This is a genomic window from Bradyrhizobium sp. LeoB3 (assembly GCF_055456055.1).
In genome coordinates this window covers 1-57,671 of sequence record NZ_JBVBEF010000025.1, presented here as the reverse complement: position 1 = coordinate 57,671, position 57,671 = coordinate 1, and the positions used below count along the sequence as shown (strand labels likewise).

45 protein-coding genes and 1 pseudogene (1 of these 46 running past the window's edge) are annotated in these 57,671 nt (G+C 64.2%); 16 read left to right on the top strand and 30 right to left on the bottom strand.

Features of this window, described 5'->3' with window-relative positions; all coding sequences use genetic code 11:
• A protein-coding gene (locus ACZXDY_RS18355) for an NAD(P)/FAD-dependent oxidoreductase (RefSeq protein ID WP_028163597.1) crosses the window boundary here: on the bottom strand, window positions 1-902 show its 5' portion. Its footprint begins 127 nt before the window's first position; 902 of the gene's 1,029 nt are visible here — the first part of the coding sequence; its start codon is at window positions 900-902; its stop codon lies off the left edge, out of view.
• Between the two features lie 162 nt (window positions 903-1,064).
• Here ACZXDY_RS18355 and ACZXDY_RS18350 point away from each other — a divergent pair, with 162 nt between their 5' ends.
• Entirely contained in the window at window positions 1,065-1,520 is a 456-nt protein-coding gene (locus ACZXDY_RS18350; RefSeq protein WP_028163598.1) for an acyl-CoA thioesterase, read from the top strand.
• A gap of 167 nt (window positions 1,521-1,687) precedes the next feature.
• Here the strand turns inward: ACZXDY_RS18350 and ACZXDY_RS18345 are convergent, their stop codons facing one another.
• Together ACZXDY_RS18345 and ACZXDY_RS18340 are read right to left on the bottom strand one after the other, a co-directional pair.
• Window positions 1,688-2,008: a 2Fe-2S iron-sulfur cluster-binding protein gene (locus ACZXDY_RS18345; protein ID WP_028163599.1), complete on the bottom strand. Its 321-nt coding sequence runs from the start codon at window positions 2,006-2,008 to the stop codon at window positions 1,688-1,690.
• 127 nt (window positions 2,009-2,135) lie between these two features.
• A complete protein-coding gene (locus ACZXDY_RS18340) occupies window positions 2,136-2,525 on the bottom strand; it encodes an Hpt domain-containing protein (protein ID WP_028163600.1) in 390 nt (129 codons plus the stop codon).
• Between the two features lie 393 nt (window positions 2,526-2,918).
• Here ACZXDY_RS18340 and ACZXDY_RS18335 point away from each other — a divergent pair, with 393 nt between their 5' ends.
• The 3 genes and pseudogenes from ACZXDY_RS18335 to ACZXDY_RS18325 all read left to right on the top strand — a co-directional run bounded on the left by ACZXDY_RS18335 (window position 2,919) and on the right by ACZXDY_RS18325 (window position 9,678).
• Window positions 2,919-8,789: an apolipoprotein A-IV repeat region-like domain-containing protein gene (locus ACZXDY_RS18335; RefSeq protein ID WP_464346461.1), complete on the top strand. Its 5,871-nt coding sequence runs from the start codon at window positions 2,919-2,921 to the stop codon at window positions 8,787-8,789.
• Between the two features lie 162 nt (window positions 8,790-8,951).
• Window positions 8,952-9,236 (top strand): annotated as a pseudogene (locus ACZXDY_RS18330) (hypothetical protein); the annotation flags it as partial.
• Window positions 9,237-9,240: 4 nt separating this feature from the next.
• Entirely contained in the window at window positions 9,241-9,678 is a 438-nt protein-coding gene (locus ACZXDY_RS18325; RefSeq protein WP_464346460.1) for a PIN domain-containing protein, read from the top strand.
• A gap of 1 nt (window position 9,679) precedes the next feature.
• On the opposite strand, the gene ACZXDY_RS18320 is transcribed toward ACZXDY_RS18325, so the two are convergent.
• The 3 genes from ACZXDY_RS18320 to ACZXDY_RS18310 form a co-directional block, all read right to left on the bottom strand.
• Window positions 9,680-10,564, bottom strand: a complete 885-nt coding sequence (locus ACZXDY_RS18320; RefSeq protein ID WP_464346459.1) for an MlaD family protein — start codon at window positions 10,562-10,564, stop codon at window positions 9,680-9,682.
• A 117-nt stretch (window positions 10,565-10,681) separates the two neighbouring features.
• Window positions 10,682-11,455 carry an ABC transporter ATP-binding protein gene (locus ACZXDY_RS18315; RefSeq protein WP_464346458.1) on the bottom strand — a complete coding sequence of 258 codons (774 nt, stop codon included), beginning with the start codon at window positions 11,453-11,455 and terminating at the stop codon, window positions 10,682-10,684.
• A 2-nt stretch (window positions 11,456-11,457) separates the two neighbouring features.
• Window positions 11,458-12,591 (bottom strand): ABC transporter permease, encoded by a 1,134-nt coding sequence (locus ACZXDY_RS18310; RefSeq protein WP_028163605.1) that lies wholly within the window; start codon window positions 12,589-12,591, stop codon window positions 11,458-11,460.
• Between the two features lie 137 nt (window positions 12,592-12,728).
• Between ACZXDY_RS18310 and dgcA the strand changes: the two genes are divergently transcribed.
• The gene (gene dgcA, locus ACZXDY_RS18305) at window positions 12,729-13,736 is read left to right on the top strand and encodes an N-acetyl-D-Glu racemase DgcA (protein ID WP_464346457.1); all 1,008 of its coding nucleotides are present in this window, start codon (window positions 12,729-12,731) and stop codon (window positions 13,734-13,736) included.
• On the opposite strand, the gene ACZXDY_RS18300 is transcribed toward dgcA, so the two are convergent.
• A complete protein-coding gene (locus tag ACZXDY_RS18300) occupies window positions 13,706-14,902 on the bottom strand; it encodes an MFS transporter (protein ID WP_464346456.1) in 1,197 nt (398 codons plus the stop codon). The two genes, dgcA and ACZXDY_RS18300, sit on opposite strands and share 31 nt — an antisense overlap.
• A gap of 75 nt (window positions 14,903-14,977) precedes the next feature.
• Here ACZXDY_RS18300 and ACZXDY_RS18295 point away from each other — a divergent pair, with 75 nt between their 5' ends.
• On the top strand, window positions 14,978-16,180 hold the full coding sequence (locus ACZXDY_RS18295; RefSeq protein ID WP_464346455.1) for a hypothetical protein: 1,203 nt from the start codon (window positions 14,978-14,980) through the stop codon (window positions 16,178-16,180).
• Between the two features lie 146 nt (window positions 16,181-16,326).
• Window positions 16,327-18,096: a metallophosphoesterase family protein gene (locus ACZXDY_RS18290; RefSeq protein WP_464346454.1), complete on the top strand. Its 1,770-nt coding sequence runs from the start codon at window positions 16,327-16,329 to the stop codon at window positions 18,094-18,096.
• On the opposite strand, the gene ACZXDY_RS18285 is transcribed toward ACZXDY_RS18290, so the two are convergent.
• The 5 genes from ACZXDY_RS18285 to thiD form a co-directional block, all read right to left on the bottom strand.
• Entirely contained in the window at window positions 18,093-19,133 is a 1,041-nt protein-coding gene (locus ACZXDY_RS18285; RefSeq protein WP_464346453.1) for an AI-2E family transporter, read from the bottom strand. The genes ACZXDY_RS18290 and ACZXDY_RS18285 overlap by 4 nt on opposite strands.
• A gap of 219 nt (window positions 19,134-19,352) precedes the next feature.
• Window positions 19,353-20,342 carry a threonine/serine dehydratase gene (locus ACZXDY_RS18280; protein WP_464346452.1) on the bottom strand — a complete coding sequence of 330 codons (990 nt, stop codon included), beginning with the start codon at window positions 20,340-20,342 and terminating at the stop codon, window positions 19,353-19,355.
• A gap of 53 nt (window positions 20,343-20,395) precedes the next feature.
• Window positions 20,396-21,466 carry a glycosyltransferase family 4 protein gene (locus ACZXDY_RS18275; RefSeq protein WP_464346451.1) on the bottom strand — a complete coding sequence of 357 codons (1,071 nt, stop codon included), beginning with the start codon at window positions 21,464-21,466 and terminating at the stop codon, window positions 20,396-20,398.
• A complete protein-coding gene (locus ACZXDY_RS18270; protein ID WP_028163613.1) occupies window positions 21,463-22,275 on the bottom strand; it encodes a UDP-2,3-diacylglucosamine diphosphatase in 813 nt (270 codons plus the stop codon). Before ACZXDY_RS18270 ends, ACZXDY_RS18275 begins: the two co-directional genes overlap by 4 nt.
• Before the next feature lie 286 nt (window positions 22,276-22,561).
• A complete protein-coding gene (thiD, locus tag ACZXDY_RS18265) occupies window positions 22,562-23,362 on the bottom strand; it encodes a bifunctional hydroxymethylpyrimidine kinase/phosphomethylpyrimidine kinase (RefSeq protein ID WP_464346471.1) in 801 nt (266 codons plus the stop codon).
• Between the two features lie 138 nt (window positions 23,363-23,500).
• On the opposite strand from thiD, the gene ACZXDY_RS18260 reads away from it, so the two are divergent.
• A complete protein-coding gene (locus tag ACZXDY_RS18260) occupies window positions 23,501-23,746 on the top strand; it encodes an Lrp/AsnC ligand binding domain-containing protein (RefSeq protein WP_464346450.1) in 246 nt (81 codons plus the stop codon).
• Here the strand turns inward: ACZXDY_RS18260 and ACZXDY_RS18255 are convergent.
• A complete protein-coding gene (locus ACZXDY_RS18255) occupies window positions 23,743-24,675 on the bottom strand; it encodes a c-type cytochrome (protein ID WP_464346470.1) in 933 nt (310 codons plus the stop codon). The genes ACZXDY_RS18260 and ACZXDY_RS18255 overlap by 4 nt on opposite strands.
• A gap of 283 nt (window positions 24,676-24,958) precedes the next feature.
• Here ACZXDY_RS18255 and ACZXDY_RS18250 point away from each other — a divergent pair, with 283 nt between their 5' ends.
• On the top strand, window positions 24,959-25,381 hold the full coding sequence (locus ACZXDY_RS18250; RefSeq protein WP_028163616.1) for a CHRD domain-containing protein: 423 nt from the start codon (window positions 24,959-24,961) through the stop codon (window positions 25,379-25,381).
• Between the two features lie 238 nt (window positions 25,382-25,619).
• Here the strand turns inward: ACZXDY_RS18250 and ACZXDY_RS18245 are convergent, their stop codons facing one another.
• The 6 genes from ACZXDY_RS18245 to ACZXDY_RS18220 form a co-directional block, all read right to left on the bottom strand.
• On the bottom strand, window positions 25,620-26,069 hold the full coding sequence (locus tag ACZXDY_RS18245; protein ID WP_456643401.1) for a c-type cytochrome: 450 nt from the start codon (window positions 26,067-26,069) through the stop codon (window positions 25,620-25,622).
• A gap of 189 nt (window positions 26,070-26,258) precedes the next feature.
• Entirely contained in the window at window positions 26,259-28,568 is a 2,310-nt protein-coding gene (locus tag ACZXDY_RS18240; protein WP_464346449.1) for a xanthine dehydrogenase family protein molybdopterin-binding subunit, read from the bottom strand.
• Between the two features lie 133 nt (window positions 28,569-28,701).
• Window positions 28,702-30,231: a murein biosynthesis integral membrane protein MurJ gene (gene murJ / locus ACZXDY_RS18235; RefSeq protein ID WP_464346448.1), complete on the bottom strand. Its 1,530-nt coding sequence runs from the start codon at window positions 30,229-30,231 to the stop codon at window positions 28,702-28,704.
• Between the two features lie 43 nt (window positions 30,232-30,274).
• The gene (locus ACZXDY_RS18230) at window positions 30,275-31,426 is read right to left on the bottom strand and encodes a DegT/DnrJ/EryC1/StrS family aminotransferase (RefSeq protein WP_028163621.1); all 1,152 of its coding nucleotides are present in this window, start codon (window positions 31,424-31,426) and stop codon (window positions 30,275-30,277) included.
• Window positions 31,427-31,456: 30 nt separating this feature from the next.
• On the bottom strand, window positions 31,457-32,473 hold the full coding sequence (locus tag ACZXDY_RS18225) for a Gfo/Idh/MocA family oxidoreductase (RefSeq protein WP_464346447.1): 1,017 nt from the start codon (window positions 32,471-32,473) through the stop codon (window positions 31,457-31,459).
• A gap of 260 nt (window positions 32,474-32,733) precedes the next feature.
• Window positions 32,734-34,143 carry a mannose-1-phosphate guanylyltransferase/mannose-6-phosphate isomerase gene (locus ACZXDY_RS18220; RefSeq protein ID WP_463327719.1) on the bottom strand — a complete coding sequence of 470 codons (1,410 nt, stop codon included), beginning with the start codon at window positions 34,141-34,143 and terminating at the stop codon, window positions 32,734-32,736.
• Window positions 34,144-34,580: 437 nt separating this feature from the next.
• Between ACZXDY_RS18220 and ACZXDY_RS18215 the strand changes: the two genes are divergently transcribed.
• The 3 genes from ACZXDY_RS18215 to ACZXDY_RS18205 all read left to right on the top strand — a co-directional run bounded on the left by ACZXDY_RS18215 (window position 34,581) and on the right by ACZXDY_RS18205 (window position 38,284).
• On the top strand, window positions 34,581-35,561 hold the full coding sequence (locus ACZXDY_RS18215) for a lysylphosphatidylglycerol synthase transmembrane domain-containing protein (RefSeq protein WP_464346446.1): 981 nt from the start codon (window positions 34,581-34,583) through the stop codon (window positions 35,559-35,561).
• The gene (locus ACZXDY_RS18210) at window positions 35,558-36,574 is read left to right on the top strand and encodes an MraY family glycosyltransferase (RefSeq protein WP_464346445.1); all 1,017 of its coding nucleotides are present in this window, start codon (window positions 35,558-35,560) and stop codon (window positions 36,572-36,574) included. The genes ACZXDY_RS18215 and ACZXDY_RS18210 overlap by 4 nt, the downstream gene beginning before the upstream one ends.
• A 177-nt stretch (window positions 36,575-36,751) precedes the next feature.
• The gene (locus ACZXDY_RS18205; protein ID WP_464346444.1) at window positions 36,752-38,284 is read left to right on the top strand and encodes a class I adenylate-forming enzyme family protein; all 1,533 of its coding nucleotides are present in this window, start codon (window positions 36,752-36,754) and stop codon (window positions 38,282-38,284) included.
• 66 nt (window positions 38,285-38,350) lie between these two features.
• On the opposite strand, the gene ACZXDY_RS18200 is transcribed toward ACZXDY_RS18205, so the two are convergent.
• The 7 genes from ACZXDY_RS18200 to rfaD form a co-directional block, all read right to left on the bottom strand.
• Window positions 38,351-39,403, bottom strand: a complete 1,053-nt coding sequence (locus tag ACZXDY_RS18200) for an MFS transporter (RefSeq protein WP_464346443.1) — start codon at window positions 39,401-39,403, stop codon at window positions 38,351-38,353.
• Between the two features lie 396 nt (window positions 39,404-39,799).
• On the bottom strand, window positions 39,800-40,750 hold the full coding sequence (locus ACZXDY_RS18195; RefSeq protein WP_464346442.1) for an NAD-dependent epimerase/dehydratase family protein: 951 nt from the start codon (window positions 40,748-40,750) through the stop codon (window positions 39,800-39,802).
• Window positions 40,747-41,967, bottom strand: a complete 1,221-nt coding sequence (locus tag ACZXDY_RS18190) for a glycosyltransferase family 4 protein (RefSeq protein ID WP_464346441.1) — start codon at window positions 41,965-41,967, stop codon at window positions 40,747-40,749. Before ACZXDY_RS18190 ends, ACZXDY_RS18195 begins: the two co-directional genes overlap by 4 nt.
• A 26-nt stretch (window positions 41,968-41,993) precedes the next feature.
• The gene (locus tag ACZXDY_RS18185; RefSeq protein ID WP_464346440.1) at window positions 41,994-43,907 is read right to left on the bottom strand and encodes a polysaccharide biosynthesis protein; all 1,914 of its coding nucleotides are present in this window, start codon (window positions 43,905-43,907) and stop codon (window positions 41,994-41,996) included.
• 82 nt (window positions 43,908-43,989) lie between these two features.
• Entirely contained in the window at window positions 43,990-45,294 is a 1,305-nt protein-coding gene (locus ACZXDY_RS18180) for an O-antigen ligase family protein (protein WP_464346439.1), read from the bottom strand.
• On the bottom strand, window positions 45,291-46,763 hold the full coding sequence (gene rfaE1, locus ACZXDY_RS18175; protein WP_464346438.1) for a D-glycero-beta-D-manno-heptose-7-phosphate kinase: 1,473 nt from the start codon (window positions 46,761-46,763) through the stop codon (window positions 45,291-45,293). Before rfaE1 ends, ACZXDY_RS18180 begins: the two co-directional genes overlap by 4 nt.
• Before the next feature lie 16 nt (window positions 46,764-46,779).
• Window positions 46,780-47,760 carry an ADP-glyceromanno-heptose 6-epimerase gene (gene rfaD / locus ACZXDY_RS18170; RefSeq protein WP_464346437.1) on the bottom strand — a complete coding sequence of 327 codons (981 nt, stop codon included), beginning with the start codon at window positions 47,758-47,760 and terminating at the stop codon, window positions 46,780-46,782.
• A 154-nt stretch (window positions 47,761-47,914) separates the two neighbouring features.
• Here rfaD and waaF point away from each other — a divergent pair, with 154 nt between their 5' ends.
• Complete coding sequence (waaF, locus tag ACZXDY_RS18165) at window positions 47,915-48,976, top strand: lipopolysaccharide heptosyltransferase II (RefSeq protein ID WP_464346436.1); 1,062 nt, start codon at window positions 47,915-47,917, stop codon at window positions 48,974-48,976.
• On the opposite strand, the gene ACZXDY_RS18160 is transcribed toward waaF, so the two are convergent.
• Window positions 48,958-50,004 (bottom strand): glycosyltransferase family 4 protein, encoded by a 1,047-nt coding sequence (locus tag ACZXDY_RS18160; RefSeq protein ID WP_464346435.1) that lies wholly within the window; start codon window positions 50,002-50,004, stop codon window positions 48,958-48,960. The two genes, waaF and ACZXDY_RS18160, sit on opposite strands and share 19 nt — an antisense overlap.
• Before the next feature lie 128 nt (window positions 50,005-50,132).
• Here ACZXDY_RS18160 and galE point away from each other — a divergent pair, with 128 nt between their 5' ends.
• The 3 genes from galE (at window position 50,133) to ACZXDY_RS18145 (ending at window position 53,808) form a co-directional block, all read left to right on the top strand.
• Window positions 50,133-51,146: a UDP-glucose 4-epimerase GalE gene (galE, locus tag ACZXDY_RS18155; protein WP_130228947.1), complete on the top strand. Its 1,014-nt coding sequence runs from the start codon at window positions 50,133-50,135 to the stop codon at window positions 51,144-51,146.
• A gap of 121 nt (window positions 51,147-51,267) precedes the next feature.
• Window positions 51,268-53,076, top strand: coding sequence for an ABC transporter ATP-binding protein (locus tag ACZXDY_RS18150; protein ID WP_464346434.1), 1,809 nt, complete (start codon window positions 51,268-51,270; stop codon window positions 53,074-53,076).
• Between the two features lie 30 nt (window positions 53,077-53,106).
• Window positions 53,107-53,808 (top strand): fumarylacetoacetate hydrolase family protein, encoded by a 702-nt coding sequence (locus tag ACZXDY_RS18145; RefSeq protein WP_464346433.1) that lies wholly within the window; start codon window positions 53,107-53,109, stop codon window positions 53,806-53,808.
• 285 nt (window positions 53,809-54,093) lie between these two features.
• Here the strand turns inward: ACZXDY_RS18145 and ACZXDY_RS18140 are convergent, their stop codons facing one another.
• The 3 genes from ACZXDY_RS18140 to ACZXDY_RS18130 all read right to left on the bottom strand — a co-directional run bounded on the left by ACZXDY_RS18140 (window position 54,094) and on the right by ACZXDY_RS18130 (window position 57,019).
• Window positions 54,094-54,480 carry an SPW repeat protein gene (locus ACZXDY_RS18140; RefSeq protein WP_051396687.1) on the bottom strand — a complete coding sequence of 129 codons (387 nt, stop codon included), beginning with the start codon at window positions 54,478-54,480 and terminating at the stop codon, window positions 54,094-54,096.
• Window positions 54,481-54,502: 22 nt separating this feature from the next.
• A complete protein-coding gene (locus ACZXDY_RS18135; protein ID WP_028163637.1) occupies window positions 54,503-55,843 on the bottom strand; it encodes an MFS transporter in 1,341 nt (446 codons plus the stop codon).
• Between the two features lie 246 nt (window positions 55,844-56,089).
• On the bottom strand, window positions 56,090-57,019 hold the full coding sequence (locus ACZXDY_RS18130; RefSeq protein ID WP_028169309.1) for an aspartyl/asparaginyl beta-hydroxylase domain-containing protein: 930 nt from the start codon (window positions 57,017-57,019) through the stop codon (window positions 56,090-56,092).
• Between the last annotated feature and the right edge of the window lie 652 nt (window positions 57,020-57,671).

Sequence of the window (57,671 nt, the reverse complement as noted above, 5' to 3'; positions counted from 1 at the left end):
AGGATCAGCTTCAGCTTGCCGGGATAGGTGTTGATATCCCCGATCGCGAAAATGCCTGATACGTTGGTCTCGAAGGCGGCGGTGTCGACAGGCACCAGATTGTTCTCCAGTGCCACGCCCCAGTTCGCGACCGGACCGAGCTTCATCGTGAGCCCGAAGAACGGCAGCATGGTATCGCACTCGACCCTCGTGAGGGCGTTGTCGTTGCCCTTCACCGTCGCCGCCGCAAGCCTGCCCGCCTCGCCTTCGAGGCCGGTGACCTGGCCGAGCTTCAGGTCCATCTTGCCATCGGCAACGAGCGCACGCATCTGCTCGACGCTGTGGGGCGCAGCGCGGAACTCGTCGCGTCGATGCAATAGCGTGATGCGCTTGGCGATTGGGTGCAGGTTGAGGGTCCAGTCGAGCGCGGAATCGCCGCCGCCGACAATCAGGATGTTCCGGTCGCGGAACTGCTCCATTTTCCGCACTGCGTAGAACACCGAGCTGCCTTCATAGGCCTCGATGCCCGGCACCGGCGGCCGCTTCGGCTGGAACGATCCGCCGCCGGCGGCGATCACCACCACCTTGCATTCGAACACCTTGCCCGCGTCGGTCTTCACGCGGAAGGCGGGATCGCCGACCTTCTCGATCGTTTCAACCATCTCGTTCAGATGGAAGGTCGGGTGGAACGGCTTGATCTGCTCCAACAGCGACTCCGTCAGCCCCTGGCCGGTGACGAGCGGGATGCCGGGAATGTCGTAGATCGGCTTCTCCGGATAGAGCTCGGCGCACTGGCCGCCGATCTTGTCGAGGATGTCGACCACATGGGTCTTCATGTCGAGGAGGCCCAGTTCGAACACGGCAAACAGTCCGCAGGGACCTGCGCCGATAATCAACACGTCGGTTTTGATCGCTTCGCTCATATCCGCTTCTTTGTCAGTTGAGTACGAAATGGGAAGGCTGCCGACCGAGCCAAGACGACCTGATCGGGAACGCCATAATAGGGGCGGCAAGCGCCGCGGCAACCCCTTGCCGCAACTCGACAACTAGGCTGTAACGTGGCGAACGACCTGGAGATTGTGCAAGTGAATGCCCCGATCCGTTCCGACGCCACGCCGCGCCTGGAAGACTATCCCTATCGGCTGTCAGACAATGTGCGCTTTGCCGACCTCGATCCCAATGGGCACGTCAACAATGCGGTCTATGCGAGCTATTTCGAGACCGGCCGCGTCACGCTGATGAAGGATCCCAGCAAGGGATTGGTGCCGGATGGGCTCGCCTGGATCATGGTGCGCCTCGACACCCATTTCCGCGCTGAGCTGCATTGGCCCGGCACGATCGAACTCGGGCTCGGCGTCGTGAAGTTCGGACGAACCTCGGTGACGTTCGATCAGGTGGTGTTTTCGCAAGGTCGATGCGTGGCCTCCGCGCAGGCGGTGACGGTGCTGATCGACGAAACCACGCGCAAGCCGGTTCCGCTGACTGATGAAGTGAAGGCTAACCTAAAGCCCTGGATCCGCCGCGGCCTTGATCTAGCCTAGTACTGGGTACACTCTCGAACCGAACGCCGCTTTATCTCCTCATCCCGAGGAGCGCGAAGCGCGTCTCGAGGGACGAGGCCACCGGCGGGGCCTCATGGTTCTCAAGGCGATGCGAAGCATCGTCCGGGAGAGGCGCCTCCGGCGCTCCTCACCATGAGGGTCATGCTTCAAGCCTGCCGTTCCGGCGTCGTCACCACGAGCCCGTCAAGGTCGTCGGTGACCTTGATCTGGCAGGACAGACGCGAATTCGGCCGCACGTCGAAACCGAAATCCAGCATGTCCTCTTCCATCGGCGTGGGCGCGCCGACCTTCTCGCGCCAGGCTTCGTCGACATAGACATGGCAGGTCGCACAAGCGCAGGCGCCGCCGCATTCCGCCTCGATGCCCGGAACGCCGTTGCGGATAGCGCCTTCCATCACGGTCGCGCCGTTCTCCACCTCGATGGTGCGTCTTTCCCCGGAATGGTCGACATAAGTTATCTTGGCCATGATCGCTCGTGCTACCGGAATACGGATCTGGATGAGGTCCCCGGCAGTCCCTATAACGGGTCGATCCCGGGAGCGCCAGCGGCCGGGTGCCCTCACGCAAAACCTTTTGACGCGAGTTTGTCGCCGGTCAATTCGGGCTTGAAGGGTCGCCGAGGATGGCCTCGATCGCGTTCCGCGCCCGCGCGACCGCGTCAGTGAGCACCGCCAGCGGCTCCGCCGGTTCGATGCCACTCGTCAGGACATGTTCCAGCCCGGCGGCGGCATCCGCGACAGCGAAAGCGCCGATCGCGCGTGCCGATCCCTTCAGCTTGTGCGCCAGTTCGCGCGCATCCTGTGGAAGGGTGGCCAGGGCCGCGATCAGCTTGGCCGACTGCGCCACGAACAGCGAAAGCACCTCGCGCTCAAGAGCGGCGTCGCCGAGCGACATGCGCGCAAGATGTGCAAGATCGATCGGGCCGTCACCGGGGGAGAGCGGCGGCGAAGCTATCCATTGGGTCCGTTCGAGGTGACGCGGCATGGGCCTGATCCTAAGGACCGGCCACCACCTCCTTTTCGGTAGGGCCGTTTGGGCGTCACCCAATCACGAAAATAGTTAACGGATCGTTGGCCAAATTTGCCTCAACTTTGCCCTTTTTCAGACAAAGTAGGACCTCAATGAGCGTCAGCTCGCAGGATTTATGTGGAAGCATAAGGCCTTATGGCACAAACCTGTTAACGATGATTAAGAATGTCTTAATCGCGGCCATTTCATTCGCATCGCTCAACCAATAGGATGTTTCCGGATGTAGCGGACAAGCGGCCGACGGGCGTGCTTGCGTACCGCTTTACGGGGACGGGACGGCTCGAGCTTGCGGGGGACAATATTCGCAAGATCGCCGACGCGTATTAGTTGAGAGGGCTCAGACTTAACATGGCGAACAATCCCAAGAAGGTGAAAGATCCCACCGAAGTCGCACTGTCTGCCATTCAGGAAGCTCTGAACATCGGTGAGAACAGTGCCGAGCCCAACCGCGATGTGATCAGTACCAGTAGCGGCGAAGCCGCGCCGCCCGCGACCCCTGCTGCGACCACGCCCTTCCCCGAAACCCCGTTCGAGACGCGTCCAATCGAAACACGTCCCGGCAACGAGCGATCGGTGTTCGAGCCGATCGAGGAGCAGCGCGGCCCCCGGCGCGCCGCCAATGACGATCGCGAGGCGATCGGACAGCTCCTGCAGGCGCTGCAGAAGGGCAGCCCTGCCCGCAACGTCTACACCTTTGCGTCGATCTTCACCGGCGTCTGGCTGGTCGGCTGCGGCCTGCTCACGGTGAGCTTCCTGTCCTCGCTGCAGGCCGCGATCGGCCAGAGCGGCGGCGTCCTGGTGCTGGCAGGCCTCGCCTGCCTGTTCCTCGCGCCCGTGCTGCTATTCTACTTCCTCGCGAGTCTTGCCTGGCGCGGGCAGGAGATGCGAATGATCGCGCAATCGATGGCGCAGGTCGCGATCCGCTTTTCGGAGCCCGAAGGGGCGGCGAGCGATTCCATGGTCACGGTCGGACAGGCGATCCGCCGCGAGGTCGCGGCGATGGGTGACGGCATCGAGCGCGCGATCGCGCGCGCCGGCGAGCTCGAGACGCTGGTCGCCAACGAGGTCGCGGCGCTGGAGCGCGCCTATTCCGACAACGAGGTGCGCATCCGCGCGCTGTTGCAGGACATCGCCCACCAGCGCGACAATCTGGTCGGACAGGCCGAGCAGGTGCGCAGCGCCATTTCCGGCGTGCAGATCGACCTGCGCCACGACATCGCGCTGATCTCGGATGCGATCGCCTCGCGCGTCGACGAGGTCGCAAAGAGCATCACCGGCGCTCTGGAAGAGCGCGGCCAGCACATCACCCAGGCGTTGAGCCACGCCGGCGACAACATGATCCTCGCGCTCGGCGAGCGCGGCGGCGACCTGCTCGACCGGCTCGAGGAAGCCAGCTCCGAGACCACGCGCGCGGTGCTCGATGCCTCCGAGCGGCTGACGAGCAGCCTCAACTTCAAGACCGGCCACGTCCACGACGAATTCGTCGATCTCGCCGACCGCGTCCATGAGATGCTGAACGAGCGCATCGACCGCATCACCGGCGAATTCGAGCAGCGCGCCGTGAGCGTTGTCGAGGGCATCTCCGAGCGCACCGAACTGGCGCACGATTCCCTGAAGAATTCCTCCGACTCGCTCCTGCTCGAGCTCGAGCTGCGCAGTGGAGACCTCGTCACCAAGATCGACGAGGCCGGCAATCGGCTGGCCAGCCACATCATCACCTCCGGCGACAAGGCGAGCGAAGTGCTCGACGTCACCGTCAATTCGCTGGTTGCCAGGGTGGTGAGCCAGACCGAGACCGCACACGACTCGCTCTCGCTGCAGATGAGCGCCTTCGACGAACTGGTGAAAAACCAGGGCTCGGAACTGGCGGAGAAGTTCGCCCGCGACTCCGGCACGCTCGGCGCGCTGATCACCCGCCACATCGCGGAATTCGACCGCACCGTGAAGACGTTCGGCGGCGAGATCGTCGAGCGCATGGGCCAGCGCACCGAGGACATCGCCAACACCCTGAAAACCTATGTCGACAATTTCGACACCCGCCTCACCTCCAACAGCGGCGAGATCACGGCGACCCTCGACCAGCGCCTCCTGCAGTTCGAGACCACGCTCGGCGACCGTGTCAGCAGCCTCGACTCGTCGCTCGACAGCAAGCTCGCCATGTTCGACAGTGCGCTGAGCGGCCGCGTCAACACGCTCGACAGCTCGCTGGAGAACCGGCTCGGCACGCTCAACGCCTCGCTCGAGACCCGGCTTGGCTTCCTCGACAATTCGCTCGAGGGCCGCCTCAAATGGCTCGACGAGTCGATCGAGGGCCGCCTGAAGTCGCTGGAACAGACTTTCGACACTCGCACCAGCTCGGTCACGCAGACGATCGATGGCCGGCTCGGCATGCTCTCGACCTCGCTCACCGAAGGTGCGGCGCAGGCGATCCAGTCGATCGACTCCCGCCTCGGCCTGCTCACCTCCTCGCTCACCGACGGCGCCGCGCAGGCGATCGAGGCGCTCGATCGCCGCATCGCCAGCGTCACCGAAACCGTGGACGGCCGCAGCGCGCATCTGACCGACACCATCTCGGCCCGGTTCCTGGAAATCCACCAGGGCATCGAGACCCGCGTTGGCGCCATCGCCGGCGACATCGACGCCCGCGTGGCGCAGTTCGAGGACCTCCTGGGCTCGCGCGTCGAGGCGGTCGCGGGCCGCATCGAAAGCAGCGGACGCCAGGCCAGCGACGAGCTGATGGCGCGCGCTGAACTGCTCTCCTCCGGCATCAAGTCGCATGTCGAGGACGCCGAGCGCTCGCTCACCAATCTGGTGGTCAACACCAGCGAGACCATCCAGACCGGCGCGCGCACCGCGCAGCAGTCGCTGCTGACGGTCTCCTCCGACGTCGGCGCCCAGCTCAAGCTCACCGCCGGCGAAGTGGAGGCTGCGCTGACCGCGGTCGGCTCCGGTGCCGCAAGCTCGATCCTGTCCAGCGCCCGCGATGCCCAGGCCTCGCTGATGGCGGCGACCGGCGAGGTCGCCTCCCAGGTCAAGGCGCTCTCGACCGATGTCGAGCGCACCCTGCAGACCGTCGGCAGCGCGACCGCCGCCTCGATCCTGTCGGGAGCACGCGAGGCACAGACCGCGCTGGTCAGCGCCTCCACCGACGCGGCAAGCCAGGTCAAGTTGCTGGCCGTCGACGTCGAGCGCTCGCTGACGCTCGCCGGCACCGCCACAGCCGAAGCCGTCACGGCCGGCGCGCGCGAAGCACAGAACACGCTGATCGCGGCATCGACCGACATCACGAACCAGATCAAGTCGCTGGCGGGCGATGTCGAACGCTCGCTCACGCTTGCAGGTAGCTCGACGGCGGAAGCAGTCGTTGCCAGCGCACGCGAGGCCCAGAGCGCGCTGACAACAGCCTCGACCGACATCACCAGCCAGGTGAAGGCACTCTCGGTCGATGTGGAGCGCTCGCTGTCTGCCGCCGGCACATCGACGGCCGAGGCAGTCCTGAGCAGCGCCCGCGAGGCGCAGAACAGGCTCACGTCGGCCTCGACCGAGGCGGCAAACCTGGTACGAACGCTAACCGCCGACGTGCAGAGCTCGCTGGTTGCGGCCTCAACCGACGCTGCAAACGCGGTCACGACGCTGACTGCCGACATGCAGCGCTCGCTATCCATGGCCGGCACGGCGACCGCGGAGTCGATCACCTCAGGCGCACGCGAGGCGCAGAACACGCTGGTTTCCGCGTCAACCGAAGCCGCGAACACTGTCAAGGCGCTGGTCGCTGACGTGCAGCGCTCGCTGTCCATGGCCGGCGCTGCTACCGCGGAGTCAGTCACCGCGGGCGCACGCGAGGCCCAGAACACGCTGGTTGCCGCATCAACCGAAGCTGCAAACAGCGTCACGACGCTGGTCGCAGACATGCAGCGCTCGCTGTCGATGGCTGGCGCGGCCACCGCGGAGTCGATCACTTCGGCTGCCCGCGACGTTCAGACCACGCTGGTCACCGGATCGTCGGAGGCAGCCAACCACGTCAAGTCGCTGGCGATCGATATCGAACGGACGCTGACCGCAGTCGGCGCCGACACTGCCGCGGCCATCCTGAGCAGCGCACGCGAGGCGCAGACCTCGTTCGTGTCGACCTCGGCCGACGCGGCTGGTCAGATCCAGGCCATCTCGGTCCAGATCGAGCGCTCGCTCGCTGCCGTCACGGCGAACACCACCGAGACGATTCAGACCTCGGCGCAGAACGCGCACAGTTCGCTGGTCGCCGCCGCCAACGAGGTCTCCTCGAAGGTCAAGACGACATCCGCCGACATCGAGCGTTCGGTGCTCGCCGCCTCCAGCCAGTTCGGCTCGACCATGACCGGCAAGACCGACGAGATCGTCACCTATGTGCAGCAGCAGGCCGAGCGGCTGGCGCAGATGGTCGACACCAGGCGCGGCACGCTGGTGGAAGCGCTCACCAACAAGAGCGCGCAGCTCGCCACCGATATCGACCGCGCCACCGCGGACGCGCTGAAGTCGATCGAGATGCGCGGCCATACCTTCGCGCAGACGATGTCGAGCCACGGCGCCGAAGTCGCGCGCAACATCACCTCCGCCGGCGATCTTGCGACCGGCGCGGTGGCAAAGTCGCTGAAGGACCTCGAGCACTCCTCGCGCGCGGCGATCGACCAGTCGCGCCAGGTCTCGATTGCCGCCGTCACCGAGATGCAGGAGACCAGCAAGATCCTGCGCACGGATACAGTGGCGCTGTTCGAGCGGCTGCGCGAGGGCAACATCCTCTTGCAGGAGGTGCTCACCGGCGCCCACGACAACCTCAACTCGCTCGAGCGCGCGCTCGTGACCCGCGTCGCCGACTTCGTCTCGGCGATGAACGACGTCACCTCGCGCAACGGCATTGCGACCCAGACGCTGGAAGACCAGCTCACCGTGTTCAACAGCAAGACCCAGAAGGCGCTGGAGGACCTCGGCGAGCTGTCGACCCAGTTCGACACCCACGGCCGCGCGTTGGTCGAAGCCGCCGCATTGGTGGAGCAGAGCAACCGCAACACCACGGGCTCGATCGCCGAACGCAAGGCGACGCTGGAATCGCTGGTCACCACCATCGACCTGCGCACCACTGATCTCGACCAGCGGCTGTCGCGCTTCACCGGCCTGCTCGATGAATCGCTCGCCGCGGCCGAGGAGCGCGCCCGCGACATCGCCCGCGTGGTGGCGGAGACCGCCGGCGCCGGCTCTGCGGCGATCAGCCGCCAGTTCGAGGCCGTGCGCACCGCGGCCGAGAACGAGCGGCAACAGACGCTCGACGCTATGAACGACCTGTACCAGCAGAGCACCCAGGAAACGGATGCGATGTTCAAGGAATCGACGGAGAAATTCTCCGCGATGGTGCAGTCGATGAAGCAGATGGCGGCCGAGATGCACAACGAGCTCGAGGCCACCCGCACCGAGCTGCGCCGCGGCGTGCTCGAGATGCCCCAGGAGGCCGCGGAGAACACCGCGCAGATGCGCAAGGTGATCGTCGACCAGATCGAGGCGCTGGCCGAGCTCAACCGCATCGTGGCCCAGCACGGCCGCGGGCTCGACGTCGCGACCAACAGCCGGGTCAGCGTGCAGCGCCAGGACGAGACCGTGATGGTCGCGGCCGCTGGCGGTCGCACAAGCGATGTCCGCATGCGCGGCGGCGACTATGGCAGCGCATCGGCCCTGCCGCCGCCGGACCTCGGCGTGCCGGCGCCGGCCTCGCGCCGCACCGAAGCGCCGCCGGTCAGCCCGACGACCCCGGACAACGGCCGGGACGGCTGGCTGTCGGACCTGCTCAACCGCAGCGATACCCCTGCCCCCGCGCCCCGCGAAGCGCCGCGTCCCCGTCCGCAGGCTGCCGCCGCCAATCCGCTGGAATCGCTGTCGCTCGACATCGGCCGGCTGATGGACCGCAACCTTGCGGCTGAGATGTGGGATCGCTACCAGCGCGGCGAGAACAAGGCGTTCAGCAAGCGGCTCTACACGCCGGCCGGCCAGAAGGCCTTCGACGAGGTCGCCCGCAAGTACCGCTCCGACCGCGGCTTCAAGCAGACGGTCGACCGCTACATCGCCGAGTTCGAGCGGCTGCTCGACGAAGTCGCCCGCGACGACCGCGGCCCGCAGTCGCTGCGCAACCACCTCACCTCGGAGACGGGGCTGGTGTACACGCTGCTCGCCCATGCGGCGGGGCGGCTGGGGTGAGACGCGAATAGCGAATGGCGAATAGAGAAACGGGGGCCGAAGGGCTTCCGTTTTGTTTTGGTCTTATTCAGTTGATTCCAGTCGACGTACGACGACCTCGCATCGAGACAATATCTGGATATATATCCAGATATTGTCTCGGCAGGAGGGACGAAGGCGAACATGGGAAACACTGCGCAGAAGAGAGCGCTGCGGAACTACCGGTCCCGGCTGGTCAAGCGCGGCATGGCGCGATTTGAGGTTCTTGGTCTCGATACCGATCGCGACCTGATCCGCTCCCTGGCAAGACGCCTAGCCGCAGGCGATGCCGATTCTGCGCAAATCCGGGCGACGCTCAGCCAGGCGATTGCCGACGAGCCGCGGAAGAAAGGTGGAATCCTCGCCGCCTTGCGACGCTGGCCGCTGGTCGACGCCGACCTTGACCTGACGCGCCGCGCGAAACGGGGCGCGTATGACGCGCTGTCTCCTCGACACCAACATCATCAGCAACGTCACGAGGCGCGATCCATCCGCAGCCCTCACAGCGTTGATGGCAGAACAAACCGACGAGGACCTGTTCATTTCAGCCCTGACCGTCGGAGAAATTCGGCGGGGGTTCCTGGAGAAGCCGAAAGGGAAGAAGCGCGCGCTGCTTGAGACCTGGTTCACCGGCCCAGAAGGACCCCAAGCGCTTTTCGCAGGCCGCGTGCTGCCCTTTGACGAAAGGGCAAGCCTCGTCTGGGCGCGCCTCATCGCGGACGGCACTGCCGTCGGTCGGCCAAGAAGCGCGCTCCACATGATCATCGCCGCGATCGCAGAGACCAACGATTGCATCGTCGTCACCGACAACGAGAAAGATTTCGCCGGCTTGAAAGTCGTCAACCCGCTTCGTACCGCGGGCGCCGGCTAGATCACTGTCGCCTGCGTACCGGCCCTACGGACCTCGGCGGAGGCGGCGGTTCGGATGCGTTGCTGTTGCTGCTACTGCTGCTGCTGGCGCCGAACAACAGGCGCGTCGGGTTGCGGTCGAGGTTGTTCACGGCGCGGCTGATATCGCCGAGCGTCCTGCGGCCGTCGGCCATCAGTGCGCCCGAGCGCTTGTCGAAATCTTCGGCGAGCTCGCGGATCGATTTCACCATCGCGGCCAGTTCGCCACCGCGATCGCCGCCGGCGATGCTGTTGAGGCCGAGCATGAGGTTGTCGGCCTTGCCCATCACGCCGTCGACCCTCAGCATCACATTGTCGATCTTCTCGGAATTGCGCGCGAGCGCCGCGGTGAAGGTCTCGAGATTACGCAGCGAGTTCTTCACCGATTCTTGATTGTCCGCGACGATGCGGTTGACGTTCTGGAGCGTCGCGCGGATCGCTTCGGTGACATCCTGCAGGGCCCTGGGATCGGCCGTCAGCACGGGGATACCGTCCTCGTCGAGCGGCACCGGAGGCGCCGTCTCCTCGCCGCCCTTCAGCGAGATCGCGGCAACGCCCGTCAATCCCTGGAATTCGAGGCCGACCAGGGTGTCCTTGCGGATCGGCGCGTTGTTCTCGACCATCGCGAATGCAACCACGCGACGCGGATTGTCGAGCTTCACCGAAATGACTTCCCCTATCCTGATACCATTAAAATTGACATTACCACCGTTCCGCAGACCCGAGGCCGGACCTTCGAAAATCACCCGCAAAGGGCTGCGCTGCTTGGTGGTATGCAGGCTCTGGAACCAGAGCACGAAGCCGAACGCAGCCGCAATCACCGCCAGCGTGAAGGCGCCGATCAGGACATAGTTCGCCCGGGTTTCCATCGATTGCTCCAGCTACTCGTCCAAGCTCGGGATCCGCCGCGGCGGAACCGTCACTGATCCTTCTCTCTCGCGCATGATCTTGTCCGAAAACCGGTTTCCACCTGTCGGGATCACGCGCTAGCCGATGACGGCGCGGGCGCGTTTGCCATGGAAGTATTGCCGCAGCCATGGATGCTGCGAGGCCTGCATGTCGGCGATCGATCCTGCGGCAATGATCTTACCGTTCCCTAAAACGGCGATGCGGTCGCACGCGGTATATAGGCTGTCGAGATCGTGGGTTACCATGAAAACGGTCAGCCCCAAAGTGCGCTGCAGGGTGCGCACCAGCTCGTCGAACTCGCCGGCGCCGATCGGGTCCAGGCCCGAGGTCGGCTCATCCAGGAACACGAGCTCGGGATCGAGCGCGAGCGCACGCGCCAGCGCCACGCGCTTGATCATGCCGCCGGAGAGCTCGGAAGGATAGCGGTCGGCGACCTCGGGCTTCAGCCCGACCATCACGAGCTTCGCCACCATGATCTCGTCCAGGAGCCGCTGTGAGACCCTCAGATATTCGCGCACCGGAAACTGGATGTTCTGCCGCACGGTCAGCGAAGAGAACAGTGCGCCCTGCTGGAACAGGACGCCCCAGCGTCGTTCGACCCGGCGCCGTTCGCTGGAGCTGGCGGCATCGAGGTCGATGCCGAACACCTCGATGCGTCCCGACACCTTCGGCACCAGCCCGATGATGGTGCGCGTCAGCACCGACTTGCCGGCGCCGGAGGGCCCGACAAAGCCCAGGATCTCGCCGCGCTTCACATCGAGATCGAGACCGTCGAGCACGCGGGTCCTGCCGAACTGCACCGTGATGTCGCGAACGCGGATGATGGCGTCGGAAATAGGCTGCATCAGCATGGTCACATCCCGATCGACGCGAAGAAGATCGCGAACACGCCGTCCATCACGATGACGAAGAAGATGCCCTTCACCACCGATGATGTCGTGTGCTGGCCGAGCGATTCCGCGCTGCCCTGCACCGCCAGCCCCTCGACACAGGCGACGATGCCGATCACCGCCGCCATCACCGGCGCCTTGACCATGCCGACAATGAAATGATTGATCGAGATGGCATCGCGCAGCCGCAGCAGGAACGCTTCCGGATCGACGCCGCCATAGAGCCAGGCGACGAGGCCGCCGCCATAGAGCGCGGCCATCGCGCCGAGAAAGGCGAGGATCGGCAGCGCCAGCACCAGCGCCAGCATGCGGGGCAGGACCAGCACCTCGATCGGATCGAACCCCATGGTACGCAGCGCGTCGATTTCCTCGCGCATCTTCATCGAGCCGAGCTCGGCGGTGTAGGCACTGCCCGAGCGTCCGGCGACCATGATGGCAACGAGCAACACGCCGATCTCGCGCAGCACCAGCACGCCGAGCATGTCGACCACGAAGATGTCGGCGCCGAACCTGCGGAAATGAAAGATGCCTTGCTGCGCGATGATGCAGCCGATCAGGAAGGTGATCAGCACCACGATCGGCACCGCGCGCCAGCACACCTGCTCCAGATGGTGGATGGTCGAGGTCAGACGGAACGAGCGCGGGCGGATCAAGACATGCCCGCTCGCGACGAGCACGGCGCCGAGCATGTCGATCAATCCGATGATCGTGCCGCCGATGCCGACCACCACCCGGCCGATCTGGTCCAGCATGGCCGTAATCGAGACCGGGCCGGTCTCGGCCTCCGGCGTTTCCTTCACCCGCCTGACTTCGTCGACCAGGCTCGAATAGTTTTCCGAGAGCCCGGCGATGGTCGCCTCGCCGCCACCGTGGCTCAGGCTGCGCCTGAGCCGCTCGATCAACCAGGCGCCGAAGGTGTCGAGCTTGGAGACCTGGGAGACGTCGATGAAGATATCGGGACGGGTGCCGCGGAGTTTTTCCGCGTCGGCCACCATCCGCTCCAGCACGGGCGCAAAACGGGCCGTCCACGGCCCCGCGGCGCACAGGGCAAGGCCGCCGCCCTGTGTTATCCGTTCCAGTGTCGGGTCGCCGTTCAAAATGCCCACCCCAGGCTGGTTGTCTCGTTCGAAAGATAGGAATTCGAACGCCGCATTGCCTTGTAGAATCTGGCGCTAACCAGCCATAGTTGGCAGCGCCCCGCAAGCGCACGGTTCAGAAATTGCGAGATTTTGAAATGACTTCCAGCCGATCCGCGCGCCTAACGCAAGAGCTTGCCGCCTTTATCGAACGCTGGCCGATCGCGGGCGCCTTCACCATCAGCCGGGGCGCCAAGACCGAGGCCGTTACCGTCGTGGCCGAGGTCAGCCTGGACGGGTTGACCGGGCGCGGCGAATGCGTGCCCTACCCGCGCTATGGCGAGACGCCGGAGGCGGCGTTTGCGGCGATCCAGGCGATGCAGGGGTCCCTTGCGGCCGGCATGGACCGGAAGGCCCTGCAGGCGCAAATGCCGCCGGGCGCGGCCCGGAACGCGCTGGATTGCGCCCTGTGGGACCTCGAGGCCAAGCGCAGCGGCAATCGGATATGGAACCTGCTCGGGCGCGGCACGCCGGTCCCCTGCACCACGGCCTACACGATCTCGCTGGGAACGCCGGAGGCGATGGCGGAAGCGACCGCCAGGGCCGCGCACCGGCCGCTGCTCAAGATCAAGCTCGGCGGCGACGGCGATGGAGAGCGCATCAAGGCGGTACGAAGAGCGGCGCCGAATGCGGAACTGATCGTCGACGCCAATGAGGCCTGGACGGCGGACAACCTCGCCGACAACCTCGCCGCCTGCGCAGATGCCGGCGTCACGCTGGTGGAGCAGCCGCTGCCGGCCGGCAACGATGCGGCGCTGGCTGAGATCAAGCGGCCGCTTGCCGTCTGCGCCGACGAAAGCGTGCATGCGCGCGCCTCGCTGGAGGGGCTCCGCGACCGCTACGACGCAGTCAATATCAAGCTCGACAAGACCGGCGGCCTGACCGAGGCGTTGGCGATGGCGGATGCCGCCCAGGCGCTCGGCTTCGACATCATGGTCGGCTGCATGGTCGCGACCTCGCTCGCCATGGCACCCGCGATGCTGCTCACCCCGCAGGCGCGCTTCGTCGATCTCGATGGCCCGCTGCTGCTCGCGCACGACCGCGACCACGGGCTGCGTTACGACGGCAGCCTCGTCTATCCGCCGGAGGCCGCGCTCTGGGGGTGATGGAGGTTATGCCGCGCCAGCCACATCACCAGTGCACCTGACCCTGCCATCGCGGCCATCAGGTAATAGACGCCCTGGCCGTAGCGGGCATAGACGACGCCGCACAGGATCGCGGTGCTGCTCGAGACGATGCCGCTGCAGGCGGCAAGATAGCCCTGCCCGCGCGCCATGATGTGTCCGGGCACCTGGTGCACCAAAAGTCCCATGATGCCGACCTGCGTCAGGCCGAAGGTCAGCCCATGCGTGAGCTGCACGACGGCCAGGACCGGAAGCGGCGGGTCCTGCGCGGTGATCACCCAGCGCGCAACCCCGGCCAGTGCGCCGATCACGACCAGCATCGCCGGGGGCAGCGTGAGGCGCGGCGATACCGCAAACAGCACGATCTCCGCGAGCACGCCGAGCGACCACAGCGCTGCGATGGTGAGCCCGCCCAGGCCGGCCTGCTTCCAGACGATGGAGGCAAAGATGTAATAGGCGACATGGCTGCCCTGGATCAGCGCAGAAGCCGCGATGATCGCGAGGAAGCCGCGATCGCGGAGCAGCGCGACGCCGCCGCGCTGTGCGGTCTCGGCCCTCTTTGTGACCTCGAGCGGCCGCAGGCCCAGGCTGGTGAGCGCACTGACCCCCGCTACGGCAGCAACGATCCAGATCAGGTGCTCCGCCGCGACTTCATCGACCAGCAGCCCGCACAAGAGCGCGCCGACCACGAAGGCGGCCGAACCCCACAGCCGCAACGGACCATAGTTCAGTCTGTAATGCGTCACGCCGCGGAGCGCATAGGCATCCGTGAGCGGCCCCGTCGGCGTCCACAGGCAGCAGGTGACGACGAAGACCAGGAATACCGGCAGTGCCTGGCGTTGGGTGCCGATGAGGGCAAATCCGAACGCGGTCGCGGCTGCCGTGATCATGATGGCGCCGCGCAGCATCCGCCGCCGCTCGGCAAGGGATGTGATCAGCGGCAGCACGGTGAAACGGGTCACCGCGGGCACCGCCGTGATGATGCCGATCCAGGACGCCTCGATCCCCACCGCCTTCAGCCAGAGCGGGAAGAACGGCAGATAGGTGCCGAGCATCCCGAACATGGTGCCGTAAAAGGCTCCGAGGCGAGCCGCGAATCGCTTAGCATCCACTTGCGGCGCTGCAGGAATTTGTGATTCGGAAGCCATCAATCCAATTGCGATTCGCCTGATATCGTGGTGTTCGTTATCGCAGCGCGCCGCAATTTGCGCGACGAGATTTGCATGGCCAACGAAGCATTCGCCCTTTCGCCGATCACAGCCCGCCCGGTGCAGCCGGGCGAGGACGATTACCACGCGATCAGCGAAGCCTTCATGGAGACTTCGCGCGGCCGCTGGTTCCTCTCCGAATACGCCAAGCGCAACCGCAACGCCGATACCCGCCTGGTGCTGGATGCGGTGGCCCGGCTCGAGGAAAGCCTTGCCGCGCAGAAGCAGGCGGTCGAACCCGATCCGGGGCCGGCGGTCGCCGAGGCCATCGCCGCGATCCGCGACGCGGTGGAGGCCGCGCAGGCATCTGCGGCCGAAGCGCTCGACAGCCTGGCGCTGGAGCAGAAGCTTGCCCCGGTGCGCAAGGGCGCGCGGGTAATCCGCGAGATCGCGTGGCGGCTGCGCGAGATCGGCAATGACGGACGCATCTGCGACCTCATCGATTCCCAGGTCGTCGCAATCGAGAACGGCGCCGCGCAGATTTCATCCGAGGACGCGAAGGCCGCGCTGGATGCCGCCTTCGCACCGATCGTGCAACGCCTCGCCCAGTTCTCCGAGGTCGATGAGACGCCTGCGCCGAGCGCCGAAGCGCCGATGGCTCCGTCACCCGCACCTGCACCGGAGAGCCACGCGGAGCCGCGCGCCCTTCACACGGTGGAGGTCGAGCACACCACAGAAGTCGAGGCTCCACCGGAGGCGCCGGCCGCCGTGGAGACCGTCGCCGCACGTCCCGAGCCGGACGCCGCGGAAGAGACCATCACCGTTGCGGACGCGGAAGCCGCGCTCGCTGTCGCCGAAGCGGCGCTGGCGGAGGCTGAAGCGATCGAGCTTGCTCGCGCCACCGAGGAAGCTGCTGCCGACGCTCATGACGAGGCCGTGCTCGACATGATCGCGATGGAGATGGGCGCGCCCGACCCGTTCGACGTTGAGGACACCACGGCAACGATCGCCGAAGAACCACCAGTTGAACTGGAAGCACCGCCCGCGCCGGAAATCGTGCCGCAGGCGCCTGAGCTTGCCGTCGCGCTGCCGGAACCGCAGTTCGAGCTTCCGCCGCAGCCTACCTTCGTCTCGCCGCCCGAGCCTCCGGTCGAAATCTCGCTCGGCTCCACCATCATTGCCAACGGCATCGTCAAGAAGCCCAGCGCCACGGCCAGCGATCCGCTCGCGCCGATCCGCCGCATGAGCCAGGCCGAGAAGATCGCGTTCTTTTCGTAAGCGCGAGGCTTGCCGCTCCGCGAGGAGACTCGCGCAGTGGCCGATGTCTCGTTACAAGAGCTGTGATAAAGTACGCAGCACGGACACGTGCTGCTGGCGTCCGCGAAGTCCATCCTGGCGACAGGTGCAAGCGACGGACTCATGTCATGAGGCAGTCGACATCGGCGGACGAACGTTCGAGCATTCAGCGCCGCGTGCTGCTTGATCCGCGCGACGGCGACGTCGAGGACGATGCGGCCAGCCCCGGTCAGCGTTCGCTGCTTGCTATTGCCGGCAGCCTGCTTGTCGAGATCAGCCTGCCGAAGCTCTTGTTCGCGTGGACCGCGTTGCTCCTGCTGCCGGCCGTGCTGCTCGGCCTCGCGCCGCTCTTGGCCTCCGCCTGGCTTTCGATCTTGTCCGAAAAAATCCTGGTCCTGACGGAAATCGGCGCGGCGTTGATGCTGATCGCGATCGTCGCGCTCGGATGGTTCGCCTGGCGGCCGCTGCTGCGGATCGTCGAGATCAGTTTCTGGTCGCTGAACGCGCTCGCGGTGCAGCCGAGCTATGCGTTCTGCCGCGAGGCACTGCGCCACCTGACGGAACGGATCTGGCAAAGCAGCCTGACTCCAAATTTGCGCATGCGAGTGCGACGCGCGTGTTCGCTCGGTGCCGGCATCCTGCTCAGCGCAGGCGCGGCATTGATCGCGATCCTGGTTTGGCCGACCTCGCAATGGACCGCCGGCCTGATCGATCTCGCCATAGGTCATCATCTCGTGGTGACGACGCTGGCCAACGCCGTTGTGCTCGTGTCCTGCTATCTCGCAGCGGCGTCATTGGCCTGGGGTTTTGCCGATGCCAGCATGGATCAGCCGGCCGATCTTGCCGCCTTCGATATCCCCAGGCCCGATGCCCGCATCTGGCGCGTTGCGCATCTGTCCGATGTCCACGTCGTCGGCGAGCGATATGGCTTTCGCATCGAATGCGGGCGCGCCGGGCCGCGCGGCAATGAACGCTTTGCCGCCGCGCTTGCTCGTCTCGCCGCCATTCATGCCGCCGATCCGCTCGATCACGTGCTGATCAGCGGCGATATGACGGATGCGGGGCGCGCCAGCGAATGGGCCGAGTTCTTTGAGGCATTGTCAGAGCACCCTGATCTTGCCGCGCGGACGCTTCTGCTGCCGGGCAATCATGACGTGAACATCGTCGATCGCGCCAACCCGGCCCGGCTCGACTTGCCGTTCAGCCCCGGCAAGCGGCTGCGGCAAATGCGAACCCTGTCGGCGATATCGACCATTCAGGGCGATCGGGTGCGCCTCGTCGACACGTCAGGCAAAGTCGCGGCCACGCTGGACGAGTTCCTCACGCCGCATCGCGAACAGATTGTTGCGTTCGCCGAGCGCGGCGGCGTGCGTCGGGGCGCCGAGCTTCGCCGATTGTTCGAGGACCAATTCCCGATGATCCTGCCGCCCGACCAACCGGAAGGCCTCGGAATAGCCATCCTCGACTCCAATGCCGAAACCCACTTCTCCTTCACCAACGCGCTCGGGCTGGTCTCGCTCGAACAGGTGCAGCGGCTGGAGGCCGCCATGAACTATTTTCCGAAAGCACGGTGGATCGTGGCGCTGCACCATCACCTCACGGAATATCCCATGCCGACGACGAAGTTCTCCGAGCGCATTGGAACGGCATTAATCAATGGGAGCTGGTTCGTCCGTAGACTGCAAGCCTTTGCCGACCGCGTCGTGGTGATGCACGGTCACCGCCACATCGACTGGATCGGTGCATGCGGCGCATTGAAGATTATCTCCGCGCCCTCGCCGGTGATGAACGCTGCCGATGATGCGCCAAGCTATTTCTACATCCACCGGCTGGTAAGCGGCCTCGATGGAACGCTTTGCCTCGCCGAGCCCGAAAAGGTGGTAATTGCGGGCAGCTAAGTCCTTGCCGGTTTGCCGTCAGCCGGTCCTCCGAGCAGATCGGCGAGCCAGCACGTCGACGGGTGCTCGGCAGAGAAGGTGAGAAGCGCAAGCGTGATTGGCACACCGATGAAGGTGCCGAACAGGCCCCACAGGAAGGTCCACAAGAAGATCGCAAACAGCACGATGAACGGCGATATCGATAGCGTGTTGCCGGCGACGCGTGGCTCGACATAGCTGCCGACCACGAACTGGATGATGTTGAGGCAGGCAAAGACACCGAACACCGCCGGCCAGCTCTCGAATTGCGTCATGGCAAGCAGCGTCGGAAACAGCGTGGCGATGAACGGCCCGATGAACGGGATGTAGTTCAGCACGAAGGCGATCACGCCCCACTCGAACGCGAATGGCAATCCGGTAACGCCGGCGAAAAGGCCGACCAGAAGGCCGGTGACTGCGCTCATCTGCGTGCGCACCAGCAGATATTTCCGAAATTTGGCCGCGGTCGCGGCGCTGCCATTGAGCAACACGCGCGCCGCCGTAGCGTTCTCCAATCTGTCTATCCTTCGCCTGGCATCCTCGACCTCGAGCAACCCCAGCACGACATAGACCAGCGCGATCAGCCAGAAGCTCAGCGTGGTGTTGAGGCGGCCGGTGACGTATTGCGTGGCGCGCAGCAGCCAGCCGACATTGAAGTGCTCGGCCCAGAGGCTGGCAACCTCGATGCCATGGCCATCGAGCCATATCACGGCCCGTTCATAGAACGTCTGATACCGCCCAGCATCGGCGACGAGGAAATGGCCGACGCGGCCAAAGCCCCACGCTGCCAGCGAAGCGAAGGCAAGGCAGATCGCCACCGTGACCAGCATGGTGATCGCGAGCGCTGCGAGCTTCGGCATCCATGACTGCAGCCATTTCTGCGCCGGCCAGACGATCGCGATGATGAACAGCGCCGCAGCGAGCGGCGCCAGCACACTCCTCGCCTGCGATGCGGCCGCGCCGACGAGCACTACCGCGATGACGACGGTTGCAACCCTTTGCCCGGAGCCGTCCCCCATCCTGGATTCCTCCGACCTTGCGCCAAACAAAGATTGTCAGGTGCTGCAATCCGCCGCAAGGGCAGTCAGCCAATCGATGGGGCGGGGCCAGGGATTTGGACGATGCGCTGATTGCGCAGGCGCCAAAACGATGTTCTGCGTCGTAGCCTGGGTGGAGCCATCGGGCGCGCCTTCGCGCGACCCGTTGGCTTCACCCGGGCTGCAGAATCTCGGCGTTGTTCAGGCCACCAGCTTGGCGAACAGGTCGGCGTCGACATTGCCGCCGGAGAGAACGATGACGACGTTCTTGTCCTTGGCGTCGATGCGGCCGGCGAGCAAGGCGGCAAGGCCGACGGCGCCGCCGGGCTCGACCACCAGCTTCAGTTCGCGATAGGCGAACGCGACCGCAGCGGCGACTTCCTCATCCGAAGCCGACACGCCGCGCGCCAACAGCTTGCTGTTGATCGCAAATGTGAGCTCGCCCGGCATCGCCGCCATCAACGCGTCGCAGATGGTGCGGGCGGCGGCTGGATGCGGCTCGCGATGTCCTACCTGCAGCGACAGCGCGTGGTCGTCATAGCCCTTCGGCTCGGCGACGATCACCTGGGCTTGCGGGAATTTGGCCTTCACGGCGGTCGCGACGCCCGCGATCAGCCCGCCGCCGGACGCCGGTGCCACCACGATGTCGGGCGTAAGCCCAAGCGTGGCCATGTCCTCGGCGATTTCGCGGCCCGCGGTGCCCTGCCCTGCGATCACGAAGGGATCGTCATAGGGACGCACCAAAGTCGCTCCGCGCTTCTCCGCGATACCATTGGCGATCGCCTCGCGGTCCTCACGGTCGCGGTCATAGAGCACGACCTCAGCGCCATAGGACTTGGTGCGCTCGCGCTTGGTGATGGGCGAGTCCGCCGGCATCACGATGGTCGCCTGCATGCTGAGGATCTTCGCCGCTGCGGCCACACCTTGGGCGTGGTTACCGGAGGAGAATGCGACGACCCCGCCACCACGCTGGGCCTGCGGGATCGACGCCAGTTTGTTGAAGGCGCCGCGGAACTTGAACGAGCCTGTCCGCTGCAGCATTTCCGGCTTCAGGAACACCGTGGTCCCGGCGCGCTCGTTGAGGACGGGAAAGGACAGCAGCGGCGTGCGCACCGCGAACGGCGCGACCACCTTTGCGGCGGCTTCGATATCAGCCGCACCGATGGGTGGATTTGCGATGATTTCGGTCATCCGCGATTTGTAACGCGGCCGCCGATGACCGGGCAAGACGCTTCTGTGTGAAGTCAGGCCGCGAAATGCGGGTCCTCGGCCACGAATTCGGCCGCCTCACTCTCGGGCGCAGGGTCGGGCTCGACCGGACGAAGGTTGAGGGCGTGGTCGATAAAAACGCGCGCCGAGGCTTGCCAGGTGTGGCGCGCAGCAAAGTCGACACAGGTTTGCGCGGGGATGCTGAGCGCCTCCAGGCAGGCCTCGCGGAGGTCTTCTTTCAGCACGCCGACCGGCGCAGTACCGATCACGTCACGCGGACCGACCACCGGGAAAGCGGCGACCGGCAGGCCGCTCGCAAGCGCCTCCAGCAGCACCAAACCGAAGGTGTCGGTCCTGCTCGGGAACACGAACACATCGGCAGCGGCATAAATGCGCGCCAATTCCTCGCCGTGCCGTGCGCCCAGGAACACGGCGTCGCGGTATTTCCGCTCCAGTGCCGGCCGCGCCGGTCCGTCGCCGACAACGACCTTGGTGCCCGGCAGATCGAGGTCGAGGAAGGCTTCCAGGTTCTTCTCGACCGCCACCCGGCCGACGCTCAGGAAAACCGGTGCCGGAAGACAGAGGTCGACATGGCGCGGATGGAACAGCTCGGTATCGACGCCGCGCGACCACAGCACCACGTTGCGAAAGCCGCGCGAGCGCAGTTCGGCGGCGAGCGCCGGGGTTGCCGCCATCACCGCCTGGCTCGGCCGATGGAACCAGCGCAACAGCCGCCAGACCCAGTTTTCCGGGATTGGCGAGCGCGCCGAGACATAGTCCGGAAAGCGGGTGTGAAAGCTCGTGGTGAACGGCAGACCGCGCTTGCGGCAGTAGCGGCGCACCAACAGGCCGATCGGACCTTCGGTGGCGATGTGGATGCTGTCGGGCTTGTCCTGCTCGATCAGCGCGGCAATCGCAGCCGGATGCGGCAGGGCCAGCCTGAGGTCGCGATAGCTCGGCATCGCGAAGGTACGGAACGATTGCGGCGTGAGAAATGCGATCTCAACGCCGAGGCCCTTTGCCGCCTCGGCCATCATGGTCAGCGTCCGAACCACCCCGTTGACCTGGGGATGCCATGCGTCGGTCGCGACCAGGATTTTTGTCATGCAGCGCGCGCCGTGACCCGCGGCACTGGGGCGATGCGCCGGACCGGGTCCGTCCAGGTGATGATCTCGAAGCGCCCATCCTCGTGCTCGGCCAGCGCCGTGCAGCTCTCGACCCAGTCGCCGCAATTCATGTAGCGGATGCCGTGCTCGTCGCGGATCGTTGCATAATGGATGTGGCCGCAAATCACGCCGTCGCAGCCGTGGCGACGTGCTTCGCTCGCAAGCGTGGTTTCGAACGCGCCGATGTAATTGACTGCCTTCTTGACCTTCAGCTTCGCCCATTGCGACAGCGACCAGTAGGGCACGCCGAACATGCGGCGGAAGAAGTTGACGAAGCGATTCATCTGGATCGCGAAGTCGTACGCCTTGTCGCCGAGATGGGCGAGCCAGCGCGCATTCTGCACCACGAGGTCGAAGATATCGCCGTGGATCACGAGGTAGCGCTTGCCGTCGACGCCGGTGTGGATAGTGTTCTCCATCACGTCGATGCCGCCGAAATGCGTGCCGTAGTACTTGCGCAGGAACTCGTCGTGATTGCCGGGGATATAGATGACCTTGGCGCCCTTGCGTGCCTTGCGCAGCATCTTTTGCACGAAGTCGTTGTGAGTTTGGGGCCAGTGCCAGCTCGACTTCAGCGCCCAACCGTCAACGATGTCGCCAACCAGGTAGATCGTATCGGCATCGTGAGAGCGCAGGAAATCAAGCAATCGGTCGGCTTGGGACCCGCGGGCTCCGAGATGGACATCGGAGATGAACAACGTGCGAAAGCGCCGCTCGGGGCTCTCTTCACTGAAAGAGTCGCTTCCCATACCTGTGCACCTAACAAATCCCTGTGACAGGGCGATGACGATTCGTCGCAGCCAACAGTCCCACCAGAATCAGCTACGCGCCCCTTTGAAATGCGGATAACAGCGCCATGCGACAATCTGGCGACACGAGGGGCCGGATATCCACGGAATGCATCCCCGGCGTCGTCCCGGGCTTGACCCGGGACCCATAACCACAGGGTGCCGTGGTGAGAGTCGGATGTCGCCCGAGCTTCGCTTCAAATAACCATTCGTGGTTATGGGTCCCGGCTCAAGGCCGGGACGACACTCAATAAAATCTGTGAAAATGATGCACCGGCCCGTGGCCGTGGCCGACGGTGAAACGATCGGCGGCTTCGATCGCGGCGCTGATCCAGCGCTTGGCATTGCGCACGGCTGACGTCACGTCTTCGCCCTTGGCAAGCTCGGCTGCGATCGCAGACGACAAAGAGCAGCCGGTGCCATGGGTGTTTGCGGTGCTGATGCGCGGCGCCGCGAGCACGATCGCGCTGTCTACATCGACGAGATAATCGATGCTCTCGCTGCCCTGCCCGTGCCCGCCCTTAATCAGGACCGCCTGACAGCCGAGGGCAAGCAGCCGCCTGCCCTGGCTCTCGATGGCGGCCTCATCCGAGGCCATCGGTTCGTCGAGCAGTGCTGCGGCCTCCGGCAGGTTCGGGGTGATCAACGACGCAAGCGGGATCAATCTCGTGCGCAGCGCATCGACCGCCTCCGCGGCAAGCAGGCGATCGCCCGAGGTTGCAACCATCACCGGATCGAACACGACATGCTTCGGCGACCAGCGCTCGAGCCCGGCCGCGATCGCATCGATGATCGAAAGCTCCGCCACCATGCCGATCTTGACCGCGCCGACCGCAAGATCGGAGAACACCGCATCGATCTGCGCCGTCACGAACTCGGCCGGCACCTGGTGGATGCCGCGCACGCCCATCGTGTTCTGCGCGGTGAGCGCGGTGATGACGGATGCGCCGTAGACGCCGAGCGCGGCAAAGGTCTTCAAATCCGCCTGGACGCCGGCGCCGCCAGAGGAATCCGAACCGGCAATGGTGAGTGCGATCGGCGTCGTCATCGGAAAGCTGCCGCGCAGTGGGATAGGCATAATACCATGGTCCCTCCTAGCGCGGCGAACCAAGGCCGGCAAGCTGGCTTGCCATTGCACGGCGAATTTGGCTCTATGGGCCGGCTACCTGCCCCGGAGATAACAGCGATGGTTCCCTTCTTCATCCAGATCAAGTGCAAGCTCTGCCAGTCCTATGCCGTCGCCAATGCGCTGGCGGAGGCCGAGATCGCCTCCGAGATCTACTCCACCGCGGGCGATTACGATCTCCTGGTGAAGTTCTACGTCGACAAGGACACCGACATCGGCCATTTCGTCAACGAGAAGGTCCAGGTCATCCCGGGTATCCAGGACACCCACACCATCATCACCTTCAAGGCGTTCGGGACCACCTAGCTCTTATTCCCGGTCGGCTTCGGCGGTGGCGTGGGTCCCTCGACGGGTGGCAGCGATTTGAGATAGTCCGCCATTGCCGCGCGGTCGTCGTCGGACAATTGCGAGGTGTTCTTGATCACGCGCGCCATCAATCCGCTGGCGCTGTCGCCCTCCGGCAGTTCGCCGGTCTTCAGGAAATAAGCGAAGTCCTTCGCGCTCCAGTCTCCGAGTTTCTTTTGCGTGATGTTGGGCACCCAGCCCTCGCCCTCCGGATTCGGTCCGCCGCCAAAACGCTGCGCGCGGATGATGCCGCCCAGGAAATTGCGCGGGCTGTGGCACTCCGCGCAATGGCCGAAACTGTTCACGAGATAGGCCCCGCGATTCCATTGCGCGGAGCGCGCCGGATCCGGCGTAAAGGGCTTGTCATCCATGAACAGGAATTTCCACACACCGATGTTGCGGCGGATGTTGAAGGGGAACGGCACGTCGTGATCGCGCACCTTGCCGGCGACCGGCGGCAGCGTCTTGATGAACGCGAAGAGGTCGCGGACGTCCTCGATCTTCGCATGCCGGTAGGACGTATAGGGAAAGGCAGGGAAAAAATGGGCGCCCTCCGGCGAGGTGCCCTTCATGACCGCTGTGACGAAATCGGCCTCGCTCCATCGGCCGATCCCGTCATTGGGATCGGGCGAGATGTTCGGCGCATAGAAGGTGCCGAATGGCGATGGAATCGCGAGCCCGCCACCGAGCCGGGTGCGATCGGGCTGGTTGGGTACGGCGTGGCAGGACGAACATCCGCCCGCGTTGAAGATGGTCGAGCCATTGCCAATGTCAGGCTCATAGGCCGGCAATACGCTGGCCGCGAACGTCGCAGGTACGGTCAGCCACCAGTAGACGCCGACGGCGACAATGCCGGCGAGGATGGCCGCGGGGTAAATTCGTCGCAACATAATCCGACCTGTCATTGGAGCGTCTTCGAGCAAAGCATGCCCTCGGACTTGATCCGAGGGTGAGCACCGGTTCGTGTGAACGCGTCAAAAACAAAAATCTGGCGCTTCGGTTCAATCAGAACCGAATATGCTCCAGTTCGTCGACCGAACGGCTAATATGGCGAGAGTTTCGGCCATGCGCTTGCTCGAAATTTTCCGCGCTCGCGGGCGATTTTGGGAATAAAGCAGAAAGGCCATTGTTTTGAGGTCGACACTCAGGCCGACGCCAACAGGGAGAAAAACCATGCCGAACAAGACCATGCTTGCCACGCTCGCGCTCGGAGCCGCCGTCGTGTTTGCCGGTCCTGCTCTCGCCGACAAGTACAAGGTGCCGTTGGACGGCAAATCGGAAGTGCCGCCGAACAGCAGCACCGGAACCGGCACCGCCGATATCGACTACGATCCCGCGACCAAGAAGCTGAGCTGGAAGGTGACCTATTCCGGCCTCACCGGTCCCGCCACCGCAGCGCATTTCCATGGTCCCGCCGAAGCCGGCAAGAACGGCGGCGTCGCGGTCCCGATCCCGAATATCGCCTCGAGCCCCGCCGAAGGCAGCGCCACGCTGACGGACGCGCAGGCCGCCGATTTCCTCGCCGGCAAGTACTACGTGAACGTCCACACCGCGGCCAATCCAGGCGGCGAAATCCGCGGCCAGGTCGTGAAATAGGCGAGCCACTAACGCTCATCCTTGAAGGCGGATGCTCCAGCATCCGCCTTTTTCATTTCGTGCCTATAGTGAAGCAAACCAGTACTGGCCGCGACGAAGCTGCGCTCCCTCTCCCGCTTGCGGGAGAGGGTCGGGGTGAGGGTGTCTCCGCATTGGGACTCCCCGAGTGAGAGAGCCCTCACCCGCTGCGCTGAAGCGCAGCGACCTCTCCCGCGCGCGGGAGAGGTGAAGCGCCGCGTCACTTCAATTTGACGCGATAGGTGTCGTGGCACGCGCCGCAGCGATCGTTGATCGTGGTGTAGGCCACCTTCAACTGATCGAGATTCTTGACCTTGCCCTTGAAGTCACCGATCGCCTTCGTGACCGGCGGGATCTTGGAATCGAAATCGGCCTTGTTCTGCCAGATCTTGGGCGACGACGTGTAATGGGCATCCTTCACGTCTTCCTTGGGGTTGGTGGCAAAGACGGTCGCGATCTTGGCAACGTTCGTTTCGAGATCGGCGAGCGCCGTATCGACCGCCTTCTGGTCGTAGGGGATATCGCCCTTCACCATTTTCCCGATCACCGTGTACATGCTCTTGGCCTGCGCCCGCATCAGGTTGTCCTGCTGAACGGCGATCTCCTGCTGAGCCATGACAGCGCTTGCACCGAGCAGCACGCCACCTGCCACCAAAACCATCCGCTTCATCGGCGAATTCTCCTTTTCGTGAAGCTTGCCGGACGCCGCCGCGCGCATTTTGCGCTCGCGGCCTCGCGCTGGATCATGATCCAGCGCCTCCTTTGAGCATGATCTTTCCGGAAAACCGGTTAGCCAGTTTTCCGGATCATGCTTTAGAACCCGTGCGCGGGCGTTTATTCCCGCGCTACGATGTCGTCATCAGAGATTATGGCGTCGCTGCGCCTCGCGGATCGCGATCCAGACCCGCTCGGGGGTAGCGGGCATATCGATGTGGTCGATCTTGTATTCGCGCCACAGGCCCTCGACGATCGCGTTGACAATCGCCGGACATGAGCCGATCGCGCCCGCTTCGCCCGCGCCCTTGACGCCAAGCGGATTGGTCGCACAGGGCACGTTGTGGGTCTCGAACACGAAGGACGGACCGTCGGAGGCGCGCGGCACCGCATAGTCCATGAAGGTGCCCGTGACGAGTTGGCCGTCGGTTGCGCTATAGACCGCCTGCTCCATCAGCGCCTGCCCGATGCCCTGCATCGCGCCGCCGTGAACCTGGCCCGCGAGCAGCAGCGGGTTCAGTGTCACGCCGAAGTCATCGACAATGACATAGTTCACGATCTTGATGATGCCGGTCGCAGGATCGATCTCGACTTCGGCGAGATGCGTGCCGTTCGGATAGGTGCCGTCGGCACTGGCGAAGGTCGCGCTGGCGTTCAGCTTCGACGGATCGACGCCGGGGCGCTTGGCGAGATCGGCAAAGCTGATCGAGCGATCGGTGCCGGCGATGCGGATCACGCCGTCCGATATCTCGAGGTCGCCGGCGCTTGCTTCCAGCGCCTGCGCCGCGATCTCCTTCAATTTGTCGCCGAGCGCGGCGGTGGCGCGCTGCACGCTGACGGCGCCCGACGGGATCGAGGCCGAGCCGCCGGTGCCAAGACCCGTTGCGATCTTGTCGGTGTCGCCCTGCAGGATATGGACGCGCTCGGGCGGCACGCCGAACTGTTCAGCAACGATCTGTGCATAAGCAGTCTGGTGGCCCTGCCCGCTCGATTGCGTCCCGATCAGGATCGAGACGTCCCCATTGGGGTCGAGCGCGACATTCGCAGTCTCCTCGCCCATGGTGCCGCAGATCTCCACATAGGTCGCAAGCCCGATGCCGCGCACCAGGCCATCCTTCTTCGCCGCCTTGGCGCGCTTGGGAAATTCTTTCCACTCGGCGATCTCCATGGCGCGCTTCATATGCGCGGCGAAATCGCCGGAGTCATAGACCTTCCCGGTCGCGGTCTTGTAGGGCAGCGCCTTCGGCGGGATGAAGTTCTTGCGGCGGATCGCATCTGGCGTCATGTCGAGTTTTCGCGCGGCGGCATCGACCAGACGTTCGACAACGTAAGCCGCCTCCGGCCGCCCGGCGCCGCGATAGGCATCGACCGGCACGGTGTTGGTGAACACGGTGCGGACGCGGCAATGGAAGGCCTGGATGTCATAGAGGCCCGGCAGCATGCCGGCGCCGCCATGCGGAATATAGGGGCCGAAGGTCGAGAGATAGCCGCCCATATCGCCCATCAGATCGACGTCCATGCCCAGGAACTTGCCGTCCTCGGCGAGCGCCATCTTCGCGGTCGTGACGTTGTCGCGCCCCTGCGAGTCGCCCATGAAGTGGTCGGCACGGTCAGCCGTCCATTTGACCGTCTTCTTCAACTGCCGCGCAGCGACCGCGACCAGAGCATATTCGCGGTAGGGAAACAGCTTGGTGCCGAAGCCGCCGCCGACATCGGGGCAGATCACCCGCATGTTCTCGACCGGGATCTTCAGGATGTTCTGGCAGAGGATATCGCGCAGGCGATGGCTGCCCTGGCTGCCGATCGTCAGCGTCAGATGGTCCTTCTTGGCGTCATATTCGGCGACCGCCGCACGCGTCTCCATGAAGTTGGTGACGATGCGCGGATTGACGATCGAGATTTCCGCGACCGCATGCGCCTTGGCAAAAGCTTCTTCAGTCGCCTTCTTGTCGCCGATCGAGACGTCGAACAGCACGTTGCCCGGCTTGTCGGGCCACACCTGCGGCGCGCCGGGCTTCACGGCATTGACGACGCCGATCACGGCCGGCAGCGGCGTCCACTGCACGTCGATCGCCTCGATCGCGTCGCGCGCCTGGTCGATCGTCTCGGCGACGACGAAGGCAACGGCGTCGCCGACATGGCGGACTTCGTCCTTGGCCAGGATCGGATAGGGCGGACCGGTGAACGGGTCGGTCTCCAGATTGAACAGGCATGGCAGGTCGCCGAGATCGGCGACCTCGGCCGCAGTCAGGATCAGGCTGACGCCCGGCAGGCCGCGCGCCTTGGTGACATCGATGGTGAATTTCGCATGCGCATGCGGCGAGCGCAGCACCAGCGAATGCAGCGCCGGCTGCGGCGCAACGTCGTCGGTGTAGCGGCCCTTGCCGCGAATGAGGGCATCGTCTTCCTTGCGGCGTACGCTCTGGCCGACGCCGAATTTGATGGGGGCTGCCATCGTCACTCCAATTGTTGTTGTCCACGCCATCTTGGCGTGTTTCCCGCCATATTGGCGCGGTTGGGAAAGAAGCGCAAACCGCGAATTGCGGAGCTTGGAAGCACCGCAACAAAAAGCTGATTTGACTTGAAAACTATCCGCGCCGCAGGGCGAAGAGCCATCCGCGCCCGAACAGCACCAGGATGGAAAATCCATAGACGAAGGCGCCGACTGCAATCAGGAGCGCTAGGATGGTTTCATCACGCAGCACATGCATCTGCGCGAAATAGACGGCTGCGAATCGCTCGGTCCACCAAAGTGCCCCCGCAAGCACGAGGCCGGAGACGGCGAATTTCGCAAAGGTCAACATCATCAGGCGATCGAGCTCGAGATAACCGGCGCGCACCGCAAAGCCGAACACCAAGAGCAGGTTGATCCAGGCGCCTACGGCGGTGGCAAGTGCAAGTCCGATCTGGGCGAGCGGGGCCATCAGGCCGATCTTCAGCAGCAGATTGGCCGCCAGCCCGGTCAGCGACGCCTTCACGGGCGTTGCCGTATCCTTGCGTGCATAGAACGTCGCAACCGCGCTGCGGATCATCACGAACGGGATCAGGCCGATCGAATAGGCCGCCAGGGTCGCGGCGGCCGCCGCGGCGTCGGCCTTGGTAAAGGCGCCGCGCGCAAACGCCGCGCGCACGATGATGTCAGGCACGGTGAGGAAGGCCGCGACAAAGGGCACGGTGGCAAGCAGGGTGAAATCAAACGCGCGGCGCTGCGCAGCCGCAGCCCCCACCACATCCTGTGCGGTGATCCGCCGCGACATTTCCGGCAGCAGCACCGTGCCGACGGCAATCCCGATCACGCCGATCGGCAGCTGATAGAGCCGCTCGGCGTAATAGAGCGCCGACAGCGCGCCGGCCGCCAGGAAGGTCGCGATGATGGTGTCGGCGAACACGGCGACCTGCGTGCCCATCGAGCCCAGCGTCGCCGGTCCGATCGCGCGGAAAAAGGCGCGGACGTCCTCATCCAGCCGCGGCATGGCAAAGCGCGGCAGCGTGCCGTGCCTCGCCAGATCGCCCGCAAGCAGGAAATATTGCAGGAAACCGGAGATCAGGACGCCCCAGGCCGCAGCGTGACCTGCACTCGGGAAGAAGGCCGCCAGCGCCAGCGTTGCCATCATCGACAGATTGAGGAGGATGGACGCCCCGGCCGCGCTGGCAAAGCGCTGCATCACGTTGAGCATGCCGCCATAGAGCGTCACCATGGTGATCAGCAGCAGATACGGAAAGGTGATCCGCGTCAGCTCGATCGCAAGCTGGCGCTGCTCGGCGTCATCGGTGAAGCCGGGCGCCAGGACGCGCAATGCCTGCGGCATGAAGGCCCAGGCCAGCGCCAGCAGGATGAGCTGAGACAAGAACAGCAGCGTAAAGATGCGGTCGGCGAACAGGCGCGCGGACGTATCGCCGCCCTTGCCGTGGACATGGGCGTAAGCCGGGACGAACGCGGTGTTGAACGCGCCTTCGGCGAAGATCGCACGAAAATTGTTCGGCAGGCGCCAGGCGACCAGGAAGGCGTCGGCAATAGGTCCCGCGCCGAGGATCGCTGCGAGCATGATGTCGCGCGCGAGCCCCGTCAGCCGCGAAAGCAGGGTGTAGCCGCCGACCGTGAAGATGCGTCCAAGCATGCGCCGGTTCTAGCCCAAGCACCGGCGCCGCAAAACGGCGAAATCAGGACGAAAGCGCGCCGCGCACAGCCTCGATGATTCGCCCCTGCGTCGCCTCGTCGAGATAGGCGTGAATCGGCAGGCTGATGACGTCGTTCGAAAGCCGTTCGCTGACCGGCAGGCCGCCCTCCGCCACCGGGAAGTCGCGGTAGGCGGTCTGCTGATGCATCGATTTCGTATAGTAGATCGCGGTCGGAACGCCCTGCGCCTTCAGCGCCGCGGCAAAGCCGTCACGGTCGGTGCCCTCGGGCAGGCGGATGGTATAGCACGCCCAGATCGAGCTGCAGCCGGCGGCAAGACGCGGCACGGTCACGACGTTGCCGAGCCCGCGCGCATAGCGCTCCGCGACCTCATTGCGCGCCGCGATCTCTTCTTCGAAAATCTTGAGCTTCTCGAGCAGTACCGCCGCCTGCATGGTGTCGAGCCGCCCGGTCATGCCCAGGCGCACGTTGTCGTATTTGTCGGAGCCCTGGCCGTGCACGCGGATGCTGCGCAGCGTCTGTGCAAGCTCGTCGTCGTCGGTGAAGATTGCACCACCGTCGCCGAAGCAACCGAGCGGCTTTGCCGGGAAGAAGCTGGTCGCCGTCGCCAGGCCAAAAGTGCCGATCCGCCGCCCCTTGTAGGTAGCGCCAAAGCCCTGCGCGGCGTCATCGAGCACGAACAGACCTTCGGCCTTGGCGACCGCAGCGATCGCGTCGTGATCGGCGCTCTGCCCGAACAGGTCGACTGGAATGACGCCGACTGGCTTGAGGCCGCGGGCCTTGGCGGTCGCGATGCCGCGCTTCAGCGAGGCGGCATCCATGTTGAACGTCGTCTCATCGACGTCCACAAAAACCGGCGTAGCGCCGGTCAGCGCCACCGATTCGCCGGTGGCGCAGAACGTGAAGGACGGGCACAGCACCGCATCGCCCGGGCCGACCTTCTTGGCCATCAGCACCATCAGAAGCGCATCGGTGCCGCTGGCGCAGGCCACCACATGTTTTGCGCCCGAGAACTTTGCAAGTTCCGCCTCCAGCGCCGACACTTCCGGCCCATTGATGAACTGGCAATGGGAGAGCACGCGGGAGACCGCTTCATCGACGGAGGTGCCGAGCCGGCGGCGCTGCGCGGCAAGGTCGATGAAGGGAATGGGTTCGGGGCGCAGATGCTGGTTCATGGGACCTTGCGGGAGGCGTGAGGGAAGCTGTCAGCCGGCGACGCGGCGCGGCGCCTTGCGGGCGACGGTCGCGGCGGGCGTGGCCGGCGTTTCCAGACATTTGATTGCGATCTCGAGGCTCGCGACGCCCTCGTTGCCTGATACCGCCGGCTCGTTCCCGCCCCTCACCGCGTCGAGAAACGCAATCAATTCGGCGCGCAACGGTTCGTCGTGGCCGACAGGCAAATGCCGCATCGAATAGCTGCCGTCGGGCTTGAAGCCGAAACACTCCGTGACCTGACGGGTCAGGAGATCGCCCATCACATATTTGCCGCGCGTCGCGACCGTGACGCTGCGCGCCTTGAACGGCGTCAGCCAGTTGGTGTTGATATGCGCAAGCACGCCCGAGGCGGTACGGAATTGCAACAGCGCGATGTCCTCACGCTCGGCCACGGCGCTCGACAGCTGCGGCTGCACGTCGACGATTTCAGACTCGGTGAACCAGCGGATCAGATCGATGTCGTGCACGGCCAGATCGATGACGACGCCGACATTGGACATGCGCGGCGGAAACGGACCGACACGGGTAATGCCGATCGAGAGGATGTCTTCGCCCGATATCGCCTGCTTGATCGCGACCACCGCCGGGTTGAAGCGCTCGACGTGTCCGACCATCAGCGTCACGCCAGCCTGCCGCGCGGTGTTGACGATGTCGTTGCCCTCCTCGACCGTGGAGGCGACGGGCTTCTCGACCAGGATATGGACGTTCTGCGCGATACAGGTGAGCGCGATCTCGTGATGCAGATGGGTCGGCGCCGCGATCGTCACGGCATCGACGCCTTCGGCGAGCAACTCATCGAGCGTCGCAAAGGCCCGGCACCCGACCAGCGCAATGGCGCGCGCGCGATGTTCAGCCAGAGGATCGACGATCCCGACCAGCGTGACGTCGGGCAATCCCGCCAGCACGCGGGCATGGTTGCTGCCCATCACCCCCGCGCCGATAACCCCGACGCGCAAGGCACGCCCGATCCCGGCTTTTGCGGCCAACCCCGACCCTTTGGAACTCATGTGGTTACCCCAACAGACTTTTGGTGGCGCCCATCGGTTGCGCGTTCTTCCCCGGACCAGCCTGATTCCACCGAATCAGGCCGCAGCCCTATCCCCTTGTCCTGACGTGCTTTCTTTCCCCGAAGCATCGTCACGCACACGCTATAGCATGCTGTCACAAATGTGGCGAATGCCAACGCGCAAATCCGGACACGTTTTGATTCAAAAGATTACACCGTCTCGCCGGCGATCGGGGACGAAATCGATGCACAGCGCAATCATCAGGTGCGCTGATAGTCGTCCTCGATGCGGATGATGTCGTCCTCGCCGAGATAGCTGCCGGTCTGCACCTCGATCAATTCCAGCAGGATCTTGCCGGGGTTCTCCAGCCGGTGCACCGCGCCGATCGGGATGTAGATCGACTCGTTCTCGTGCACGGTCTTCACCGTTTCGTTGACGGTGACGCGCGCAGCACCACGGACCACGATCCAGTGTTCGGAACGGTGATGGTGCTTCTGCAGCGACAGCCGCTCGCCCGGCTTGACGATGATGCGCTTGACCTGGTGGCGTTCGCCATTGTCGACCGACTGGTACGAGCCCCAGGGCCGATGCACCTTGATGTGGTTCTCGGTGACCTCGGGCGCCACCGTCTTCAGTTTCGCCACCAGGCGCTTCAGGCCGTTGGCGTCCTTCTGCCGCGACACCAGGATGGCGTCCTGCGTCGCCACCACCACGAGGTCGTCGACGCCCTCGAGCGCGACCAGCGCGCGGTCGGTCACGACGTTGCAGTTGCGCGAATCTTCGAACACAGCAGCACCGCGCGCGGCATTGCCCTGCCCGTCTTTATCAGACAATTCCCACACCGCGTGCCAGGAGCCGACATCCGACCAGCCGCAGGACACCGGCACCACGGCCGCGTGCGCGGTCTTCTCCATCACCGCGTAATCGATCGAGATCGCCTTCGCCGCTCCGAACGCATCCGCATCGAGCTTGACGAAGCCGAGATCGCGTTCGGTCTTCGTTACCGCCTCGGTCACCGCCTGCACGCTCGCGGTATCGAAATTGCGGTACTCATCAAGCAGCACGGCGGCGCGGAACATGAAGTTGCCGCTGTTCCAGAGATAGCCCGACGTGATGTAGTCGGCCGCGGTTGCGGCGTCGGGCTTCTCGACGAATTTTGCGACCGCGCGCACCTGTCCCGAAATGGTATCGCCGGGGCTGATATAGCCGTATTCGGTGGCCGGGCGCTCGGGATTGACGCCGAAGGTGACGATGCGGCCTGCTTTCGCGGCAGCCAACCCCTCGCGACAGGCGGCGACGAAGGCCTCGGTGTCGCCGACCACGTGATCGGCGGCGAGCGCCAGCACGGTCGCGTCCCTGTCGCGCGCTTGTGCAAAGGCGGCGCCGGCCGCGATCGCCGGCCCCGAGTCGCGCCGCGCCGGCTCCAGCAGCACGTCCGCCTCGCGCCCGATGCCGGCCAGTTGCTCCAGCACCATGAAACGATAGGCGTTGTTGGTGATCACGATCGGCCGCTCGAACAGCGCCGGATCCGACACCCTCAGCAGCGTCTCCTGGAAGGTGGAGCGGGTCCCGAACAACGGCAGGAACTGCTTCGGATGGACCTCGCGCGACGCCGGCCACAGCCTCGTGCCCGCCCCGCCGCACATGATCAGTGGAATAATTCGGTCCATCCTAACCTCGAATTCTGTAATGATCGGGCTGCCCGACAATAGTTAACGTCCTCATCGTCCCTCCGGAACCGATGTCCCTATCCCCTTCACATTGTCGACATCGGCGAAATGCCCGGGGTCACGGACGCGACCAGCAGTAGATGACAGCCCTTGGCGGGCGGGTTTTCCACCCGCAAGCGCTACCACACCGGTTAGTCCCTTCAGATGAGTTTTTGTGGGCAGCGTAAACCTTTATGAGCATGCAAGCCAAATATCCGGGCAACCCGGCAGTCCCCGTTCAGGCCCTCTTTAACCGCCGGTTGGAGGCTGCCGCAAGAGCGATCGAACGGCTATTGCAAGATCGGTCCTAAACCCATACCAAGGCCACCAAATTCGGCGCACGGCGCCGATTTGCGCCGTTTTTGACGTCTTTCTCGAACCTGGCAAGCGCTGACGAGATGCGCCGGATACTGCTTTCGACCATCAAGATATTGATCTCGGCTGCGTTGCTTTACCTCTCGCTCCGCAAGGTCAACCTGTATGATCTCGCTGCGCGCATCCGCGTCGAAAGCCTGGGCTGGATCGCTCTCGCGATCGCGGTGACCTTTCTGCAGATCTTCCTCGGCGTATTGCGATGGCGCGAGATCAGCGCCGAATGCGGCGCGCCGCTCGAAACCCGGCAGGCGATGCGCTTCAACGTGATCGGGACCTTCTTCAATCAGACCTTGCCATCGTCGATCGGCGGCGATGCGGTGCGGCTGTGGCTGGTCGCGCGCGCGGGCGCCGGCTGGCGCGCGGCGACCTATTCGATCTTCGTCGACCGCGCCATCGGCCTGATCGCGCTCGCCGTGCTCATCGTTGCGAGCCTGCCGTGGAGCTATCGGTTGATCAACGATCCGCAGGGACGGTCGGCGCTGCTCCTGATCGATTTCGCGGCGCTTGCGGCCGGCGGCGGCTTTCTCCTGCTCGGCGCATTGAACTGGCCGTGGCTGAAGCGCTGGTGGGGAACGCATCACATCCACGCCTGCGCCGTCATCGCAAACAAGGTGCTGTTCAGTTGGGATCGCGGGCCGAAGGTCGCGGTGCTCTCCCTGCTCGTTCACGTCCTGGCCGTCGTTATCGTCTGGTGCGTGGCGCAGTCCATTTCCGCACCGCTGCTGTTCAGCCAGATCTTTCAACTGGTGCCGCCGGTGATGTTGATCACCATGCTGCCGATTTCGATTGCCGGCTGGGGCGTGCGCGAGGCGAGCATGGGTCTCGCCTTCGGCTACGCCGGGCTGGCGGCCAACGAGGGCGTCAACGTTTCGCTGCTGTTCGGCGCCGTGTCCTTCATCGTCGGCGCGTTTGGCGGACTGGTGTGGATTCTTAGCGCGGAAAAGAAAGCACAAGGGGACAAGCCGATCGATGTCCCCGCACAATCGCTCTCGCCAATCGAATGACCGACGCTGATATCGCGCTTTCGGTCGTCGCCGCGGCGCTTGCTGCGTTATTGTCGGCGCTCCTCGTTTGGCTGCTGCGGCCGATGCTGTTGCGCGTGGCGCTCGCCAAGCCGAATGCGCGCTCATCCCATCGAATCCCGACGCCGCAGGGCGCGGGGATCGCCGTGATCGTGGCGACGCTGGTCGCGGCAGGCACGCTCGTCGCATTGAGCGGCAACGGCACGCTGCAAGTCCCCCTTGCGGTCTTCGCTGCGACGTTGTTCATCGCCGCTGTCGGCTTTGCCGATGACATCAAGCCCGTGCCCGTGCTGCCGCGCCTGTTGCTGCAGGGACTGGCGGTGGCTGTGGTCGTGTTCGCCGCGCCCGCCGATCTTAGGATCGTACCGACCGTCCCGTTCTGGATCGAGCGCGGCTTGCTGCTGTTCGCGGGGCTATGGTTCGTGAACCTCGTCAACTTCATGGACGGGCTCGACCTGATGACGGCGGCCGAAGCGGTGCCGATCACGGCGGCAGTCGCACTGCTTGGCTTTTGGGCGCAGGTTCCGCCTTCGACAGCGCTGGTGGCGGCGGCGCTCTGCGGTGCGCTGCTCGGCTTCTCTCCCTTCAATCGCCCTGTGGCAAAGATCTTCCTCGGCGACGTCGGCAGCCTGCCAATCGGGCTTCTGCTCGGCTGGTGCCTGCTCCAGCTCGCCTATCACCAGCAGGTCGCCGCGGCGTTGCTGCTGCCGCTCTATTACCTGGCTGATGCCACGATCACGCTGCTGCGCCGGCTGATCAACGGAGAGCCATTCTGGGCGGCTCACCGCTCGCACTTCTACCAGCGCGCGACGGACAATGGATTTTCCGTGTCGCGCATCGTCGGCGAAGTCTTCGCGCTCAATGTCGCGCTCGCGCTGCTCGCGATGTTGTCGATCCAATTGGATTCGGCCGCGGCGAGCCTCGTTCTGCTGCTCGTTGGGGCGAGTGCGGTGGCGTGGCAGCTCTATAGATTTTCGCACAGACGTGGACGATAGAGCGTCTTCGATCGAAGCGGACACCGGTTCACGTGAAGAAAACGCGTCAATCAACGATCTTTCGAAGTCGCCAAGCGCGTTTCTTACGGATGCAACCATTTCTCTCAATGTGAAATCACGGAGTAACGCTGTCCAGCCAGCATAAAATACAGCCTACTCATCTCGTAGACGGTTTCCATGTCGCTCACGCCGACCGAAGCGTTGATGCATCAGGCGCGTGTGCGCCCCGAGAGCACGGCCTTTGTTTTTAACGAAGACGTATGGACCTACAGCCGACTGGAGGCCGAAGCCGAGTCTGTCGCACAAGGTCTCGCCGCGAACGGCGTCAAACCAGGCGACCGCGTCGCGCTTCACATGATGAATTGCCCCGAAATTCTGGTCGGCTACTACGCCTGTTACAGACTGGGCGCGATTGCGGCACCACTACGAACCGCCTTCAAATTTGCCGAGCTCGCGCCGCTACTGCAGCGATTGCAGCCTGCGCTCTATATCGGTCAAGCCGCGCTCTATCAGAATGTTGCCCCGATCGACGATGCGATCCTTCCGCGGACGAGCCGTATTCTGGTGGATGGAGACGCCAATGCGCTCGGCCTGCGGCCATGGAATGACCTGAAACAGGCAGCGCATGTGCATTTCCCGAAGCCCCCTTCCGACGAGCCTGCTGTACTGATCAATACATCCGGCACCACCAGTGGCTATCCCAAATTCGTCGCACATACGCCGGGCACGCTGGCGGCAGCGACGGATCTCATTTGCAAGCATGGTAGCTTACTGCCGGAGGATGTCGTCATATTGTCGATGATCATGACGCATGCCAGCGGCGTCTTTCGCTCACTGGCTCTTGTCCGACTCGGCACCCCCTTCATCATGCTGGAGAGCTTTGATGCCGATGTCGTGCTCGACAATGTCGAACGCTATCGCGGCACCTGTCTGCTCGGCTTTCCTGCCCAATACGCGGCGCTGATCGAGGCCCAGCTCGCCAGGCCGCGAGACCTGTCTTCGCTGCGGTTCTGCACCACTGGTGCGGACGCCTGTCCAATCGAGATTCAGGAAAAGGCCGCATCGGTTCTTGGAGCGCCTCTCTACAACCTTTGGAATGCGACGGAAGCGGTCGGAACCTTCACGTTCGGACTGGCATCAGGACCCGTTGTCCGGATCGTCGAGGGGGCGGAGATTCGGCTGGTCGACAATCATGGGGCGGATGTCCTCCACGGCGAGATTGGTGAGCTCCTGATCCGCGGTCCTAACGTCTTCACGAGGTATTGGGACGATCCGATCGCAACCGCGCAAAGCCTCAAGGACGGTTGGTATCACAGTGGCGACTTGATGCGGCGCGGCGAAGGCAATGAGCTTTGGTTCGTGTCGCGAAAAAAGAACATCATCATCCGCGGCGGAACCAACATTTCGCCGATCGAAATTGAGGAAGCCCTGATTGCCTGTCATCCCGCGGTCGTAGCAGCGGTTGTAGTCGGCAAGCCCGATACGGTGCTGGGTCAGCGCATATTTGGCTTCGTGAAACTGGTGGCCGGCACGAGCGAAACCGTCGTTGCGGAGATCCTGCAAAACGTCGCGACGCGGCTTGCGCCCTACAAGGTTCCGGACGCCTTAAGGGTACTCGAAACATTTCCACGCAACGCCCTGAGCAAGGTCGACCGCACAAGGTTGCAGGCGATGGCTTTCGAAGACAATAGCGGCCAATCAGCAAGTTAATCTATGGGAGAACCGCAGCCGCTCGTTGCCGGGAGATCCCGATTCCTTTACCGATTGCCGTCGCTTTCATCGCGGCAAAGCTTCCAGTTGCACTGATGGTTTTTGTTTTTGGCCGCGGACCAGTCGCGCTGAACCTATGAGGAAGGCGGCGGCGCAGGCAACAAGGACGGCATGCGCGTGCGCCAAAGAATCGACGCGGAGCGCCAACGCAATGAGCGGCGGCGTGACTCCGCCGAATACAGCATAGGGGACATTGTATGAGAGCGCGACACCGGTATATCGCACGGCGGGAGGGAAGCTTTCCACGAGCATCGGCGGGATGCCTGCGAGAACGCCGGCGGACGTGCCGGCCAGCGCATAAAGCGGGAACAGCCTTTCGGGATGTCCCGGCAGCAACGCAAAGAACAGATAGACCGAGGCTGCCAAAACGGGTGTGCACACGACCAGAAAAAGGCTGGCGCCCAACATGTCGGCCAGCATGCCGCAGCAGATGCAGCTCACTGCGAGGCAGGCGGTCGCGAGGCTGACGGCTTCGTACGCCCGATCGGCATCGATGCCGTAGCTGGTTTGGATCAGCGTCGGCACCATGACAAACATGACGACGATCGTCACTGCGATGAGTGAAGCCAGCGCGGAGGAGGCAAGGACGCCGCGACCATAGCTTCGAAGCACGATCTTCAACGGCAGTTCGGCGGCAAGTTCACCCTTGTTTTGCAGGGCGCGAAAGATCGGAGTCTCCGTCAACGAGCGACGCACATAGACTGCCAGCAGCGCAATGATGCCGCCAGCCACGAATGGAAGTCGCCAGCCGAAGGCCAGGACCTCTGCCGGTTTGTACAGCCGGTTCACGATGACGCCAGCCAACGCTCCCAGTAGATTGCCGATCGCAAGCGCACTGCTCAACATGCTGCAGGCGAAGCCGATGCGAGGCGCAGCCACTTGTTCGGCCATCCATTCGGGCATCTCGGGCGCAAAGAAAAGCTGCCCCAGGACCCTTGCGAAAAGGGCGAAGACGATGAAGTCGTAATTCTCCAGAACACCGCCAAGTGCGGCAAGCAGCAATGCACGATATTTGCCTTGTTCGGATTCCACCGGCTCTGACGTATCCAGCAAGGCCATCCTCCTGTATCCAATCGAACATCGTTCTGACGTCCTACGCGATCCCCGATCGGATTGCGTGCGATGCCGGCTGTTGATCCTCGGTGACTGAAGAGCAGTACGGTCACGTCAGTTACCGCCGTATGTCGACTGACGGGAATCACGTTACGGCTGTAGTTGCGCAGCGGGCCACTCTTGATGATTTGGCTGGCCTTTTTTGAGCAACCCATGGGCGATGGCCAACAGCGAACATCATGGAGGTAGGCGGAGCGCCGCCCGTTCAATATTCGTCCGTCAGCAGCAAGCGAACGGTTGCCAAAGAGCTATAGGAGCGCACGCGCCTTGCGTACGCGCATGTGAGCTTTTTCCGGGCCCGTGAAATATCGCCATCGGGGCGAGAAGGTGCTCAACGGTCGGTTAATCGATCAGGTGGTCGAAACCCCGCAAGGCGCGCTTCAAGCCCTCGTTGAGGCCGATGAGCGGCCGCCAGCCGGTAGACGCGACCTTGGACAGGTCGAGTTCGAGTGAGCCGAACAGGCTCTCATTGGCCTCGTTGCGGCCGGTGATGCTGAACAACGAACTCAACACCAGCCGCGGCATGGAAAACAGGCGCGCCGGTTTGCCTGCTGCGGCCGCGAGGAGCTCGATGAATTCGGGCGTCGACACCTGCTCGTCATCCGCGACAAGGAAAATGTTGAACTGGCCGTCCGGATGAGAAAGCCGATGCAGCACGAATGATGTCAGATTCTCCACCGAGACGAACGCACGACGGTTGCGCACGTTCGCAAACGGGAGCGGGACCCCGAGACCGATCGCCTTTTCGAGCAACGCGAGATTACCTTTGGCGCCGAACCCGTAGATCAATGGTGGCCGAATGATCGTGACCTTCATCTGGCTCCCCTGCGCCAAATGCCTCAATCCTGCTTCGGCCGCCGCTTTCGACATTCCATAGAGGCCGCGCGGGGTCAGGACGTCGTTCTCGCTGAATGGCGCGCGGCCGTCAGTGCTTCGGCCGTGCACCAGCACGGTGCTGACGAAGATGAAGTGGCGGACACCGGCGTCGGCCGCGCAACGGGCCAGATGCAACGTGCCTTCAAGATTGACGGTGCGATAAAGCTCGACGGTGTGTTCCTCCCGCCTGTGATGCACGCGCGCCGCCAGATGCACGACCGCATCGACGCCCTCGAGCGCGGCCTGCCAGTCAGTGACGGGGCCGATCGAATCGATCGGCACCTCGTCGGCGCCGCCTGTCGGCTTGCGGACGGCACGTCGCACCACCCAACCGTTGCGCGCCAGCACCGGCGACATATGCCGGCCGACGAACCCGCTCGCTCCCGTCACCAACACCACGGGCTGGTCTTTAGTCACGACCGTAACTCCCGACACCGCTCTTCCGATCCAATCAGTCTCTGAATGAGGGCTGCGTATCCTGTCAAGGCACGCTCGGGACTATAGCTCCCCGCCACCGCGACGGCCCGCTCCGGCAGCGTCGGATCGGGAGTTCGCGATGCTGCACGAATCGCCTCGGCCAGTTGCGCCGGCATGCCCGGCGTCACAACCCGCCCGAGATCGTGCTCCGTTACCGTCAGCGCGGCTTCAGCATCCGGCTCGGATATGAGGATGACGGGCCGCCCCACCGCAAGCAGATTGTAGAACCGGCTCGGCACCGAGACACCGGCAACGTCCTTTCGATAAGGAATGAGCCAGAGGTCCGCCGCCGACAGGAAATCCTGCAGATCTTCATCCGCAACGCGGTGCACCAGCGTGATATTGGAAAGCTTCGCCTCGGACTGCATCGATCTCAGTTTGTCGAAACCCATCCCCCAGCCCGAGAGCAGGAAATGAATGCCGGGATCATCCTTCAGCCGGCGCGCCGCCTCGAACACGATCACAGGATCGTGGGTGAAGCCGAGATTACCGGAAAGGCCGACGACAAAACGGCCACCAAGCCCGCGACGGAAGGCATTGTCGGCTGCAACCGGACGAACCGCGGGGTCGATGGTGGTCCAGTTCGGAATGAATTCGATCTTGTCCCGCGTCATGCCGCGATAGCTGAGCAGCAATTTCTCACTGTCGCGGCCGATGATGACGACTGTGGTCAACGCGCGGAACATCAGCCCGTTCATGGCGCGCATCGCTCTGGTGACGATCGAGCCCGGCTTCAACAGGCCGCTCAGGACGAGCACCTCCGGAAACAGATCGTGCATGATCAGGATCGACCGGGCGCGCTTCAATCTGGCCGCGGCGGCGACGGCGTAAGGCAGCACAAAAGGAGCCGTCACCGTCAGCGCGACGTCGCCGCGCTCAAGCCGCCTGAGAACGGCGAAGAAGGTACGCGCGGTGAACAGCAGCTCGGCGGCGGCGCGCTTGAGGAGCGCGGCCTTGCCAGGCATCCAGTTCTTGATCTCCTCGACCACCGGCCGATCGGCTGCCAATTTCGACGCCGAGCCCGGCCATCCCGACAGCACCAGGACGTCCACCTCCTTCGCAAGGCGGTTCGCTATCGCAGCCATGATCGCGGCGGTCGTGCTCCGGTCCGGCGGATAGTGCTGACTGACGACGACGACTTTTCCGGGCTTCTGCATCGGGGGTCTCGCGGATCAGGAGCGGATCACGCGGCGTTCGATCCGAATTCAGGCACGGCATCCTTCAGCACGCCGCGGATCGTGGTACGATCGTCTCTGGCGATCGCCTCTTCCAGCGCGGCGAGCCATTTGCGCAAGGTCGCCATCGGCGGCTCGTTCGGCCTGGCTGCCATGATTCCGGCAATCCCGATCTCGACTGTCGGCTCCTCACTCGCGAACAGGATCTCGTTCAGCCTCTCCCCCGGCCGCATCCCACTGAAGACGATATCGACGTCGATGCCGGGCTGCAGGCCGGACAGACGTATCATCCGCTCGGCAAGCTCGACGATCTTGACCGGCTGGCCCATTTCGAGAACGTAGACGGAGACGTCGGGTCGCGCCAGCGTCAGCGCATGCGTGGCCGCAGTCAGCACGAGATCGCAGGCTTCGCGGATGGTCATGAAATAACGCACCATGTCGGGATGCGTGACCGTGACCGGGCCCCCCGCCTCGATCTGTGCCTTGAATTTGGGCACCACCGAGCCGTTCGACGCCAGCACATTGCCGAACCGGACCGAGATCAGGCGCATATGCGGCTTGTCGCCGAACTGCGCGGCAAGATCGTGATCGAGCGCCTGGCAATACATTTCGGCAAAGCGCTTGGTCAGGCCCAGCATCGAGACCGGCTCGATTGCCTTGTCGGTGGAGATCATCACCATCGCCTTGGCGCCGGCTTCGCGTGCGGCGTCCGCAACGTTCACCGATCCGAAGATGTTGGTCTTGACGCCCTCGCTCCAGTCGCGCTCGAGAATCGGCACGTGTTTCAGCGCCGCGGCATGGAACACGATGTCGGGCTTGAATTCACGCATCAGCCGCAGGATGCGCTCGCGATCGCGAATGTCGGCGATGCGGCCTTCCACCGCCGCCTGGGCCCCGCGCGCCGCGAGCGCCTCGGTGACCGCATAGAGCGCCGGCTCCGAATGCTCGATCACCAGCAGGCGGGCGGCACCGAACGTCGCGACGCGATCGCAGATTTCGGCGCCGATCGAACCGCCGCCGCCGGTGACGATGACGCTCTTGCCGTTCACCAGCCCCTCCAGGCGGGCATAGTCGATCGTCGCGGTCGGACGCAGCAGCAGGTCTTCGACCGCGACATTGGTCAGCCGCGGCGCATCGCCGCCCTCGAGCGACGGCAGGCGGCTGACCATCAAGCCCAGCCGCCTTGCCCGCATCAGCACCGATTCCGGATGCGCGTCGGGCTCGAACGCCGACGACGTCATCACCAGCCGCTTGATCGGCTTCTCGCGGCTTTGGAACTCGCGGATCACGGTTTCGACATCTTCGACGCTGCCAAGCACCGGGATGTTGCGGATCTGCTGGCCGAGATCGGAATTCGACGGCGACAGCACGCCGACCGGCCAGATCCGCTTGATGGCGCCGTTCTCGATCCCGCGCAGCACGATCTCGGCATCCGCTGCGCGCCCGACCAGAAGCGTCGGCGCAGCGTCCTCGGTGCGGGCATGGTGGCGCGTGCGCGAGTAGCGGAAATAGCGGTAGCCGAAGCGGAGCGCGCCCAGCGAGAATACCTGGAGGAAGAAATAGAGGACGATGGTGATGCGGCCGAAAAACACGGGTCCGTGGAAGCTCGGCGCGATGAAGAAGAAGACGTAGTCGAGAACGACCAGTGCCAGCGTCAGGACTGCCGAGGCCCGCAGGATGTTGAGGGCGTCCGGCAGCGAGATGAAACGCCATTTCGAGGTGGTGAGATTGAAGACGTAACAGATGATCACGCTGAAGGCGACAAACCAGGGCAGGATGCGCAGCAACAGCGGCAGGCGATCGGTGAGCAGATCGCCCTCGAAGCGCAGATAGAATGCGGCCAGGAGTGCGAATGCGGTCGCGACCGCGTCATGCGTCACGATCAGGAAGTTGCGTGCCGTGAGTTGAGAGAAGCGCGTCATGTGATGGATGGGCCAAGGACCAACAGGTTTGCAACAGCGTTCTGGGCTGCTGATAGCCCATATGCAGCGCGCAGGCCAGAGATCATGGCGTGACCGAGCTCGGCGGTTTTGCGGCCGCGCCGTCCGATTTCGCCTTCAGCACCATACCGCCGGCGACGCCGACGCCGAGCACGTACATCCAGCCCTCGTGGAAATCGAAGATGTGCGAGTTGAACAACGAGGTAAAGATATTCTGCACGACCACCAGGAGCCCGATCCAGTTGACCAGCCCCTCGCCCCGAAACAGTCTGAGATGCCAAAACCAGATCGCATAGAGAATGACGACGCCGACAATGCCCCATTGCACGGCAACATTCAATGTCTGGTTGTGCGGATTGCCAACCACATCGCTGGTCGCCTTGAGCTCCTCGGCGGTCCCCCCGGTCGCGACCTGCGCGAACAGCCCGCGGGTGGAGCCGGTGCCATGGCCGATCAAAGGCGCATCGGCGATGAAGCCCAGCGATTTGCGCCAGTATTCGAGCCGGAGCCCGATCGAGGTCGCCCGGTTCTGCTCCTTGTATTCCCGATAGTCCTTGCTGAAGCTCGCTGCTGTCCCGCGCAGTTGCGGCGAGGCCTGCCAGGCAACCGTCGCCAACACCGCCACCGCTCCAACTATTATCAGGATGTTGCGCCATCTTAGATGCAGGAACGCGAACACTGCAAACATCACGGGCACCGTGACCAGCGCCGTCCGCGAGACGATTACAAAGGCCATGTTGATGAAAAAGCTCAAGGCAATCGCGATCAAAAGGCCGGCCAGCGCGAATTTCCTCGCGCGCAGCAGGGTGACGATGGGATAGGCCAGCGCCACCGCGCAGAGCGTGAACTCCTGGCTCTGGTCGATATAGTTCTTCACGAAGATGCCGCGCTCGGCATCGATTGGCGGTTTCAACGACAGGCTGGGCTGCAGGACCACCAGCCAGGACATCACCACCAGGAGCGTGCACGAGATCAGGAACGCGGTGAACACCCACATGCCGCGGGTCGAGCGCTCGAAATGGTAGAGCAGGAACGGCAGCACCAAGAGCTTGGCCGTCGGGCTCACCGCATAAGTGCGCGCACCCCAGGGCGCGTCCGACCACAGCATGCCGACCACCGCGAGCACGAACAGTGCGATCGGCAGCGCGACGATCGGCTGTTTCAGCGATTGCAGGAACGACTTCAGATCCAGCGTCGGTGCGACCACGACCACGAACACTGCGCCGAAGATGCCGACCAGCGAGGTCGACCATGGCAGCGACAGCGCGAGCAGCACGGCGACGATGTCGGCCGCTTTGGTCCAGGCGGCCGGGTTGCGCCAGGCCGGCAGCGCCGCGCTTGCGGGAGAAAAGCCCGCCGCCGTGCTCACGCCTTGCCTCCGCGGGCACGGGCGACCAGCGAGGTCGTGCTGAAGCCCGGCAGGATGTCGACCAGCAGCACCTCGCCGCCATTGGCTTCGACGATCTCATGGCCGACCACCTGCGCGCGGGTATAGTCGCCGCCCTTGACCAGCACGCTCGGCTTGATCGCCGTGATCAGGTTGATCGGCGTGTCTTCCTCGAAAATGGCGACGAGATCGACCGCCTCCAGCGCCGCCACCACTTCGGCACGTGCGCGCTCGTCCTGCACCGGGCGCCCCTGCCCTTTCAGCCGCCGGACGGAGGCGTCGCTGTTGAGGCCGACGATCAGTCGATCGCAAGCGCCGCGCGCCGCCGTCAACACCTTGACGTGGCCAGGATGCAGGATGTCGAAACAGCCATTGGTGAATCCGACGCGGAGGCCCTGCCGGCGCCATTCGCTGAGCTGGGCGCCGAGATCGCCGCCGGCCGCGACGATCTTCTCTTCCGCCGCAAGCGAGGCATGCGGCAGGATCTTGCGCCTGAGCTCGGCCGGCGTGGCCGTCGCGGTTCCGGTCTTGCCGACGGCGACTGCGGCCGCCGCACTTGCCACCCGCAACGCGGTCTCCCAATCGGCGTTGGCGGCGAGCGACAGCGCGAGTGCAGCCGCAACCGTGTCGCCGGCGCCGGAGACGTCGCGAACCTTCACCGGCAGCGCCGGCACGTGGACGGTTTCGCCGTCACGCACCACCAGAGTCATGCCGCGCTCGCCCTGCGTCACCAGCATCGCCTCGCAATCGGCGAGCCGCATCGCGTCCTCCGCCGCTTCGGCGATCGCACCGGGCGTATCGGCGCGGCTCCGCGTCGCCTCAGCGAACTCCTTGCGGTTGGGGGTGAGCAGCGTCGCGCCGCGATAGATCGCGAGATTGAGGCTCTTAGGATCGACGATCACGCGCTTGCCAAGCTTGCGCGCGGCATCGATGGTGTTGCGGATCACCCGCGCGGTCAGTACGCCCTTGGCATAGTCAGACAGCAGCACAATGTCGGCACGGGCGAGCTCGGGGAGGATCGTATCGATCAGTTGCTGCTCGATCTCGCCTGTCGCCGGCTGCGCCTGCTCCCAGTCGGCGCGCAGCATGTGAGTGGAAAAATGCTCGGAGACGAAGCGCACCTTCCGCGTCGTCGGGCGCGCGCTGTCGCACACCAGCCGGCTTTCGATCCCGCTCTCGGCCGCCAGTGCCGTCTTCAGTCTCGCGCCCGTCTCATCCTCGCCGATGAGGCCGACAAAAATGCAGCGGCCGCCGAGCGACGCGATGTTGCGCGCGACATTGCCGGCGCCGCCGACATTGGTCTCGCTGCGCTGGACCGCGATCACCGGCGCCGGCGCCTCGGGCGAAATCCGCGACACCTCGCCATAGACGAACTCGTCCAGCATCAGGTCACCGATGCAGAGCACGGTCTGACGGGAAAGCGCCTGCGACAGGGTTTCGAAATCGAGCATCTGTTTCCTTGGCCCGTCAGCGGTAGCGGTCGGGACGATCGAGGAAGCCGTTCACGTAAGCATCGACGGCGTCCTCGAGCCGCATGAAACCGCCGTTATAGCCCGCACGCTGCAAGCGATCGACATCGGCTTGCGTGAAATATTGATAGCTGCCCCTGATCTGTTCGGGCATGTCGACATACTCGATGTTCGGCTTTAGCCCGAGCGCGGCATAAGCCGACAGCATCAGGTCGCGGAAACTGCGCGCAGTGCCGGTTCCGACATTGAACAATCCGCTGACCGAAGGCGTGGCGAGCAGCCACATCATCACCCGCACGGTATCGTCGACATAGATGAAGTCGCGCCGCTGGTCGCCGTCGGCGATACCATCGCGATGCGACTTGAACAATTGCACCGTGCGGCCCGCCTTGATGTCGTCGAAGCGCCGCGCCAGCACGCTCATCATGGTGCCCTTGTGATATTCGTTCGGCCCGAACACGTTGAAGAATTTCAGGCCCGCCCATTGCGGGGGCAATTTCTCGCCGCGCGCGGCGCGCTCGGCCACGGCGAGATCGAACAGATGCTTGCTCCAGCCGTAGAGATTCATCGGCCGCAGTTTCTTCAGCGCCTCGACCGTCTGCTCGTCGCGAAATCCCGCTTCACCGTCGCCATAGGTCGCGGCCGAGGACGCATAGATCAGCGGCGTCGCATTCGCCGTGCACCAGTCGAGCAGCCGCAGCGACAGGCGGAAATTGGTCTCGATCACCAGATCGCCGTCGGTCGCCGTCGTCTCCGAGATCGCTCCGAGGTGGATCACCGCATCGAGCCGCCGGCCGGACAGCCACGCCGAAAGCTCCGAGGGCGGCAGAAAATCAGCAAGCTGGCGTTTTGCCAAATTGCGCCACTTGCCGTCATGGCCAAGCGCGTCGCACGCGACGACGTCCGTGCGGCCGGCGTCATTCAACGCGGCCACGACATTCGACCCGATAAAACCGGCCCCGCCGGTCACCAGCAACATGCCGATCCCTGCCCTGATTTGTGCGGCGCCAGCTTTGCCCCAGTCCGGCGGCGCAGGCAACTTGCGCGGTGGATGAAATGCGGCTGACTTTACCTCCGGATGGAGAGCGGCTACCGACGGGGCCGCAAAAGCGCCGGGTTCCCGTACAGAAGATATGAATATTGATTCAATAGAAGGCATTGAGGTCGAGGACGCCGGCGATACCCGCCCGATCCTGATCATCCCCTATATGTGGATCGGCGATTTCGTCCGCGGCCATACCGTCGTGCGGGTGCTGAAACAGCGCTGGCCGAATCGTCCGGTCGACATGCTCACAACCTCGCTCTGCGCGCCTCTGGTCGACTACATGCCGGGTGTCCGCGGCAAGGTGGTCTGGGATTTGCCGCGCGGCCGCTTGGCCGTGGCAAAGCAGTTCGGCCTGGCAAGGGAACTTCGCGCCCGCGGCTATCACACCGCCCTGGTCATGCTCCGCACCTGGAAATCGGCGATCGCGCCGACGCTGGCCGGCGTCCCGGAGCGGGTCGGCTTTTGCGGCGAAGCGAGGTTCGGCCTCATCAACCGGATGCGCTGGGGCGAGAAGAAGCTGGATCGCATGGTCGACCAGATGTCGGCGCTCGCTTTGCCCGTGGGCGCGAAATTCCCGCCCGAATGGCCGGTGCCGCAATTGCGGGTTCCCACGGAGGAAACCGAGCGCTGGCGGCAAGCCAACGGGTTGAGCCGCGGCCCCGCGATCGCGCTCGCGCCCGGCTCGGTCGGCTCGGGCAAACGCTGGACCTATTACGGCGAGGCTGCACGGCTGCTGGCCGCGCGCGGTTTCGACGTCTGGGTGGTCGGAGGCCCCGGCGAGAAGGCGCTGGCCACGGAGATCGTCGCCGCCGGCGGCGCCGGTGTCCGCGACCTCACCGGCACGGACTTGCGCAACGGTATCCTGGCGATGGCCGCGGCGAGCGTCGCGATTTCGAACGATTCCGGCCTGATGCATGTCGCAGCCGCGCTCGGCACCCCGACCATGGGCATTTTCGGCCCCACCAGCCCCTACCACTGGGCTCCGCTCAACGGTCTGGCGGCCACCGTGGTGACCAAGACACACGTGCCGTGTCAGCCCTGCCATCGCCCGGTCTGCACCATGAACGACCACCGCTGCATGCGCGATATTCCAGCCTCCGATGTGGCCGATATCGCCGAGCGCGTGCTGGCTCAGGCGAGCACGCGATAGACCGCGGCGATCCCGCTCGCCTCGGCGTCGAGACTGAATTTCTCCACCACGCGGGCCCGCGCCCGCTCTCCCATCGCAGCCGCAGCCGCCGGATCGCGCATCAACGGCTCGAGCGCGGCGCAGAGCGCATCGACATCCCCCGGCGGCACCAGCACGCCGGTGATGCCATCCTCGACCACGAATTCGGCCGCGCCCGCGCGCGCCGCCACCAGCGCCGCGCCTGATGACATCGCTTCGATCAGCGTCAACCCAAAGCCCTCGTTGCGCGAGGTGAAAGCGTAGATGGTCAATCGCTGATACCAGCGCTCGACCTCCTCGATCGGGACTTCGCCTGATATCCTGATCCGCGACGTCAACCCCGCCGCCTCGATCCGCTGCTTCAGCCCGTTCGCAAACGCCTGCTGCTCTGGCACCACGGCGCCGACCAGCACCGCCGAAAAATCCGGATAGCGCGGCAACAGCCGGCACATCGCCTCGACAAAGACGTCGCTGCCCTTCTGCGCGCGCACGCGGCCGAAGCAGCCGATCGCATAGCGCCCGGGCAGGCCGCTCTCGGCGAACGCCGCGGCGCGGTCGGCCGGCGGCGCGTAGCGTTCGGTGTCGACGCCATGCATCACCACCGTCGCCTCGCGCTTGAGGAAGGACGCAGACAACGCGCTCGTCGCGATCACCGCATCCATCTGCCGGATCAGCCAGCGAGTCAGCCAGGTGTGGTGGCGTTGCGCGGCGGACGTGAACACGAGCTTCAACGGCCAGCCGAGCGCGCGCAGCAGCACGCCCACGATCATCTCGTCATTGCGCCGCGCGTGCCAGATCAGCGGTGCAGGGCGGCGCCAAAGTTTCAAGAGGTCAGCGAAGCCCATGCGCGCGATGCCCTCGGGCGCATGCGAGCCGAGCCATGCGGCGCGGAACATCTTCGCAAGCTTCGGTGCGACCATCCGGTTGGTCGCAGTCACGCCCGAATAGCGCCTGTGCAGATTCGGCACGATCAGTTGCAGCTCAGCGGCCGGATTGTTCTCGATCGGCACGTAAGTCCCCCTTTGCAGGAGTTCGTATACGCAACATTAAGCATAGGGGCCAGTTCTGAGGCCACGAAACCCCCTCTTCATCGCGCCCCCGCTAACATCCCGGGAAAATAGCGGGGAGAGGTGAAGTCATGACCGTGCTCGTCACCGGCGGCGCCGGCTATATCGGAAGTCACATGGTGCGCGCGCTGGTCGATGCCGGCGAAAGCGTCGTGGTGGTCGACAACCTCTCGACCGGCTTCTCCGCCCTGTTGCCCGAAGGCGTGCCGCTGTTCATCGGCGATGCCGGCGACGAAAATCTCGTCGAGGGCGTGATCGCCCAGCACGGCGTCGAGAGCATCATACATTTCGCCGGCTCGGTGGTGGTTCCGGAATCGATGCGCGATCCGCTCGGCTACTACCGCAACAACACGATGACCACACAGAGCCTGTTGAACGCGGCGGTCAAGTCCGGCGTCAGCCGCTTCATCTTCTCGTCCACCGCTGCCGTCTACGGCAATCCTGAAGAGGTGCCGGTGCCGGAAACCGCGCCGACGCGGCCGCTGTCGCCCTACGGCATGTCGAAGCTGATGACGGAGATCATGCTGCATGATGTGGCCACCGCCTATGGCATGAGCTATGTCGTGCTGCGCTATTTCAACGTCGCCGGCGCCGACCCGCTGGGCCGCATCGGGCTCTCCACCATCGGCGCGACGCATCTGCTCAAGATCGCGGTCGAGGCCGCCACCGGCCAGCGCGCCAAGGTCGACGTGTTCGGCAGCGACTATCCGACGCCGGACGGTACTTGCATCCGCGACTTCATCCATGTCACCGATCTCGTCGAGGCGCATCACGCCGCGCTGTCTTATTTGCGTGCTGGCGGAGGTTCGGTCACGCTGAATTGCGGCTATGGCCGCGGCTATTCGGTATTGGAGACGATCGAGGCGGTGCGCCGCGTCTCCATGCGCAATTTCGCCGTGTCGGTTGCGCCGCGCCGTCCCGGCGACATCATGACCATGGTCGCCGACACCAGCCGCATCCGCACGCTCCTGGACTGGACGCCGAAATACGACGATCTCGAGACCATCGCGGCGCATGCGCTAGCCTGGGAGCAAAAGCTGTTCCTGGAGCGCGGCGGTCCGCTCCAGCAGGCGGAATCGGCCTGAAAATCAAGCCGTTATTTGGCCTGAATATGGCTTGAAAAACATCTGTTTCGCAGGCAAGGAGTCGTTCGCCTGACGCTGACGCGCGCCCGCTTCCGAACAACGCGGCGTCAAGGGAACGCGGATGACCGAGCCTCCAAGAAAGATAACCGACGACCCCTATGGGGCGGCGATCCTGATTCGCCGTCTAATCGCCGAGCAGGGGCTCACCTATTGGCGGCGCTATCTGCAAGCGTTCGTCCTGATGGCAATATCGGCCGGCGCCACCGCCGGCGCCGCCTATATCCTGGGTCAGGTGATCAACCAGGCCTATATCGACAGGGACATTGCCGGCATCGCGCGTCTCTCCGGCGTGACCGTCATTCTGCTCTTCATCAAGGGCGTGGCGACCTACGGCCACTCCGTGATCCTGGCGAAAATCAGCAACGCCATCCTGGCCAACAATCAGCGTCAGTTATTCGCCAAGCTGATGAGCGAAAGCATCGGCTTCTTCTCCGAACGGCATTCGTCGGAATTCCTGGCCCGGCTGACTGCCGGCGCCAAATCCATCACCGACGTCCTCAACATGCTGATCAACGCCATCGGGCGCGATCTGTTGACGTTGATCGCCATGATCGGCGTGATGGTGTTCCAGGATCCGGTGCTGTCGTTCATTGGCCTCGTGGTGGTGCCGCCGGCGATGCTGATCCTGCGCAAGCTGGTGAAGCGCATCAAGGGCCTCGCCTACAACCAGTTCACCGGCACCGCCGACATCCTCGAGACCATGCAGGAATCGCTGCAGGGCATCCGCACCGTGAAGGCGTTCACGCTGGAAGAGACGATGAAGCAGCGCATCGACGCGAACATCACGGCCGTCGAGCGCAACGCCAACAAGATGGCGCGGGTTGCCAACCGCTCGAACCCGCTGATGGAGATGCTCGGCGGCTTCGCAGTGGCCGGCTGCCTGCTCTATGGCGGCTATAGCGTGGTCGCGCTCAACGCGACCCCCGGCGCGTTCTTCTCCTTCATGACCGCCTTCCTGATGGCAACCGAGCCGGCAAAACGGCTGTCGCGGCTCAACATCGATCTCAACAGCCAGTTGGTCGGCGCGCGGATGCTGCTCGAAGTCGTCGATAGCCCCGCGAGCGAACTCTCCGACGACGACAAGCCGGCCTTGAGGCTGACCGAAGCGCGGATTGAGCTGCGCGATGTCGGCTTTGCCTATCGCGCCGACGCGCCGGTGCTGAACCACATGAGCTTCGTCGCCGAGCCCGGCAAGGTTACCGCGCTGGTCGGCCCCTCCGGCGGCGGCAAGTCCACAGTGCTGGCGCTGCTGCTTCGCTTCTATGAAGCGAGTGAGGGCGACATCCTGATCGACGGCCAGTCGATCGCTTCGGTGTCGCGGCGCTCGCTGCGCCAGCAGACCGCCTATGTCGGCCAGGACGTCTATCTGTTCCGCGACACCATCCGCAACAACATCGCCTTCGGCAAGCCCGGCGCCACCGAAGATGAGATCGTGGACGCGGCCAAGGCGGCCTGTGCGCACGACTTCATCACCAGCTTCCCGCTCGGCTACGACACCCCGGTCGGCGAGCTCGGCACGCAGTTGTCCGGCGGGCAGCGCCAGCGCATCGCGGTGGCGCGCGCGCTGATCAAGAACGCGCCGATCATCCTGCTTGATGAAGCGACCGCCGCGCTCGATTCCGAATCCGAAAAGCAAGTGCAGGAGGCGATCGAGCATCTCTGCCAGAACCGCACCACGATCGTGATCGCGCATCGGCTGCACACCATCATGCATGCGGACGCGATCCTGGTGGTCGAGGGCGGCCAGATCGTCGAGCGCGGTCGCCATGACGAACTGCTCCGCCGCGGCGGCCGCTACGCCTCGTTCTTCCGCCTGCAGCACTACGACACCCGCCCGCTCACGCTGGCCCCGATCAGCGCCACCGGCTAAACCATCCCACATCGAGAACGAGAGCGCTTCATGACCGCCACAGACTACGTCATCCCCGCCCCGCCGCAGCCTTCGCTCCCCGTCGTCGGCGAGACGAAATCCTTCCCCGTCCGCCGCATCTGGTGCGTCGGCCGCAACTACCTCGAACACATCCGCGAGATGGGCAATGACGAGCGCGCGCCGCCCTTCTTCTTCGCCAAGCACGCCGACATGCTGGTGCCTGACGGTGCTGCCATCCCCTACCCGCCGCTGACCAAGGACCTGCACCACGAGGTCGAACTGGTGGTCGCAATGAAGAGCGGCGGCCTCAACATTCCCGCCGACAAGGCGCTGGACCATGTCTATGGCTACGCCGTCGGCATCGATCTCACCCGCCGCGATCTGCAGATCGCCTCGCGCAAGAAGGAGCGTCCATGGGAGATCGGAAAATCCTTCGACTATTCGGCGCCCTGCTCTGCGCTGCAGCCCGCCTCCAAGATCGGCCATCCGTCAAAGGGCAGGATCTGGCTCACCGTCAACGGCAAGGAAACCCAGAAGGGCGACCTCACCGAACTGATCTGGAACGTGCCCGAGATCATCTGGCAGCTCTCGCAGCAGGTGAAGCTCGCCGCCGGCGACCTCATCATGACGGGAACACCAGCCGGCGTCTCCCAGCTCCAGCCCGGCGATCAAATCGAGTGCGGCGTCGACGGCGTCGGCACGCTGAAGGTCTCGATGGGCCAGCCGGAGTAATACTCCGCCCTAACCGCAGTCACCGCCGTCATTCCGGGGCGATGCGCAGCATCGAACCCGGAATCCATTAGGCGGCAGGTGACGGCGGAGAAGTGGATTCCGGGCTCGCGCTGCGCGCGTCCCGGAAGACAGTCCCGTTCTTGCTAAGCTTCGTAGCCCGGGTGGAGCGTAGCGTAACCCGGGGCCGCACTCGACGTTAACTCAGAGGTCCCGGGTTCCGCTGGGCTCCACCCGGGCTACGGCACTGTTGCGCGAAGATGGCGGATTACGCTTCGCTAATCCGCCCTACGACTCCACCTGCCTCTCGGACTCCTCCGACGCGCCCGGGCCGAGATGCGTCTTCTCGTATTCCAGCCACAGCTCAAGCAGCGACATGAACATCACCACGGCGCCGGCGACGATGCTGAAATGCATTGCGCGGGTGTGCGCGAAGCCGAGCAGCCAGGGTGACACGATCAGCCAGCCCCCGACGAGCAGGTTGACCCATTCTTCCCAAGCGGAAAATGCAATGATCGCCGCCAGCGACAGGATCGCGATCGCCGCGCCGCTTGCCCGCAGATCGATTGCCGCCGTCGGGTTGACACGGACAAACATCCAGGGTGCCGCAAGCAGGAAGATCGCTGCCGCCAGATTGTAGAGATCGAGCGCCGATTCATTCCGCCATTTCAACATGCCCTTTCCTCCATTTGCTGCCTTATGGCCGCCGGTCGTGTGCGTCGGCCGCGTTGATGTCCTTTCCGGTGTAGTCGGTCATCAGCGCAGTCGCGACCAGGGTGATGACGGCGCAGATCGCGATGTAGATCGCGATTGCGGTCGCCGACTGGTACATGCCGAACAGCCAGGCCGCGATCAGCGGCGCCGGACCGCCGGCGATCACCGACGCGAGCTGATAGCCGAGCGATGAGCCGCTGTAGCGCAGGCGTCCGGTAAAGCTCTCGGCGATCAGCGCGGCCTGCGGCCCGTACATCATGTCGTGCGGGATCAGCGACAGGACGATCGCGAGGAAGATGATCGTCAGAGATCCAGTGTTGAGCATCGCGAAGTAGATGAAACCGAATATACCGGTCACGACGGCACCGATCATATACATGTTCTTGCGGCCGATCCGGTCAGACAGATGTCCGAACAGCGGGATCGAGACGAACGACAGCACCGAAGCCGTGAGCACTGCAGTGAGCAGGAAGTCGCGCGAGACGTGCAGCGTCGCAATGCCGTAGGAAAAGACGAAGGCGGTGAAGATGTAGAACGGCGCCTGCTCGGCCATCCGCGCGAAGGCGGACAGCAGGATTTCCTTCGGATACTCCTTGATCACCGTCAGCATCGGCGTGCGGTCGAGCTTTTGCTCGGCCTGCAGTTTGCTGAACACCGGCGTTTCCAGAATGCCGAGCCGAATGTAGAGGCCGACGACGACTAGGATTAAGCTGAGCGCAAACGGAATCCGCCAGCCCCAGGCGAGGAACTGGTCCCCAGCCATCTGGCTGAACGCCAGCACCGCGAGATTGGCGAGGAACAGGCCGCAGGGCACGCCGAATTGCGGCCATGACGCGATGAACCCGCGGGAGTGGTTGTCGCGCGCCCATTCCATCGACATCAGCACCGAGCCGCCCCATTCGCCGCCGACACCGACGCCCTGGATGAAGCGCAGCACCGTCAGGATCACCGCACCCCAGATGCCGATGCGCTCATAGGTCGGCACCACGGCCACTGCCGCGGTCGCCAGTCCCATCAGGAGCAGCGTCGCGATCAGCGTCGCTTTACGGCCGATGCGGTCGCCATAATGCCCGAAGATCGCAGCGCCTATCGGCCGCGCAACGAAGCCGACAGCGTAAATGGCGAAGGCCTCCAGCGTGCCGACCCAAGGGTCGGAGTTCGGGAAGAACAGTTTTGCGAAAACCAGACCGGTGACGGTGCTGTAAAGGAAGAAATCATACCATTCGATCGCGGTCCCAATCGTGGAGGCGATGACGGCGCGCCGAAGCTGGCGCTGATGCTCGGATGGAGTCAGTTGGGTGGCGTCGAGACCGAGCGTTGCCATGGGAGCATCTCCCTCGGACAAGCCCCCGCGAATTTGAACTGCTTGGGTCGTTCGATCACAAACGACATGACGCGCCGAAGGTTCCAACCGACCCGGAAATCAAGGCTAGAACTTTAGGCGACGGGCATGAGGATCGTGGGGCGGATTAGCGAAGCGTAATCCGCCACCTTTCTCAGCCATCTTCAATGCAGTTCGAGGGGAACGGCGGATTACGCTTCGCGAATCCGCCCTGCAGCTCCGCAGCTATCATCTCAGCGCCGATGCAACGATCAGCCCGAGGATCAAGACCGTCAGCGAATATTTCAGCGTGTAGTACACGTTGCGGTTCCACTCCTTGACCTTGCGGCTGGCGAGATGGACCTCGTAGAGCTTGCCGAACACCTTGTTGAGCACGCCGACATGTTCGCCGTCCACGTTCTGCGTGGCGGAGGCCTTGACGATGTGATGGCTGACCCAGCGGTTGATCGCGGTCATGAAGCCGTACTTCATCGGGCGCTCGACGTCGCAAAACAGGATGATGCGGTTGACGTCGGTCGCATTCTCGGCGTGGTGGATGAAGGTCTCGTCGAACATGAAGGCCTGGCCGTCGCGCCAGACGCATTCCACGCCGTCGACCATGATCCGGCACTTGTTCGAGTTGGGGGTGACCAGCCCGAGGTGATAACGCAACGAGCCGGCAAAGGGGTCGCGGTGCGCGCCGAGCTTGCCGCCGGGCGGCAGCATCGCAAACATCGCGCCGTGCACCGACGGAATCGAATTCAACAGCTCCACCGTCTTCGGGCACAGCGTGCGCGCCGACGGCAGGAAGTCGTCATACCACTTCAGGTAAAAGCGCTTCCAGCCGCTCTTGAAGAACGAATAGAAGCCCCAGTCGTTGTTCTTGGCGGCCGCGCGGATGAAGCCCTCGTCGAACAGCCGCACCGCCTCTTCGCGGATCGTCTCCCAGTTCTCGCTGAGCTTGGCGAGCTCGGGAAATTTCTCGACCGGGATCACCGGCGTGTTCGGAACGGCCGAGCCCGCATACATCAGCACATTGTAGGGCGCGAGATAGGTCGAATGATCGCCGAGCTGACGCGCGAAGCGCAGCCGCTCGCGGCCGCGGAAATGCACATAAATCGTCGATGCCGCCAGGATGTAGAGGATCACCAGCTGCGGTGCGAATAGCGTTTTTAGCATATCAGTCCCTGCCGTGGCCCCGACCACAAGCAATGTTCGTGCAATGTTTGTATAGTGCAACCGCGCCCCAAAGCCAATGCCGGAGGCTGCATCCGGATCGAGCCGGCCTGCTCGCAGAGGAAAAATTCTCTAGCAGTTCCAATATGAACCGGGGCGTCCAGCCCCTCTTCACGAAAATATTCCCCTTCACCCGTCGGGCAAATCACCGCTATGAATCCGCGCGTCTCACCCGAATGAGGGGCGGATCGCGATCGTCACGAACGTTGCGGTGAGATGCGGTGGACGCCGGTATCACGACTGACGAGCGTGACATCAGCGGACGGCGAAGTCGTGTGGTCCTGGCGCCCCGACGCTGGCGCTAAGTCTCGCAGAGATGATCTGAGAGGCGACGGTGGCAAGAAAGCCCGGTCACCGGGGAGAGTACGAAGTAAGCCGTAACACCATCGCGCAGGGAAAGTCGGAGTTGCTTCGGTTGACCTGTGGTCCTACCCCCGCGCTATTTGTTGCACGGGACCCATGGGTGCAACCGGCACCCGGCTTTCCCTGCGCCCTCCGTCCGATGAGAGGGTGAAAAGAGTTCTGTGCGTCAAGTTCAGCAAAATTGATCATGGGGTCCGGCCAAGCCATCCCCTCGGAGCCGCCGTCGCTCGCT

Coding starts and splice junctions, on each gene's coding strand:
- ACZXDY_RS18255 (WP_464346470.1), bottom strand. CDS start 24,675: ATGTTGCGACGAATTTACCCCGCGGCCATCCTCGCCGGCATTGTCGCC.
- ACZXDY_RS18190 (WP_464346441.1), bottom strand. CDS start 41,967: ATGCAGAAGCCCGGAAAAGTCGTCGTCGTCAGTCAGCACTATCCGCCG.
- galE (WP_130228947.1), top strand. CDS start 50,133: ATGACCGTGCTCGTCACCGGCGGCGCCGGCTATATCGGAAGTCACATG.
- ACZXDY_RS18240 (WP_464346449.1), bottom strand. CDS start 28,568: ATGGCAGCCCCCATCAAATTCGGCGTCGGCCAGAGCGTACGCCGCAAG.
- ACZXDY_RS18225 (WP_464346447.1), bottom strand. CDS start 32,473: ATGAGTTCCAAAGGGTCGGGGTTGGCCGCAAAAGCCGGGATCGGGCGT.
- ACZXDY_RS18210 (WP_464346445.1), top strand. CDS start 35,558: ATGACCGACGCTGATATCGCGCTTTCGGTCGTCGCCGCGGCGCTTGCT.
- ACZXDY_RS18320 (WP_464346459.1), bottom strand. CDS start 10,564: ATGGAAACCCGGGCGAACTATGTCCTGATCGGCGCCTTCACGCTGGCG.
- thiD (WP_464346471.1), bottom strand. CDS start 23,362: ATGACGACGCCGATCGCACTCACCATTGCCGGTTCGGATTCCTCTGGC.
- ACZXDY_RS18315 (WP_464346458.1), bottom strand. CDS start 11,455: ATGCTGATGCAGCCTATTTCCGACGCCATCATCCGCGTTCGCGACATC.
- ACZXDY_RS18220 (WP_463327719.1), bottom strand. CDS start 34,143: ATGGACCGAATTATTCCACTGATCATGTGCGGCGGGGCGGGCACGAGG.
- ACZXDY_RS18335 (WP_464346461.1), top strand. CDS start 2,919: ATGGCGAACAATCCCAAGAAGGTGAAAGATCCCACCGAAGTCGCACTG.
- waaF (WP_464346436.1), top strand. CDS start 47,915: ATGAATATTGATTCAATAGAAGGCATTGAGGTCGAGGACGCCGGCGAT.
- ACZXDY_RS18185 (WP_464346440.1), bottom strand. CDS start 43,907: ATGACGCGCTTCTCTCAACTCACGGCACGCAACTTCCTGATCGTGACG.
- murJ (WP_464346448.1), bottom strand. CDS start 30,231: ATGCTTGGACGCATCTTCACGGTCGGCGGCTACACCCTGCTTTCGCGG.
- ACZXDY_RS18300 (WP_464346456.1), bottom strand. CDS start 14,902: ATGGCTTCCGAATCACAAATTCCTGCAGCGCCGCAAGTGGATGCTAAG.
- ACZXDY_RS18205 (WP_464346444.1), top strand. CDS start 36,752: ATGTCGCTCACGCCGACCGAAGCGTTGATGCATCAGGCGCGTGTGCGC.
- dgcA (WP_464346457.1), top strand. CDS start 12,729: ATGACTTCCAGCCGATCCGCGCGCCTAACGCAAGAGCTTGCCGCCTTT.
- ACZXDY_RS18280 (WP_464346452.1), bottom strand. CDS start 20,342: ATGACCGAAATCATCGCAAATCCACCCATCGGTGCGGCTGATATCGAA.
- ACZXDY_RS18140 (WP_051396687.1), bottom strand. CDS start 54,480: ATGTTGAAATGGCGGAATGAATCGGCGCTCGATCTCTACAATCTGGCG.
- ACZXDY_RS18200 (WP_464346443.1), bottom strand. CDS start 39,403: ATGGCCTTGCTGGATACGTCAGAGCCGGTGGAATCCGAACAAGGCAAA.
- rfaE1 (WP_464346438.1), bottom strand. CDS start 46,763: ATGCTCGATTTCGAAACCCTGTCGCAGGCGCTTTCCCGTCAGACCGTG.
- ACZXDY_RS18215 (WP_464346446.1), top strand. CDS start 34,581: ATGCGCCGGATACTGCTTTCGACCATCAAGATATTGATCTCGGCTGCG.
- ACZXDY_RS18345 (WP_028163599.1), bottom strand. CDS start 2,008: ATGGCCAAGATAACTTATGTCGACCATTCCGGGGAAAGACGCACCATC.
- ACZXDY_RS18340 (WP_028163600.1), bottom strand. CDS start 2,525: ATGCCGCGTCACCTCGAACGGACCCAATGGATAGCTTCGCCGCCGCTC.
- ACZXDY_RS18270 (WP_028163613.1), bottom strand. CDS start 22,275: ATGGGAAGCGACTCTTTCAGTGAAGAGAGCCCCGAGCGGCGCTTTCGC.
- ACZXDY_RS18245 (WP_456643401.1), bottom strand. CDS start 26,069: ATGAAGCGGATGGTTTTGGTGGCAGGTGGCGTGCTGCTCGGTGCAAGC.
- ACZXDY_RS18325 (WP_464346460.1), top strand. CDS start 9,241: ATGACGCGCTGTCTCCTCGACACCAACATCATCAGCAACGTCACGAGG.
- ACZXDY_RS18145 (WP_464346433.1), top strand. CDS start 53,107: ATGACCGCCACAGACTACGTCATCCCCGCCCCGCCGCAGCCTTCGCTC.
- ACZXDY_RS18130 (WP_028169309.1), bottom strand. CDS start 57,019: ATGCTAAAAACGCTATTCGCACCGCAGCTGGTGATCCTCTACATCCTG.
- ACZXDY_RS18290 (WP_464346454.1), top strand. CDS start 16,327: ATGAGGCAGTCGACATCGGCGGACGAACGTTCGAGCATTCAGCGCCGC.
- ACZXDY_RS18295 (WP_464346455.1), top strand. CDS start 14,978: ATGGCCAACGAAGCATTCGCCCTTTCGCCGATCACAGCCCGCCCGGTG.
- rfaD (WP_464346437.1), bottom strand. CDS start 47,760: ATGTTGCTGGTGACCGGCGGGGCCGGTTTTATCGGGTCGAATGTCGTG.
- ACZXDY_RS18135 (WP_028163637.1), bottom strand. CDS start 55,843: ATGGCAACGCTCGGTCTCGACGCCACCCAACTGACTCCATCCGAGCAT.
- ACZXDY_RS18260 (WP_464346450.1), top strand. CDS start 23,501: ATGGTTCCCTTCTTCATCCAGATCAAGTGCAAGCTCTGCCAGTCCTAT.
- ACZXDY_RS18150 (WP_464346434.1), top strand. CDS start 51,268: ATGACCGAGCCTCCAAGAAAGATAACCGACGACCCCTATGGGGCGGCG.
- ACZXDY_RS18230 (WP_028163621.1), bottom strand. CDS start 31,426: ATGAACCAGCATCTGCGCCCCGAACCCATTCCCTTCATCGACCTTGCC.
- ACZXDY_RS18250 (WP_028163616.1), top strand. CDS start 24,959: ATGCCGAACAAGACCATGCTTGCCACGCTCGCGCTCGGAGCCGCCGTC.
- ACZXDY_RS18285 (WP_464346453.1), bottom strand. CDS start 19,133: ATGGGGGACGGCTCCGGGCAAAGGGTTGCAACCGTCGTCATCGCGGTA.
- ACZXDY_RS18275 (WP_464346451.1), bottom strand. CDS start 21,466: ATGACAAAAATCCTGGTCGCGACCGACGCATGGCATCCCCAGGTCAAC.